This window comes from Actinophytocola sp. (assembly GCF_009379765.1).
Classification (GTDB): Bacteria; Actinomycetota; Actinomycetes; order Mycobacteriales; family Pseudonocardiaceae; genus Actinophytocola.
In genome coordinates this window covers 1-56,220 of the sequence record NZ_WHTD01000027.1, presented here as the reverse complement: position 1 = coordinate 56,220, position 56,220 = coordinate 1, and the positions used below count along the sequence as shown (strand labels likewise).

General features: G+C 70.9%; 56 protein-coding genes, 1 tRNA gene and 4 pseudogenes. 48 read left to right on the top strand and 13 right to left on the bottom strand.

Translation table 11 applies throughout. The features are described 5' to 3' along the window. Positions 1–24 precede the first annotated feature (24 nt). The 3 genes from GEV28_RS11180 (at position 25) to GEV28_RS11170 (ending at position 1,420) form a co-directional block, all read left to right on the top strand. Positions 25–1,050 (top strand): helix-turn-helix transcriptional regulator, encoded by a 1,026-nt coding sequence (locus tag GEV28_RS11180; protein ID WP_291411368.1) that lies wholly within the window; start codon positions 25–27, stop codon positions 1,048–1,050. Positions 1,051–1,052: 2 nt separating this feature from the next. Beyond that, a complete protein-coding gene (locus GEV28_RS11175) occupies positions 1,053–1,319 on the top strand; it encodes a hypothetical protein (protein WP_291411366.1) in 267 nt (88 codons plus the stop codon). 27 nt (positions 1,320–1,346) lie between these two features. Beyond that, positions 1,347–1,420, top strand: a tRNA-Ile gene (locus tag GEV28_RS11170). Between the two features lie 225 nt (positions 1,421–1,645). On the opposite strand, the gene GEV28_RS11165 is transcribed toward GEV28_RS11170, so the two are convergent. Continuing rightward, positions 1,646–2,386 carry a DUF5677 domain-containing protein gene (locus tag GEV28_RS11165; RefSeq protein ID WP_291411364.1) on the bottom strand — a complete coding sequence of 247 codons (741 nt, stop codon included), beginning with the start codon at positions 2,384–2,386 and terminating at the stop codon, positions 1,646–1,648. Between the two features lie 312 nt (positions 2,387–2,698). Here GEV28_RS11165 and GEV28_RS11160 point away from each other — a divergent pair, with 312 nt between their 5' ends. Together GEV28_RS11160 and GEV28_RS11155 are read left to right on the top strand one after the other, a co-directional pair. Further along, complete coding sequence (locus tag GEV28_RS11160; RefSeq protein WP_291411362.1) at positions 2,699–3,529, top strand: hypothetical protein; 831 nt, start codon at positions 2,699–2,701, stop codon at positions 3,527–3,529. Between the two features lie 470 nt (positions 3,530–3,999). Beyond that, complete coding sequence (locus GEV28_RS11155) at positions 4,000–5,178, top strand: lipase (RefSeq protein WP_291411360.1); 1,179 nt, start codon at positions 4,000–4,002, stop codon at positions 5,176–5,178. Positions 5,179–5,446: 268 nt separating this feature from the next. On the opposite strand, the gene GEV28_RS11150 is transcribed toward GEV28_RS11155, so the two are convergent. Continuing rightward, entirely contained in the window at positions 5,447–6,622 is a 1,176-nt protein-coding gene (locus tag GEV28_RS11150; protein WP_291411358.1) for a PQQ-dependent sugar dehydrogenase, read from the bottom strand. A gap of 51 nt (positions 6,623–6,673) precedes the next feature. Here GEV28_RS11150 and GEV28_RS11145 point away from each other — a divergent pair, with 51 nt between their 5' ends. The 3 genes from GEV28_RS11145 to hemW are packed head-to-tail and all read left to right on the top strand — an operon-like array spanning position 6,674 to position 9,655. Beyond that, complete coding sequence (locus GEV28_RS11145) at positions 6,674–7,594, top strand: 2-hydroxyacid dehydrogenase (RefSeq protein ID WP_291411356.1); 921 nt, start codon at positions 6,674–6,676, stop codon at positions 7,592–7,594. 60 nt (positions 7,595–7,654) lie between these two features. Next, positions 7,655–8,398 carry a DoxX family protein gene (locus tag GEV28_RS11140; protein ID WP_291411354.1) on the top strand — a complete coding sequence of 248 codons (744 nt, stop codon included), beginning with the start codon at positions 7,655–7,657 and terminating at the stop codon, positions 8,396–8,398. A gap of 24 nt (positions 8,399–8,422) precedes the next feature. Further along, a complete protein-coding gene (hemW, locus tag GEV28_RS11135) occupies positions 8,423–9,655 on the top strand; it encodes a radical SAM family heme chaperone HemW (protein WP_291411352.1) in 1,233 nt (410 codons plus the stop codon). Between the two features lie 171 nt (positions 9,656–9,826). Here the strand turns inward: hemW and GEV28_RS11130 are convergent, their stop codons facing one another. Continuing rightward, a complete protein-coding gene (locus GEV28_RS11130) occupies positions 9,827–10,462 on the bottom strand; it encodes a TetR/AcrR family transcriptional regulator (RefSeq protein WP_291411349.1) in 636 nt (211 codons plus the stop codon). Between the two features lie 55 nt (positions 10,463–10,517). On the opposite strand from GEV28_RS11130, the gene GEV28_RS11125 reads away from it, so the two are divergent. From GEV28_RS11125 to GEV28_RS11115, 3 genes are all read left to right on the top strand, one after another. Next, positions 10,518–10,970 (top strand): hypothetical protein, encoded by a 453-nt coding sequence (locus GEV28_RS11125; protein WP_291411348.1) that lies wholly within the window; start codon positions 10,518–10,520, stop codon positions 10,968–10,970. Between the two features lie 37 nt (positions 10,971–11,007). Beyond that, entirely contained in the window at positions 11,008–12,210 is a 1,203-nt protein-coding gene (locus tag GEV28_RS11120) for a cytochrome P450 (RefSeq protein ID WP_291411346.1), read from the top strand. A gap of 154 nt (positions 12,211–12,364) precedes the next feature. Further along, positions 12,365–12,766, top strand: a complete 402-nt coding sequence (locus tag GEV28_RS11115) for a hypothetical protein (RefSeq protein WP_291411344.1) — start codon at positions 12,365–12,367, stop codon at positions 12,764–12,766. On the opposite strand, the gene GEV28_RS11110 is transcribed toward GEV28_RS11115, so the two are convergent. Further along, a complete protein-coding gene (locus GEV28_RS11110) occupies positions 12,763–13,356 on the bottom strand; it encodes a permease-like cell division protein FtsX (protein WP_291411342.1) in 594 nt (197 codons plus the stop codon). The two genes, GEV28_RS11115 and GEV28_RS11110, sit on opposite strands and share 4 nt — an antisense overlap. A gap of 130 nt (positions 13,357–13,486) precedes the next feature. Here GEV28_RS11110 and hrcA point away from each other — a divergent pair, with 130 nt between their 5' ends. The 12 genes and pseudogenes from hrcA (at position 13,487) to GEV28_RS11050 (ending at position 24,721) form a co-directional block, all read left to right on the top strand. Next, positions 13,487–14,512: a heat-inducible transcriptional repressor HrcA gene (gene hrcA, locus GEV28_RS11105; RefSeq protein WP_291411340.1), complete on the top strand. Its 1,026-nt coding sequence runs from the start codon at positions 13,487–13,489 to the stop codon at positions 14,510–14,512. A 99-nt stretch (positions 14,513–14,611) separates the two neighbouring features. After that, positions 14,612–15,780, top strand: a pseudogene (gene dnaJ, locus GEV28_RS11100) (molecular chaperone DnaJ). Between the two features lie 53 nt (positions 15,781–15,833). Next, positions 15,834–16,520 carry a 16S rRNA (uracil(1498)-N(3))-methyltransferase gene (locus GEV28_RS11095; RefSeq protein WP_367115085.1) on the top strand — a complete coding sequence of 229 codons (687 nt, stop codon included), beginning with the start codon at positions 15,834–15,836 and terminating at the stop codon, positions 16,518–16,520. Between the two features lie 466 nt (positions 16,521–16,986). After that, positions 16,987–17,955 (top strand): DNA polymerase domain-containing protein, encoded by a 969-nt coding sequence (locus GEV28_RS11090; RefSeq protein ID WP_291411337.1) that lies wholly within the window; start codon positions 16,987–16,989, stop codon positions 17,953–17,955. 26 nt (positions 17,956–17,981) lie between these two features. After that, complete coding sequence (locus GEV28_RS11085) at positions 17,982–18,335, top strand: HIT domain-containing protein (RefSeq protein ID WP_291411335.1); 354 nt, start codon at positions 17,982–17,984, stop codon at positions 18,333–18,335. A gap of 107 nt (positions 18,336–18,442) precedes the next feature. After that, positions 18,443–19,189, top strand: a pseudogene (locus tag GEV28_RS11080) (PhoH family protein); the annotation flags it as partial. A 942-nt stretch (positions 19,190–20,131) separates the two neighbouring features. Next, positions 20,132–20,476: pseudogene (locus GEV28_RS11075) on the top strand (PhoH family protein); the annotation flags it as partial. A gap of 3 nt (positions 20,477–20,479) precedes the next feature. Next, positions 20,480–21,055, top strand: coding sequence for an rRNA maturation RNase YbeY (gene ybeY / locus GEV28_RS11070; protein WP_291411333.1), 576 nt, complete (start codon positions 20,480–20,482; stop codon positions 21,053–21,055). A gap of 16 nt (positions 21,056–21,071) precedes the next feature. Continuing rightward, positions 21,072–22,406 carry a hemolysin family protein gene (locus tag GEV28_RS11065; RefSeq protein WP_291411331.1) on the top strand — a complete coding sequence of 445 codons (1,335 nt, stop codon included), beginning with the start codon at positions 21,072–21,074 and terminating at the stop codon, positions 22,404–22,406. After that, entirely contained in the window at positions 22,399–22,746 is a 348-nt protein-coding gene (locus tag GEV28_RS11060) for a cytidine deaminase (RefSeq protein ID WP_291411329.1), read from the top strand. The genes GEV28_RS11065 and GEV28_RS11060 overlap by 8 nt, the downstream gene beginning before the upstream one ends. Continuing rightward, complete coding sequence (gene era / locus GEV28_RS11055; RefSeq protein WP_291411328.1) at positions 22,743–23,651, top strand: GTPase Era; 909 nt, start codon at positions 22,743–22,745, stop codon at positions 23,649–23,651. Before GEV28_RS11060 ends, era begins: the two co-directional genes overlap by 4 nt. A gap of 44 nt (positions 23,652–23,695) precedes the next feature. Next, a complete protein-coding gene (locus GEV28_RS11050) occupies positions 23,696–24,721 on the top strand; it encodes a hypothetical protein (protein WP_291411326.1) in 1,026 nt (341 codons plus the stop codon). Positions 24,722–24,755: 34 nt separating this feature from the next. On the opposite strand, the gene GEV28_RS11045 is transcribed toward GEV28_RS11050, so the two are convergent. Then, positions 24,756–25,448: a hypothetical protein gene (locus GEV28_RS11045; protein ID WP_291411324.1), complete on the bottom strand. Its 693-nt coding sequence runs from the start codon at positions 25,446–25,448 to the stop codon at positions 24,756–24,758. A gap of 67 nt (positions 25,449–25,515) precedes the next feature. On the opposite strand from GEV28_RS11045, the gene recO reads away from it, so the two are divergent. The 4 genes and pseudogenes from recO to GEV28_RS11025 all read left to right on the top strand — a co-directional run. Next, positions 25,516–26,265, top strand: coding sequence for a DNA repair protein RecO (gene recO / locus GEV28_RS11040; RefSeq protein WP_291411322.1), 750 nt, complete (start codon positions 25,516–25,518; stop codon positions 26,263–26,265). Positions 26,266–26,355: 90 nt separating this feature from the next. Continuing rightward, positions 26,356–27,159, top strand: coding sequence for an isoprenyl transferase (locus GEV28_RS11035; RefSeq protein WP_291411393.1), 804 nt, complete (start codon positions 26,356–26,358; stop codon positions 27,157–27,159). A gap of 157 nt (positions 27,160–27,316) precedes the next feature. Continuing rightward, the gene (locus GEV28_RS11030; protein ID WP_291411320.1) at positions 27,317–27,751 is read left to right on the top strand and encodes a YbjN domain-containing protein; all 435 of its coding nucleotides are present in this window, start codon (positions 27,317–27,319) and stop codon (positions 27,749–27,751) included. Between the two features lie 7 nt (positions 27,752–27,758). After that, a pseudogene (locus tag GEV28_RS11025) lies at positions 27,759–27,962 on the top strand (permease); the annotation flags it as partial. Positions 27,963–28,082: 120 nt separating this feature from the next. Here GEV28_RS11025 and GEV28_RS11020 read toward each other — a convergent pair. After that, positions 28,083–29,114, bottom strand: coding sequence for a LacI family DNA-binding transcriptional regulator (locus GEV28_RS11020; protein ID WP_291411318.1), 1,032 nt, complete (start codon positions 29,112–29,114; stop codon positions 28,083–28,085). A gap of 174 nt (positions 29,115–29,288) precedes the next feature. Between GEV28_RS11020 and GEV28_RS11015 the strand changes: the two genes are divergently transcribed. Genes GEV28_RS11015 through GEV28_RS11000 form a run of 4 tightly spaced genes read left to right on the top strand, consistent with a single transcriptional unit; the run spans position 29,289 to position 33,875 of the window. Next, positions 29,289–30,560, top strand: coding sequence for an ABC transporter substrate-binding protein (locus GEV28_RS11015; RefSeq protein ID WP_291411316.1), 1,272 nt, complete (start codon positions 29,289–29,291; stop codon positions 30,558–30,560). Continuing rightward, positions 30,560–31,585, top strand: coding sequence for a carbohydrate ABC transporter permease (locus GEV28_RS11010; RefSeq protein ID WP_291411314.1), 1,026 nt, complete (start codon positions 30,560–30,562; stop codon positions 31,583–31,585). The genes GEV28_RS11015 and GEV28_RS11010 overlap by 1 nt, the downstream gene beginning before the upstream one ends. Next, a complete protein-coding gene (locus tag GEV28_RS11005) occupies positions 31,582–32,448 on the top strand; it encodes a carbohydrate ABC transporter permease (protein ID WP_291411312.1) in 867 nt (288 codons plus the stop codon). Before GEV28_RS11010 ends, GEV28_RS11005 begins: the two co-directional genes overlap by 4 nt. 20 nt (positions 32,449–32,468) lie before the next feature. Then, the gene (locus GEV28_RS11000; RefSeq protein WP_291411390.1) at positions 32,469–33,875 is read left to right on the top strand and encodes a GH1 family beta-glucosidase; all 1,407 of its coding nucleotides are present in this window, start codon (positions 32,469–32,471) and stop codon (positions 33,873–33,875) included. 61 nt (positions 33,876–33,936) lie between these two features. Here GEV28_RS11000 and GEV28_RS10995 read toward each other — a convergent pair whose 3' ends face one another. Genes GEV28_RS10995 through GEV28_RS10985 form a run of 3 tightly spaced genes read right to left on the bottom strand, consistent with a single transcriptional unit; the run spans position 33,937 to position 35,064 of the window. After that, a complete protein-coding gene (locus GEV28_RS10995) occupies positions 33,937–34,353 on the bottom strand; it encodes a Fur family transcriptional regulator (protein WP_291411310.1) in 417 nt (138 codons plus the stop codon). Further along, the gene (locus GEV28_RS10990; RefSeq protein WP_291411308.1) at positions 34,350–34,727 is read right to left on the bottom strand and encodes a metalloregulator ArsR/SmtB family transcription factor; all 378 of its coding nucleotides are present in this window, start codon (positions 34,725–34,727) and stop codon (positions 34,350–34,352) included. The genes GEV28_RS10995 and GEV28_RS10990 overlap by 4 nt, the downstream gene beginning before the upstream one ends. 55 nt (positions 34,728–34,782) lie before the next feature. Beyond that, the gene (locus GEV28_RS10985; protein WP_291411306.1) at positions 34,783–35,064 is read right to left on the bottom strand and encodes a DUF6703 family protein; all 282 of its coding nucleotides are present in this window, start codon (positions 35,062–35,064) and stop codon (positions 34,783–34,785) included. Positions 35,065–35,250: 186 nt separating this feature from the next. Between GEV28_RS10985 and GEV28_RS10980 the strand changes: the two genes are divergently transcribed. From GEV28_RS10980 to GEV28_RS10960, 5 genes are all read left to right on the top strand, one after another. After that, positions 35,251–36,645 carry a glycine--tRNA ligase gene (locus tag GEV28_RS10980; protein ID WP_291411303.1) on the top strand — a complete coding sequence of 465 codons (1,395 nt, stop codon included), beginning with the start codon at positions 35,251–35,253 and terminating at the stop codon, positions 36,643–36,645. A 155-nt stretch (positions 36,646–36,800) separates the two neighbouring features. Then, positions 36,801–37,700 (top strand): ABC transporter ATP-binding protein, encoded by a 900-nt coding sequence (locus GEV28_RS10975; RefSeq protein WP_291411388.1) that lies wholly within the window; start codon positions 36,801–36,803, stop codon positions 37,698–37,700. Further along, the gene (locus GEV28_RS10970; RefSeq protein ID WP_291411301.1) at positions 37,697–38,425 is read left to right on the top strand and encodes an ABC transporter permease; all 729 of its coding nucleotides are present in this window, start codon (positions 37,697–37,699) and stop codon (positions 38,423–38,425) included. The genes GEV28_RS10975 and GEV28_RS10970 overlap by 4 nt, the downstream gene beginning before the upstream one ends. Before the next feature lie 16 nt (positions 38,426–38,441). Continuing rightward, positions 38,442–39,812 carry a sensor histidine kinase gene (locus tag GEV28_RS10965; protein WP_291411299.1) on the top strand — a complete coding sequence of 457 codons (1,371 nt, stop codon included), beginning with the start codon at positions 38,442–38,444 and terminating at the stop codon, positions 39,810–39,812. Further along, positions 39,809–40,414, top strand: coding sequence for a response regulator transcription factor (locus GEV28_RS10960; RefSeq protein ID WP_291411297.1), 606 nt, complete (start codon positions 39,809–39,811; stop codon positions 40,412–40,414). The genes GEV28_RS10965 and GEV28_RS10960 overlap by 4 nt, the downstream gene beginning before the upstream one ends. Positions 40,415–40,513: 99 nt before the next feature. Here the strand turns inward: GEV28_RS10960 and GEV28_RS10955 are convergent, their stop codons facing one another. After that, a complete protein-coding gene (locus GEV28_RS10955) occupies positions 40,514–41,464 on the bottom strand; it encodes a hypothetical protein (protein WP_291411296.1) in 951 nt (316 codons plus the stop codon). Positions 41,465–41,658: 194 nt separating this feature from the next. Here GEV28_RS10955 and GEV28_RS10950 point away from each other — a divergent pair, with 194 nt between their 5' ends. The 5 genes from GEV28_RS10950 to GEV28_RS42240 are packed head-to-tail and all read left to right on the top strand — an operon-like array spanning position 41,659 to position 45,014. After that, positions 41,659–42,324, top strand: a complete 666-nt coding sequence (locus GEV28_RS10950; protein ID WP_291411295.1) for a YdcF family protein — start codon at positions 41,659–41,661, stop codon at positions 42,322–42,324. Between the two features lie 9 nt (positions 42,325–42,333). Next, the gene (locus tag GEV28_RS10945) at positions 42,334–43,614 is read left to right on the top strand and encodes a deoxyguanosinetriphosphate triphosphohydrolase (protein WP_291411293.1); all 1,281 of its coding nucleotides are present in this window, start codon (positions 42,334–42,336) and stop codon (positions 43,612–43,614) included. A gap of 17 nt (positions 43,615–43,631) precedes the next feature. Then, positions 43,632–43,895 carry a hypothetical protein gene (locus tag GEV28_RS10940; RefSeq protein ID WP_291411291.1) on the top strand — a complete coding sequence of 88 codons (264 nt, stop codon included), beginning with the start codon at positions 43,632–43,634 and terminating at the stop codon, positions 43,893–43,895. Between the two features lie 10 nt (positions 43,896–43,905). Then, positions 43,906–44,889, top strand: a complete 984-nt coding sequence (locus tag GEV28_RS10935; RefSeq protein WP_367115083.1) for a serpin family protein — start codon at positions 43,906–43,908, stop codon at positions 44,887–44,889. Beyond that, positions 44,889–45,014 carry a serpin family protein gene (locus GEV28_RS42240; protein WP_367115082.1) on the top strand — a complete coding sequence of 42 codons (126 nt, stop codon included), beginning with the start codon at positions 44,889–44,891 and terminating at the stop codon, positions 45,012–45,014. The genes GEV28_RS10935 and GEV28_RS42240 overlap by 1 nt, the downstream gene beginning before the upstream one ends. Positions 45,015–45,035: 21 nt before the next feature. On the opposite strand, the gene GEV28_RS10930 is transcribed toward GEV28_RS42240, so the two are convergent. Beyond that, positions 45,036–45,755 carry a TetR family transcriptional regulator gene (locus tag GEV28_RS10930; RefSeq protein ID WP_291411289.1) on the bottom strand — a complete coding sequence of 240 codons (720 nt, stop codon included), beginning with the start codon at positions 45,753–45,755 and terminating at the stop codon, positions 45,036–45,038. A gap of 81 nt (positions 45,756–45,836) precedes the next feature. On the opposite strand from GEV28_RS10930, the gene GEV28_RS10925 reads away from it, so the two are divergent. The 3 genes from GEV28_RS10925 to GEV28_RS10915 all read left to right on the top strand — a co-directional run bounded on the left by GEV28_RS10925 (position 45,837) and on the right by GEV28_RS10915 (position 49,170). Further along, positions 45,837–46,784, top strand: a complete 948-nt coding sequence (locus tag GEV28_RS10925; RefSeq protein WP_291411288.1) for an ABC transporter ATP-binding protein — start codon at positions 45,837–45,839, stop codon at positions 46,782–46,784. Further along, positions 46,781–48,406: an ABC transporter permease gene (locus tag GEV28_RS10920; protein WP_291411286.1), complete on the top strand. Its 1,626-nt coding sequence runs from the start codon at positions 46,781–46,783 to the stop codon at positions 48,404–48,406. The genes GEV28_RS10925 and GEV28_RS10920 overlap by 4 nt, the downstream gene beginning before the upstream one ends. Before the next feature lie 164 nt (positions 48,407–48,570). Beyond that, positions 48,571–49,170 (top strand): carboxymuconolactone decarboxylase family protein, encoded by a 600-nt coding sequence (locus tag GEV28_RS10915; protein WP_291411284.1) that lies wholly within the window; start codon positions 48,571–48,573, stop codon positions 49,168–49,170. On the opposite strand, the gene GEV28_RS10910 is transcribed toward GEV28_RS10915, so the two are convergent. After that, positions 49,151–50,086 carry a sigma-70 family RNA polymerase sigma factor gene (locus GEV28_RS10910; RefSeq protein WP_291411282.1) on the bottom strand — a complete coding sequence of 312 codons (936 nt, stop codon included), beginning with the start codon at positions 50,084–50,086 and terminating at the stop codon, positions 49,151–49,153. The genes GEV28_RS10915 and GEV28_RS10910 overlap by 20 nt on opposite strands. A gap of 64 nt (positions 50,087–50,150) precedes the next feature. Here GEV28_RS10910 and dnaG point away from each other — a divergent pair, with 64 nt between their 5' ends. From dnaG to GEV28_RS10895, 3 genes are read left to right on the top strand one after another with little or no spacing between them, the layout of a single operon-like run. After that, positions 50,151–52,058, top strand: coding sequence for a DNA primase (dnaG, locus tag GEV28_RS10905; protein WP_291411280.1), 1,908 nt, complete (start codon positions 50,151–50,153; stop codon positions 52,056–52,058). Next, the gene (locus tag GEV28_RS10900) at positions 52,055–52,579 is read left to right on the top strand and encodes a hypothetical protein (RefSeq protein ID WP_291411278.1); all 525 of its coding nucleotides are present in this window, start codon (positions 52,055–52,057) and stop codon (positions 52,577–52,579) included. Before dnaG ends, GEV28_RS10900 begins: the two co-directional genes overlap by 4 nt. A gap of 33 nt (positions 52,580–52,612) precedes the next feature. Then, positions 52,613–53,377 (top strand): trans-aconitate 2-methyltransferase, encoded by a 765-nt coding sequence (locus GEV28_RS10895; protein WP_291411276.1) that lies wholly within the window; start codon positions 52,613–52,615, stop codon positions 53,375–53,377. Between the two features lie 94 nt (positions 53,378–53,471). Here the strand turns inward: GEV28_RS10895 and GEV28_RS10890 are convergent, their stop codons facing one another. Next, positions 53,472–55,583 (bottom strand): MMPL family transporter, encoded by a 2,112-nt coding sequence (locus GEV28_RS10890; protein ID WP_291411274.1) that lies wholly within the window; start codon positions 55,581–55,583, stop codon positions 53,472–53,474. A gap of 169 nt (positions 55,584–55,752) precedes the next feature. Between GEV28_RS10890 and GEV28_RS10885 the strand changes: the two genes are divergently transcribed. Then, positions 55,753–56,220: TetR/AcrR family transcriptional regulator (locus GEV28_RS10885; protein ID WP_291411272.1), on the top strand; the 468-nt coding region annotated here is incomplete at its 3' end.

Sequence of the window (56,220 nt, the reverse complement as noted above, 5' to 3'; positions counted from 1 at the left end):
CGCGACGTACGTATAGGAACACACATGCAGGATCAGGATCCGACGGTTCGATCCAGGGAACTAGGGCGACTGCTGTCCGACGCGCTGGCAACCATCGGCATGAACCAAATTGCGCTAGCTCGCGAACTGGACTGGTCACCCAGCACGGTGAGCAGGATGATCAGCGGAAAGCGACCGGTGAGTGCTGAACTCATGTCCGGCGTACTGGGCGTGCTGCGGGTCACCGGAGAACAACGTCGGTACATTATGAAAATTTCCCGAGCCGTGGCCGAATCTGGATGGTTGCGGGAAGTGGGGGACCGACAGCCCGCAAGAAATGTGAACCCGGGAAATCAGAACCCCGAGGATGAGATCCTCGTCAGCAGTGAGAATCCGGCGAACATGAGTTCGCCCGGCGAGGTCCCGGGACGCGAGGCCCTGAATGGGCTGGAGGATTCCGCGGCCACCATGGTCGTGTTCGAGCCGAATTGCATTCCGGACATGCTGCGAACCGCCGAGTACATGACCGCGATAATGAAAGCAAAAGCTGCGATCCCGGCGGATGAGATTGATGCTCGCGTGAACGCCCGGTTGGCGCGACACGGTGACCTCCTGGACCGAAAGGGCCCGGCCGACCTCCTGTTCTTCATTGACGAATACGCGCTGTGCCGCAGCGGCGCCGGCCGGGATGCCATGTCCATCCAAGTTCACCACCTGTTGTGTATGGCCGTTCGACCGAGGATCACGATCCGAGTGATTCCCGAAGCCGCGGGCTTCCACGCGGGCACCAAAGGCCAGTTCCAGCTCCTGGCATTCAAGGACGGCAACCCGATCGTATGCGTCGAGAACGAGACCTCGATCGTCTTCCTGGAACGCGAAGAAACTATCACCGCGTACAGGGACATCGTGGCAGAACTCTCACGTGTTGCTCACGGCGAACCGCAAACCCGCACCTGGCTCTCCAGCCTGGCGGCTCGACTAGGCGCACAACAGGACGACGCCAACACTCCGAGAACGGGCGGCATATTCGAGCTGGACGAAGACCAGGACGACCAGCGAGAGGTGGACTAACGGTGTGCAATGAAGGCATTACTTTTGACGTGTACGTGGAGATCGAAGATCCCGAGGTTCGAATTACGGTTGAGAACGTTGACGACCGGGTTGCGGTAGAAATCGGCGATCCGCATTTGGCAGACGGCCGAAGCTGCCTTCGCCTGTGGCTCAAGGAACCAGATGCAGCTGTCGACATCGGCAGCAATTTGATCAAGGCAGGTGAACAACTCATCGCGCTCCGTATGACTTCGAGTGACGATGATAACAACTTTCCACTGCAGACGTAGAACATTCGGAAAGCATCGAACTCGCAAGGGGCAGTAGCTCAGTCGGTTAGAGCGGAGGACTCATAATCCTTTGGCCGCGGGTTCAAGTCCCGCCTGCCCCACATTCAGGCCTGCATTCTCCCAGCGTCGGCACACGCTCGTCACCAATCGAGAATCACGTCAATGACAACTGTCCAGGAAATGACGCGTTGGAGCGATGGCCAAACATTGCCCGCTGGATACCATCTCCGAGCGTGGTATCCCAACGAGCACGGCGAGATGCCGTGCGCATCGACTCGGCTAATCCGTCTGAGCGACACGCCAATACAGAGTAAGACCTCAAACTACTAACGGTCAGAAGCGCGTCGCAATCTTGGTGATTCTATCGTTGTTCCGAGCTGGTCCTGTGCGTGAGTGATCGCTTCGACCAACGGGTGCCCTGCGAGTAGGGAGTTAATTGCGCGGGCGGCCATTATCAACGAGATCGCGGTCAATACGAGATGGTCGTGGATCGGTCTGGTGCCGTGGTTGATCAGTGTGCCGTCGTCACCCAGGTAGGCTTCCGCGCCCTTCGGGCTGGGGTGCACGTGGGCGGAGAGCGTGCGGTATGGCACGTAGAGGGTCTCGGCGTCGTAGGCGATGCATAGGTCCGCGAAGTTCGTAATCATCCCCGACAGCGGGTGCGTGGCCTTCTCGGGGCGGGTGATGTCTGGAGGGATCGGCCAGTTCGCCTTGTGCGCGTGGTCGAAGAGCTTGCGCCGATTCTCGGTGCCGGCTGCCTTAACTGCTGCCATGGCGTCATCTCCGACTTCAACGACCCAGTGCAGCACGAGGGCGTGTTCGAGGATCGAACGGACGCTCGGAGCGGCCTCGTGGCCGCGCCCGGCATCGTGCGCAAGTAGCACGAGTTGGCTGCTCCGGTTGATCCATACCCACCATCCGTACACCGACTGGAACACGTGTTCCCGATCATCCAGGACACTGATCTGTCCTGCCTCAGTGAGCTGGACAAACGAACTAGTCAACAGGAGGATTGCATCCCCAGCCCGCTGACCCGTCGCCGGATCCCTGTTTTCGTCTTGGATCACGAACGGTGTATCGCCACCGCAGCGACAGCCGTTGCCACAGACGCGGGCGCCGTATCTGCAAGACTCTTGAGTACGCCGATCCCGGTCACGTTGTGAAGCCGAGCGCAGGTCACAAATGAGTCACTGAGGGCCACGGCCCGACGACCTACTCGACGCACTCGCCCAGATCACCTGGCGACAGGCTTCCTGGTTCTCATCGACGATGCAACCGTCTCGGCGTGTCGCCGCGAGTCTGCGCATCTCATGGCAAATACTTGTAGGTTCCGCGGGATCCGCGCCTCATGGTCCCGCATGATCTCGGGGTACATGGCCATGGCAGTTGAGGTGACCAACCAGCAGGAACAGCGACAGCTTTGGCAGGTGGTTGACCTGCTGGATCGAGCTTCAACCTGGGAAAGCATCACCAACGATCCTTCTGGAGTGTGGATCGTCCAGCCGGGCAGCCCGCTCGCGGTAGACGACGCAGCAACCGCGCCGCGCCACCACCTGTCGTCATACTCTTGGAACGCGATCACGGTCGCCGTGGATCATCTCCACTGTCTGCGAAGGTCACTGATCGAGAACAGCGCCACTGGTCGACCGCAGGTCTTCCTGCACACCCACGCCCAGGCGTCTCTTCTGCGTGGCGCGCTGGAGAACGCGGCACGTGTCATCTGGCTGCTCGGCCCAGAGGTACGTAGGCAGCGAGTGTTTCGGCGCCTGGGCCTGCAGGCCAGGGAGATCACAGCCAGCGACAAGATACACAAGATCATCGGTGCTACGCCGCCGCGCACGACGCAGGTAAGAAGCGACGAGCTCAGGGCTCTTGGTAAGGCCGCCGGCCTCACTTCCACCGAGCTCAAGAAGGTTTTCAACCCTCACGAGTTTGGCTATGCCAGGATCGTCACGCAAGCGGCGACGCTGGCCAGCCTTGACTCCAACTTGGCGCGATTCGCCTGGAACGGGTGCAGCGCGCTTGCCCACGGCGACTTCCACGCGACGTTGTCGCTGCTTGATCGTGAAGTCGTGGGCCAGCAGGACACCATGATGCTGGGACGCATCACGATGCCCGTGCAGCTACTTCACGCAGCCGCAATTGTCTCAACACGACTGATCGACGCAGCGCTCAGCCGGTACAGGGAGTGCGCCGGGCGCCAGATCTGACGCTCAATCTCGGCGCCACCGCTTCAAGTTAGGGCCGTCGAATCGGCTGATCGAGATGAACCACCGGGTAAGGCGCATGGATCTGCCGCCCTGCAGCCCGGCTCTGCTCACGTTCGCTGTGTCCGCGCACCATCTTCGAGTCGTACCGTGTCGGGACCACACACTAAGCAGCTCACGCTGGCACCGCCATCCAGTGGGCGATGGATCAGTCCCCGCTGGTGCCCTCCGGCCAGGCCGTCGGGGATCGCGGGTCACAATTAGGTCACCAAATGTGACTTCGCCTTCGGGTCCCGCGAGTCCAACGTTCGGGGTCGTGAGTGTTGGACTCGCGGGTCGGGACGGTTGGACTCGCGACTTTGCCGGGGCCCTGTGGCTGGCCCCACCCCGTACTCGGTGGCCCGCCCCATCCCGGTTCTCCCCGCGGCCCGACATGGTTGTCCCACGAGGAAAACCGTTGTGGGGGGACAGAAATGCGTAGAACCAGGGTCGCCACCGCTGCCGTCTGTGCCGCGTTGATGGTCGTCGCCCCCGCCGTGGCGGTCGCCGCCCCGGCGCCGGTCGTGGCGGCGCAGGAGCAGGTAGCGGCGACGAAGATCGCCTCGATGAGCCGTGCCGAGGTCGCGGCGTACCTGACCGGCTACGAGCTGGACGCGGGCGCCGTCCGGCACGGCGTGGACCTGTACCGGATGACGTATCGCACCCGCGGCGTCGACGGCCGCCCGACGACCGCGACCGCGCTGGTCGCGGTCCCGCGTGGCGCCGGTCCCGGGCGGCCGACGGTGGCGTGGCTGCACGGCACCCGGGCCAACCGCGACGACACGGGCTCGATGTCGGACAACCTGGACCGTGCCGCGGCGGTCCAGTTCGCGACCGCGGGCCACGTGACGGTGGCGCCGGACTACCTCGGGCTGGGCGAGGGGCCGGGCACGCACCCGTACATGATCAGCAAGCCGACGGTGACCGCGTCACTCGACGCCCTGCGGGCCGCCAGCGGCCTCGCCCGGCTGGACCGGCGGGTGCTGGTGACCGGCTTCTCGCAGGGCGGCCAGGCCTCGATGCTGGTGGCGCGGGCGCTGCAGCGGGACCCGCACTTCCGGCTCGGTGCGGTGGCGTCGATCAGCGGGCCGCTCGACATCCGCGGGGCGGAGCTGCCGGCCGCGCTCGACGGCCGCCTGGACGGCCTGAGCGCCACGCTCTACCTGGGCTATGCGATGGTGGCGTGGAACCGCGAGTACCACCTGTGGGACGACCCGGCAGAGGCGTTCCAGGCCCCGTACGACCAGATGATGGACACGCTGTTCAACAGCGACACGCCGGAGCAGGACATCGTGACGTCGCTGCCCGGTTCGCCGGAGGAGCTGTTCACCACCGCGTTCCTGGCCGAGCTGAGGCACCCGACCGGCACCCTGGCCCGGGTGCTGCGAACCAACGACGACGCGTGCCGCGACTGGCGGCCGAGGGTCCCGGTCCGCCTGTACACCTCGACGGGGGACGGGGACGTGGCGATCGCGAACACGCTGAACTGCCGGGACCAGCTGGCGGAGAGCGGTGTGCGCGCCTCCGTGGTCAACCTGGGTGACATCGACCACGTCACGGCCGGACGCACGGCGGTGCCGCGGGTGCTCGCCTGGTTCGAGCAGGTGGACTGAGCCGTGCCGGGGGCCGGAGGCCGCGGCCTCCGGCGCCGGATTCCGGCCTCCGTACCGGTCCCGGCGCTTCCGCCCGAGGCCGATCGACCCTGTGGACAACCCCCGGAGTCGCGGGGACCCCCCGCATTCCAGCTTAACGACGCACACCGACGGTTTCGGCCTGAAGCCGATCAAGCCTGTGGACAACCCCCGGAGTCGCGGGGGCCCCCGCGTTCCAGTCTATTCGGCGGCTCTGACGGTTTCGGTCGCCGCGGAGCGGAGCTGTGGATCAGTCGGGGCCGCCGCCACCGGCGCCACCGGCCACCGAGATGACCACGGCCCGGTCGTCGCTGGAGACCGGCTTGCCGCCGTCCTTGTTGACCGTGCCGGCGACCGCGACCTGCTCGTTGACGAGGTCGAACCCGCCGAGCAGCCCGAAGCCCTCGTCGGCGGCCATGGTCACCTGCGGCTTGGCGGAGAACGACCCGTCCTCGGCCAGCGGCAGGCTCTGCAGGTTGCCGGCCTTGGAGGTGGCCACCCACACCGAGTCCGAGGCGGAGACGCAGCCGGCGACCCCGGGCCGGTCCGGCCAGCTCCACGCCGGCGTGGTCAGGTCCTTGCCGAGCTGCAGCTGGTAGAGCAGGTCCTGCTGGGGTGCCTGGTCGGTGACCCACATCCGCGACCCGTCCAGCGCGCCGCAGACGCCGCCGGGGGAGTGCAGCCCGCTCGCCACGATCGAGCCCGGGTTCGGGTTGTCGGCGGCCGCCTTGCCGGCCGTGTCGAGCCGGAGCACCTTGCCGGCCATCGAGCGGGGGTCCTTGGCCGCGTTCGGGTTGCCCGCGTCGCCGGTCGCGAGCAGCAACGCCCCGCGGTGGTCGAGGCCGAGCGCGCCCTTGTTGCCGCTCGGTCCGCGCGGGATGCCGGTCAGCACCGGTTTGGGGGTGTCGCCGGGGGCGATGCGGACCAGGCGGTTGTCCGTCGGCGTCGTGACGTACGCGAACAGCAGCTGGTCCTCGGCGTAGGTGGGGGAGAGCGCGAGACCGGTGAGGCCGCCGTCGGTGCTCGCTTCGACCGGGATCGTGGCGATGACCTGCGGGTCCGCGCCCCGCTTCACCCGCAGGATGCGGCCGGTCGACCGCTCGCCGACGATCGCGGTGGGCTCGGTGCCGTCGCCGGGCAGCGCGGCCACCGCGCCCACCTTGTCCAGGCAGGTCGCGATCACGGCGGGGTTGTAGTCGGTGCACCCGTCCGGTGGCGGGACCTCCGACGGCGGCGTCTGCTCCGGCCCGCCCGGCGTCTCGGGGCTGCCCTCACCCGGCAGCTGCGGGTCGGGCCCGGCCTGCGGGGTCAGGTCGTCCTGCGGGTGCCAGTCCTCCGGTTGGTCACTGAACGTGGCGCAGCCCGCGGCCAGCAGCACACAACCGACCGTGACGCCGGCCATCAACGTCCGCCACCGCGCTCCCATGCCCCCAAGCTAGGTCCACCGCCGTGAACAACACGTGAGAGGGTGGCGAGCGTGACGATCACGGTCCTGGTGCCCGATGAGGAAGGCGTTGCCGCGCTGGCCGGCATCGGCGGCGTCCGGGCGATCAGGTACGACGGGGCGCAACCGGACGAACCGCTCCCGCCGGAGACCGCCGAGGCCGAGGTGCTGGTGCCCGCGTTCCTCGTCCCGATCGACCCGGAGTCGTTCGTCGACCGGATGCCGAACCTGCGGCTGATCCAGCTCATGACCACCGGCGCGGAGAACTGGATAGGCCGGATCCCGTCCAGCGTCCTGCTGTCCACCGCCCGCGGCGCGCACGGCGGCAGCACCGCGGAGTGGGCGCTCGGCGCGCTGATCGCGGTCTACCGCGAGCTGGTCCCGTTCGAGCGGGCCAGGCAGGCGCGGACCTGGACCCGCCGGCCGACGGACACGCTGCAGGACAAGCGGGTTCTTGTGCTCGGCGCGGGTGACGTCGCGCTGCGTACCCGCCGCCGGCTGGAGGCGTGCGACGCCACCGTCACGCTCGTCGGCACCCGGGCACGCGATGGCGTGCACGGGATCGACGAGCTGCCGGACCTGCTCGGCGAGCACGATGCGGTCGTGCTGATGGTGCCGCTCACCGACGCCACGACCGGCCTCGTCGACGCGGACTTCCTCGCCCGCATGCCCGACGGCGGCGTGCTGGTGAACGCCGCGCGCGGCAAGGTGGTCGACACCGACGCGTTGCTGGCGGAGCTGACCGCGGGACGGCTGCGTGCGGCACTCGACGTCACCGAGCCCGAGCCGCTCCCACCCGACCATCCACTGTGGACCGCACCGGGCCTGTTGCTGACACCGCACGTGGCAGGCAGCGTGCACGACTACAGCCGGCGCGCGTATGCCGTGGCGGCCGAGATCGCGCGGTACGCGGCCGGTGCGGAGCCGGAGAACCTGGTACACGGAGAGTATTGATGCGCCGCTGATACGACGGCACCGCCGCGTCCGGTCGGCCAATGCCCTACCCTGCGCGGGGTGACTACTGACGACAACCGCCCACAGGCTGCGGGCGGTTACTCAGATAGCGGCCTGTTCGACGGTGGCGACGACCGGTACGCCACGCGGGACTACGGTTCGGGCCAGGGTCTCGGCTCCCGCGGTGACTCGTCGTTCGACGACGGGTACTCCAGCGGGGCGACGACCGTGCTGCCCGGCACCTCCACCACGTCGTCCTCCTACGACAGCGAGTTCGGCGGCGACTTCGACGACGAGGAGCCGCGATCGCCCGGTATCGCCTGGCACGGCGGGCTGGACTTCGGCCTGCTGGTGCTCAGACTCGTGCTCGGTGGGCTGTTCATCGCGCACGGCCTGGACAAGTTCTTCGGCTGGTTCGACGGCCTCGGCATGGGTGGCACCGAGGAGCTGCTGAGAGGGTTCGGCTACACCGAGCCGACGATCCTCGCCTGGGTTGTCGCGCTCAGTGAGACCGCCGGTGGCGTGCTGCTGGTCCTCGGCCTGTTCTTCCCGGCCGGTGCGGCCGCGATCCTCGGTGTGATGGCCAACGTGATCGTGGTGAAGGGCGACTGGAACACCTTCCTCGGCGGTGTCGAGATGGAGATGATGTACGCGGGCGCGGCGTTCGCGCTGCTGTTCACCGGTCCCGGCCGGGTCGCGATCGACCGGCACACCCACTGGTTCCGCAAGGCGCCGATCTACGGGGCCGTGTTCCTGGTCCTCGCCGCGGGCGCGTCCGTGGTGACCCTGGTCGTCTTCCGCTGACCCGCCGAGCGGAGGATGGTTCTCGTGCCATCCGCGCTCCCTGACGGAGACGTCGCTCCTGCCGACGGCTCGCTGCCCGAGTCCGCCCTGCGTGGGCTCGGGCGCCGGCCGTTCGGCGTCTACGTGCACGTGCCGTTCTGCGCCACGCGCTGCGGTTACTGCGACTTCAACACCTACACCGCGGCAGAGCTCGCCTCCTCGCCCGCGTCCCCGGCGTCCTGGTTGGACGGTCTGCGCCGCGAGCTGACCCTGGCCGCGTCGGTCCTCGGCGCCCCGCCACGGGCGTCCTCGGTCTTCGTCGGCGGCGGCACCCCGTCCCTGCTGGGCGCCCCCGGCCTGGCGGCGGTCCTCGACGCGGTCCGCTCGACCTTCGGGCTCGCTCCGGACGCCGAGGTGACCACCGAGTCCAACCCCGAGTCGACGTCACCGGACTTCTTCGCGAGGATCCGGGAAGCCGGCTACACCCGGGTGTCGCTGGGCATGCAGTCGGCGGCCCCGCACGTGCTGGCCGTCCTGGACCGCACCCACACCCCTGGCCGGGCCGCGGCTGCCGCAGGCGAGGCGCGCGCGGCCGGCTTCGACCACGTGAACCTGGACCTGATCTACGGCGCCCCGGGCGAGCGCGCGGGCGACCTCGCCGCCTCCCTGGACGCGGTGCTGGCCGCGGGTGTCGACCACGTGTCGGCCTACGCGCTGATCGTGGAGCAGGGCACCGCCCTGGCCCGCCGCATAGCTCGCGGCGACCTTCCCGCCCCCGACGACGACGTGCTCGCCGAACGATACGAGCAGGTCGACGCGGCGCTGTCCGCGGCCGGCCTGCACTGGTACGAGTTGTCGAACTGGGCCGCCGGCCCGGACGCGTGGTGCCGGCACAACCTCGGCTACTGGCACGGCGCCGACTGGTGGGGCGCCGGCCCTGGCGCGCACAGCCACGTCGGCGGGGTCCGCTGGTGGAACGTGAAGCACCCCGCGAAGTACGCGGAGCTGCTGTCCGGGGGCCGTTCCCCGGCCGCGGCCCGCGAGATCTTGTCCACATCGGACCGCCGGCTCGAGCGCGTGATGCTGGAGCTCCGCCTGGTCGACGGCCTGGTGATGGACGCCCTGGACCCCGCCGCCCGGAAAGAGGCCCGTGTCGCGGCAGTGGACGGCCTGCTGGACCCGGCCGCCCTGGAGGGGGTGCACGGCCGCTTCGGCCGCTGCGTGCTCACTCTGAAGGGCCGACTCCTGGCCGACGCGGTGGTCCGCCGGCTGACCTGACGCCGAGTTGTCCCCAACCAAGATCAACCGCGCGGATAATGTCGGTGCCCGTCAATAGACTGGAAAGCGGGGGGCCCCCGCGGGTTGTCGGTTGTCCACAGGCTTGATCGGTTGCGGGCGGAAGTGTCGGGGCCGGTCCGTAGGCTGGAATCCGGGGGCCGGAGGCCGTCGCTAGTCGACGACGTCGCGTGACCGATCCGTCGGCATCGCGCGTAGACCGGTCAGCATGCGCCCCATCACCTCGGCGTACTCGGCCTTGATCCGTGGCTGGTCGGCCGTCGCGGCGGCGGACAGTGCCTGGCCTGCCGCGCCCAGCATGCCGAAGGCCAGCTGTGTTGTCGTCACCAGTGGCACCGGCGCGAGCTGGCCGCTCTCGAGCAGCGCCCGCACGAACTGCTCGACCAGGCCGTAGGCGTACTTCTGCTCCTCCTCGATCCAGCACGTCCAGCCCAGCGCGAGCGGCCCCTCCTGCCACACCACCCGCCCGTAGACCGGGTCGCAGCACTGGGTGAGGAACTCGTCGAGCGCGAGGAGCGCGCTGTGCCAGGCGTTGTCGCCGTGCGAGCCGGCCTTCGCAGCGCGGTCGACGGCATTGGTCTCCAGCCTCGCGAAGACCGCCTCGAACAGGGCGCGCTTGCTGCTGAAGTGGTGGTACACCGCGCCGCGCGTCGCCTGGATGTCCCCGGCGACGTCCTCGAGCGACGTGCCCGCGTAGCCCAGCTCGGCGAACCGCCGGGTGGCCGCGTCGAGCAACGCGGCTCGGGTGGCCTCCGAGAACTGGTCGCGCCTGCTCTTCGCCGTTGACATGCGCCGAGTATAAGACATACGCTGTGTATGTCACGAACACAGAGTAGGTGAAACGATGTCTGGGGCTTGGGAGAGAACACATCGCCGCTACCGCCTCGTGCACACCGTTCTCGACGAGGTCGCCCGCACGGGCCGGCCCGAGGTGTCGGTGTCGCTGTGTGCGGACCTGGATGCCGAGTTCGGCGACTTCGGGGGGTTCCTGCGGGAGGTCCAGCGGCGCTGGTACCGCTCGTTCGACGCGCGGCTGGACGGCGTGCTCGATGAGGGGCCGGCCGACCTCGCCGCGGCGGCGCGAGAGGTGTGGCAACAGTTGGCCGACGACCTGGCCGGCACCCGGCTGCTGCTCGACGCGCACGCCGAGCATCCCGCGCTGCTCGAGTTGGCCGAGTGGCACCGAAAGGCGCTCGTTGCGGTCGTCGGGGACGACGAAGCCGAGTTGGGTGGGGTGCGGCGCGGAGCCGTGCGGAGCGGCATGTGCTGGTGGCGGCGCGCGATGGCGACCGCCTGAGCCGTCCGAGTTTCAGTCGCCTGATTAGGAGGAATCGGTGACCGACACGATCATGTTCAACCCACTGGTGCCGGGGTTCGCGGACAACCCGTACCCGCACTACCGGGAAGTCAGGGACTTCGACCCGGTGCACGAGCACCCGCTGGGGTTCTGGTTCCTGTCCCACTACGACGACGTCGCGCTGCTGCTGCGGTCCGGGCTGTCGGTCGAGGACCGCAACATCGCCGCGGGCCCGATCCGCGCGCAGTACGACGCGATGGCCGAAGGGGACGGCACGCTCGCACTGTCCATGTTGGACCGTGACCCGCCGGACCACACCCGGCTGCGGTCGCTCGTCACCAAGGTGTTCACGCCGCGTTCGATCGCCGCGCTGGAGCCGATGGTGGGCGACCTGGTTGACGCGTCGCTCGACCGGATCGCCGACGGCGGCAGTGTCGACCTCGTCGACGAGCTCGCGTTCCCGCTGCCGTTCGCGGTGATCTCGCGGATGCTGGGCACCCCGCCGACCGACAACGTGCGGCTGCGCGAGCTGACCGGCACGCTGGTCCGCTCACTGGAGGTCCAGACGGACCCCGAGGTGCTGCGCGCGATCGCCGAGGCCGAGGTGCAGCTGGCCGAGATGACTCGGGAGATCATCGCCTGGAAGCGGGCAAACCCGGCCGATGACCTGCTCACCGCGCTGATCGCGGCCGAGGAGGACGGCGACAAGCTCGGTGACGACGAGCTGGTCGCGCAGGTACTGCTGCTGTACGTGGCCGGCCACGAGACGACGGTGAACCTGATCGGGAACGGGGTCGTGGCGCTGCTGCGCAACCCCGACCAGCTTGCGTTGCTGCGCACCCAGCCGGACCTGGCGGCGAACGCGGTGGACGAGTTCCTCCGCTACGACAGTCCCGTGCAGCAGACCCGCCGCATCACGACCGCGCCGCACACCGTGCGGGACAAGGAGATTCCCGCCGGCTCGTTCGTGATCGCCTGCCTGGGCTCGGCCAACCGGGACGAGCGCTTCTGGGGCCCGAACGCGGACTCGCTGGTGCTGGACCGCCCCGACGCCCACCGCCACGTCTCGTTCGGTGCGGGCCCGCACCACTGCCTGGGCGCGGCACTCGCACGGCTGGAGGGCCGCCTGGCGATCAGCCGGCTGGTGACCCGCTTCCCGAACCTCGCCCTGACCGGCGACGTGGTCTGGAACGGCCGCCTGAACCTCCGCGGCGCGACCACGATCCCGATCCGCGTCTGACCCATGCCCTGAACGACGCGCACGGGACGTCCAGCGTCCCGTGCGCGTCGTTCAGGGCATGTCGGCCAGGGCGGTGAGGCCGCCCGCGCGCAGCAGCGCCAGGATCGACTCCCCGTGCCGCAACGAGTTCGGGCCCGTCGGGACGGTGGTCTCCATGCCGATGCGGGCGATCCCGCGATACGACGGCAGCACCGCTCCGCTGCTGGCCGCCGTGCCGGGGGCGGGGCGGCTGCTGCCCGGAGCGACCCTGCGAGGCGGACCGGAGCGGTTCACGCTGCACTACGGCGGCCGGTCGGCGGCCGGTGGCACCGTGGAGGTGGGCAGGCGGACCTTCGCGATGCAGGGTGGGTTCAAGTTCCGCGCGGAGTACGAGTTCGCGGCGCACCCGCGCGGGACCTTGCTGACCTACCGGGTGTGCAACGTGGCGCCGTCGCCGCACCGGGACCGGGCGCTGGTGCGGTTCCAGTTCTGGCTGTCGGGCAAGCTCCGGGTCGGACTGCGCGGGGCGCTGCGCCGGATCGGCTCGGTGGTCGGCTGCCGCGGGTACCCCGTCTAGCGGTCCGGCTGGTCGCACCCGAGCTGGAACTGCTCCACGCCCGGGATGTCCGCGGCCTGGAGCGCCGTGTAGAGCTCGTCGACCGAGGTCCCTTCCACCGGCAGCAGCGTCACCGACGCCGGCAGGGCCTCGGGGCGGACCACGTCGAGCAGGTCCGGCTGGTCGGCGAAGATCTCCTTGAACCGCTCGAAGGTCTCTTGCCGGGTCTCCGTCTCGACGGCCTCGACCCGCGGGTCCCCGCGAAGCTCCTCGGCAGCCAGTCGCATGGGTGCGTCCGGGTCGGTCCCGCCGAAGTCGATGATGAGCGTCTCGCGCCGGTGGTGGTCCCGGCACGCCTTCCGCATCACCTCGTCGGAGGGGCCGACGTCAGGCAGCGGTGAGGCGGAGTCCGTCGCCCACACCGCCAGCGGCGTCCCGGCGACCTCGCGGCCGGACAGCAGGACTGTCGTCACCACGCCGGCCGCGACCAGCACCGCGGCCACCACGGCGAGCGGGACCACCCGGCGACGGGCAACGGGCCGCGCCTCGGCGGTCGACGTTTCCTGCGGGGACTCCGGTGTGTCGGCTGGTGTCGCGGGCTCGTTGTCCACCCGCACATGGTCCCACGGCGGCGGCTCCGACGGGGGTGCACGCAAAAACAGGCACCGGTTCGACCGGCCGGTGTGCACCGCTCCGTAAACTCGTGGTGAAGGACCTACGAGGCCGGCAGGGAGGTGCAGGGTGGCGAGCTCCGACGAGCGCCGGTTCGCGGTGCTGCGGGCGATCGTCGCGGACTACGTCTCCAGCCAGGAGCCGGTCGCGTCCAAGGCGATCGTCGAACGGCACAACCTGGGCGTCTCCAGCGCCACCGTGCGCAACGACATGGCCTCACTGGAGGAGGACGGCTACATCGCGCAGCCGCACACCAGCGCCGGGCGCATCCCCACGGACAAGGGCTACCGCCTCTTCGTCGACCGGTTGTCCGAGGTCAAGCCGCTGTCCGGGGCCGAGCGCCGGGCCATCCAGTCGTTCCTCGACGGCGCCATCGACCTCGACGACGTGCTGCGCCGCAGCGTCCGGATGCTCGCCCAGCTCACCCGCCAGGTCGCGGTCATCCAGTACCCGACGCTCACCCACTCGCTGGTCCGGCACATCGAGCTGGTCCGGCTCACCCCGGCGCGTGTCATGCTGGTGCTCATCACCGACAACGGCAGGGTCGACCAGCGGATGATCGACCTCGGCGATGTCATCACCGACGACGCCGTCGGGCGGCTGCGCACCATGCTCAACACCACGCTCGTCGACCACCGGCTCACCGACGCCGCGGCCATGGTCAGCGAGCTGCTCGAAGAGGCGCCCTCCGAGCTGCGCGACGCCATGACCCGGATCGCGACGGTGCTGGTCGAGTCGCTCGTCGAGCATCCCGAGGAGCGGCTGGTCCTCGGCGGCACGGCCAACCTCACCCGCAACGTCGCGGACTTCCCCGGCTCGCTGCGCCAGGTACTCGAGGCGCTCGAGGAGCAGGTCGTGGTGCTCAAGCTGTTCGCGGCGGCCGGGTCGCCGGGCACGATCACGGTGCGGATCGGGGAGGAGAACGAGGCCGAGGAGATGCGCAGCACCTCCGTCGTCTCGATCGGCTACGGGGTGCACCAGACCCTGTTGGGCGGGATGGGTGTGGTCGGGCCCACGCGAATGGACTATCCGGGCACTATCGCGGCGGTCCGCGCCGTTGCGAACTATGTGGGAGACATCCTGGCCGGGCGGTAGCGCGGCCACGCGGAGCGGCCACACAGAGCCAAGACGGACGCAGGGAAGAAGGCGAACCCTAGGTGTCAGGTGGGCACCGGGGCAGGAGGACGGGACACGGTGGCGAGGGACTACTACGGCATTCTCGGGTTGCGGCAGGACGCGACATCCGAGGAGATCAAGCGTGCCTACCGCAAGCTCGCGCGCGAGCTGCATCCGGACGTCAACCCGGACGAGTCGGCGCAGGAGAAGTTCCGTGAGGTGACGGCGGCCTACGAGGTCCTGTCCGACCCCCAGAAACGCAAGATCGTGGACATGGGCGGCGACCCGCTGGGCAACGGGGGCAGTGGTGCTGGGGGTGGTCGCGACCCGTTCGCCGGGTTCGGGCTCGGCGACATCATGGACGCGTTCTTCGGCGGCGGTGGCGCGGGCGGTGGTATGGGCGGAGGGCGCGGGCCGCGCAGCCGGGTGCAGCCCGGCTCGGACGCGCTGATCCGCATCGAGCTGACGCTCGAGGAGTGCAACACCGGCATCAGCCGCGAGCTCACCGTCGACACGGCGGTGCTGTGCGACGCCTGCCGTGGCTCCGGCTGTGCGGACGGCACGTCGCCGCAGGTCTGCGACACGTGTGCGGGGCGCGGTGAGATCCAGTCGGTGCAGCGGTCGTTCCTCGGCCAGGTCGTCACCGCGCGGCCGTGCCCGGTGTGCCGCGGCATCGGCGAGGTCATTCCCGACCCGTGCCGGCAGTGCGGCGGCGACGGCCGGGTCCGCGCGCGGCGCACCATCACCGCCAAGGTCCCGCCGGGCGTGGCCGACGGCATGCGGGTGCGGCTGTCCGGCCAGGGCGAGGTCGGCCCCGGCGGCGGCCCGGCGGGCGACCTGTACGTCGAGGTCGTCGAGCGGCCGCACGCCACGTTCGAGCGCAACGGCGCCGACCTGCACTGCACCGTCCGGATCCCGATGACCACCGCGGCACTCGGCTCAGTGCTGCCGCTGGACACCCTCGACGACACGGTCGAGCTGGACCTCGAGCCGGGTACCCAGCCCAACACCGAGCTGGTGCTCACCGGGCACGGCCTGCCCCGGCTGCGCTCCTCCGGCCGGGTGGACGGGCGCGGCGACCTGCACGTGCACATCGAGGTCGACATCCCGTCGAAGCTCGACCCCAAGCAGACCGAGCTGCTCCGCGAGCTCGCGAACCTGCGCGGCGAGAAGGAGCACGTGGTCGCCTCCACAACGGCCGCGGCGGCGGCGGGCTGTTCTCGCGGCTGCGCGCGCGACACCGTTGAGCGACACCGCACCGGTCTTTCTCGTCGACTCGTTGCCCTCGGGTTCCTCGTTCGTGCTCGATGGCCCCGAGGGCCGGCACGCGGCCGCGGTGCGCCGGCTCGGACCGGGCGAGGCGTTGGTTGTTTCCGACGGTCGGGGCGGCGGCGTGGCGTGCGTCGTGGACTCGGCCGTGGGCAAGGAGTCCCTGACACTCACCGTCACCCGGCGCTGGCGGGACCCTGCGCCGCGACCGCGGATCGTGCTGGCGCAGGCGCTGGTCAAGGGTGATCGCGGTGAGCTGGCCGTCGAGCTCGCCACCGAAACCGGAGTCGACTCGGTCGTCCCGTGGCGGGCAGAGCGCAGCGTGGCCCGCTGGGACGACGGCCCGCGCGGCGCGAAAGCGTTGGCACGCTGGCGAAGCACGGTCCGCGAGGCGGCCAAGCAGTCCCGCAGGACGTGGGTCCCGCCCGTGACCGAACCGGTCGGCACCGCCGGGTTGGCCGCCCTCGTCGGCTCGTCCGCGCTCGCCGTCGTGCTCGATGCGGCTGCCCCAAGTGGACTGACGGACCTGGACCTTCCGGCGGATGGCGACCTACTTCTCGTTGTGGGCCCCGAAGGAGGTATCTCCGACCGCGAGTCGGCGACCCTGCGGGAGGCCGGAGCGCAGGTGGCGCGGTTGGGCCCGACGGTGCTGCGTGCGTCGACCACCGCTTCCGCCGCTATAGCCGCACTAGGAGTACTGACGACACGCTGGCGCTGAGCGTGCGCGACGGTCTACGCTTTGCATTGCAAGGTGTGGGGCTTGCTTCTCCCATGCCAAGCACGTGGTCTACCGCCGGACACCTCCCCCCTCGGTCCGGCGGCGCCGCGTCGCGGTGGAGCGACCCCCAGGCTTCACCGCGACGCGGCATCCTCGACCCTGTTCGGTGCTTTTGGGCACCTTCCCTCTTCGACGGCCCTGGGGGGCGACCCCCCAGACCCCCACGGTGCGGGCTCCTCCAGACCCGGCGTGGGTGGGTTGTGTGGTGACCAGCATCTGGTCTCGCTTCGCTTTGACCAACTGCTGGTCTCGCTTCGCTTTGACCAGCTTTTCGGGTCGGTCTCGCTTCGCTTTGACCGGGTTTGGGCCTGGGCTCGCTTCGCCTCGACCTGGGGGTTTCGGGTGGTTTTTTCTTTTTCTTCGTTGCATTGGGCAACTTGGGGTGTTCGGCAGTACCTTTTTTCGGGTGGCGGGTAAGTCCGCTCCTTATGAGGAGCTTGAGGTCGGTGGGCGGGTCGTGCGGATCAGCAACCCCGATCGCGTCTACTTTCCCGCGCGGGGGGAGACCAAGATCGACCTCGCGCGTTACTACCTCTCCGTCGGCGACGGGATCGTGCGTGGGCTGCGCGAGCGGCCGTGCATGATGCACCGGTTCCCGGACGGCGTCTCCGGGGAGAAGGTGCATCAGAAGCGGCTGCCCAGGGGGGCGCCGCCGTGGGTCGAGACCGTCCGGGTCGACTTCCCGCGCTACGGCCGGCACGCCTACGAGCTGTGCGTCACCGAGCTCGCCAGCGTCATCTGGGCGACCCAGATGTCCTGTGTGGAGTTTCATCCGTGGAACTCCCGGCGCGCGGACACCGAGAAGCCCGACGAGTGGCGCATCGACCTCGACCCGATGCCGAACTGTGCCTTCGACCGCGTCCGGCAGGTCGCCGGGGTCGCCAAGGAGGTGCTCGACGAGCTCGGCGCCACCGGCTGGCCCAAGACCTCCGGCGGCAAGGGCCTGCACATCTACGTCCGGATCGAGCCACGCTGGGGTTTCGCCGACGTCCGCCGCGCCGCGCACGCCTTCGCGCGCGAGGTCGAACGCCGCGCCGACGACCTCGTCGACCTCACCTGGTGGCGCAAGGAACGCGACCCCGCCACGGTGTTCGTCGACTACAACCAGAACACCCGCGACCACACGATCCGCAGCGCGTACTCCGTGATCGGCGTCCCCGAGGCCCGCGTCTCCACCCCGATCCGCTGGGCCGAGCTGGCCGACGTCGACCCGCGTGAGCTCACCATCGCGACGGTCCCGAAGCGCTACGCCGAGCTCGGTGACCTGCACGCCGGCATCGACGACGCGGTCTACTCCCTCGACGAGCTCCTCGAGTGGGCCGACCGCGACGAGCGCGAGGGCCAGGCGCCCCCCGACGAGGACGAGACCGGTTAGGTCGAGACATGGCCTAGCCTGCTCGCATGTCGGACTGCCTGTTCTGCGAGATCGTCGCCGGGGACATCCCGGCCACCAAGGTGCACGAGACCGGGACGACGTTCGCCTTCCGCGACATCAACCCGCAGGCAAAGGTGCACGTGCTGGTCGTGCCGAAGACGCACCACGAGGACGCGGCGGAGCTGGCCGCCGCCGACCCGCGGCTGCTGGCCGACGTGATCGCCGCCGGCGCCGCCGTCGCCAAGGCGGAGGGCATGGACGGGTCCGGCTTCCGGTTCGTCCTCAACACCGGCGAGGACGCCGGGCGGACCGTGTTCCACGCGCACCTGCACGTGCTGGGCGGCGAGCCGCTCGGCACGTTCGGCCGCCCCACCGGCTGAGCGGTGCGGCAACGTCGATGCGCACTGTCGGTGCGGGCGACTAGCATCAACGACGTCAGACATCGACGAGTGGGCGCATCGGGCGCAGAAGGCAGGACCGAGAGCACGTGACCGGTACCGCACGGGGCGGCGCGCCCCAGACTTCTGCGCAGGAGACCAATGGCCCGAGCAAGGCGGGCACGCTCGACTCGACAGTCCAGTCCCGGTTCGTCGTCCCCGACGACGCGGTCCTCGCGCTGCTCGGCTCGCGGGACGAGAACCTGCGGGTCGCCGAGGAGCTTCTCGACGCCGACGTCCACGTCCGGGGCAACGAGGTCACCCTCTCCGGTGAGCCCGGTGACGTCGCGTTCGCCGAGCGGGTGTTCGCCGAGCTGGTCACGCTCGCCGGCAAGGGTCAGCAGCTCGGCCCCGACGCCGTTCGCCGCACGGTGGCCATGCTCTCCGCGGGCGCGGCCGAGTCACCCGCCGAGGTGCTCAGCCTCGACATCGTGTCCCGGCGCGGGCGCACCATCCGGCCCAAGACGCTCAACCAGAAGAAGTACGTCGACGCCATCGACCACCACACGGTCGTGTTCTGCATCGGCCCGGCCGGCACCGGCAAGACCTACCTGGCCATGGCCAAGGCGGTCCAGGCCCTGCAGGCCAAGCAGGTCAACCGGATCATCCTCACCCGCCCGGCCGTCGAGGCGGGCGAGCGGCTCGGCTTCCTGCCGGGCACCCTCTACGAGAAGATCGACCCGTACCTGCGGCCGCTGTACGACGCGCTGCACGACATGGTCGACCCGGAGTCGATCCCGCGGCTGATGCAGGCCGGCACCATCGAGGTCGCCCCGCTGGCGTACATGCGTGGCCGCGCGCAACCGGTCTTCACGAAGGTCCTGACGCCCACCGGGTTCCGCCCCATCGGGGAGCTCGAGGTGGGGGATCTCGTCACCGGGTCGGACGGGCTTCCCACGCCGGTCATCGGCGTGTACCCGCAAGGCCCGAAGGAGATCTACCGGCTCACCACGCAGGACGGCGCGTCGACGCTCTGCTCCGCCGATCACCTGTGGGCGGTGGCCACGCGCGACGATCGGCGCCGGGGCAGGGCGCTGCGGGTGCTCGAGACCAAGGAGATGGTCGGCCGGCTGCGGGCGGCGCGTCACCACCGGTACGAGCTTCCGCTGCTCAGCTCGCCGGTGGAGTTCGAGCCCCGCGACACGCCGATGGACCCGTACGCGCTGGGTGCCTTGCTGGGCGACGGGTGCATCACCGGCTCCATCACACCGAGCTTCGCCACCGCGGACCCCGAGCGCGGTCGGGCGTCGTCGCCGGGAGCGGTAGTCACCGCATCGAACCCGGTAACGACGGCCCTGCCCGAACTCGGTTCGTCGGACCCGATGCGCGTACCGGACGTGTACCTGTACAACGGTCCGGACGTGCGGGTGGCGGTCCTTCAGGGCCTGCTGGACGCCGGCGGGGACCCAGTCACCCAGCGCGATCGCACGTGTCGCATCGAGTACGCCACGTCGGGTAGTCCGGGAGAGGACGTCGCGTTCCTGGTCCGGTCACTCGGTGGAACCGTGTACGGCCGCCACCGGAACGATGCCCACGTCCTGGACATCCGGCTCCCCGTCGGCATCGAGCCGTTCCGGCTGCCGCGGAAGATGGCGAAGTACGACGCCAGCGGTGGCGGCGGGCGGCCGATGCGCTACGTCGACAGCATCGAGCCGGAAGGTACCGAGGAAGCGGTGTGCATCCAGGTGGCGGCCGCCGACTCGCTGTACGTCACCGAGGACTTCCTGGTCACGCACAACACCCTCAATGACGCCTTCATCATTCTCGACGAGGCGCAGAACACCTCGCCCGAGCAGATGAAGATGTTCCTCACCCGCCTGGGCTTCGGCTCCAAGATCGTGGTCACCGGTGACATCACGCAGGTCGACCTCCCGGGTGGCCAGAAGAGCGGGCTGCGCGTCGTGCAGGGCATCCTGGAGGGCGTCGACGACATCCACTTCTCCGTGCTCAACAGCCACGACGTGGTGCGGCACCGGCTGGTCGGTGACATCGTCGACGCCTACGACAAGTGGCAGGCCGATCAGGACGCGCGGGACGAGGTACGCCACTCGGGGCCGCGAGGACAGGCCCGACGAGGACGCTGAGGCATGAGTATCGAGATCGCCAACGAGTCGGGTGTGGCGGTTGACGAGCCGTCGATCGTCGCCGCCGCCCGGTTCGCGCTCGACCGTATGCAGGTCAGCCGCCTCGCCGAGCTGTCCGTGCTGCTCGTCGGCCTCGACGTGATGGCCGACCTGCACGAGCGCTACCTCGACCTGCCGGGCCCCACCGACGTCATGGCCTTCCCCATGGACGAGCTCGACTCGGCGCGGCGGCCCGACGCGCCCGACCCGGGGCCGACGCTGCTCGGTGACCTGGTGCTGTGCCCGCGGTTCGCCCGCGACCAGGCACACAAGGCCGGTCACGGCCTCATGGACGAGCTGCACCTGCTCACCGTGCACGGGGTGCTGCACCTGCTCGGCTACGATCACTCGGAGCCCGCCGAGGAACGTGAGATGTTCACGCTGCAGAAGCGCATCCTCGCCGACTTCAAGACCGAGCGGGCCGCGGCCCAGCGCCGCGCGGCACAACGCCGCGAGGACGACAAACTGCTCGGCGCCGTGGGCCTCGCGGGCCCGGAACCGGCGCCAACCACGCCGAAGCCGGACGAACCGGCCGACTAGCTCCTCGGGGGAAGCGGTGTCGAACTCGGTCGGACTACTGGTCATCGCGGTGTTGCTGGTGGTCGCGGCGGGGCTGTTCGCGTGCGCGGACGCGGCGTTGTCCGCGGTGTCCCGGGCCCGCGTCGAGGGCCTGGTCCGCGGCCGCCGCGCGGGCGCCCGGCAGCTCCTCGCCCTGGTCGCCGACCGGCCGCGGCACATCAACCTGCTGTTGCTGCTGCGGCTGGGCTGCGAGCTCGCGGCCACGGTGCTGGTCACCGTGGCGTGCGTGCGGCTCATCGCCTCCGACTGGCTCGCCGGGCTCATCGCGGCGGTCGGCATGATCGTCGTGTCGTACGTGCTGGTCGGGGTGGGGCCGCGGACCCTGGGCCGGCAGCACCCGTACGCGGTCGGGCTCATCGCGGCCGGGCCGGTGCGCGCGCTCGGCACCGTGCTCGGCCCGCTGTCCCGGTTCCTCATCGTCGTCGGTAACGCCATCACCCCCGGTCAGGGCTTCCGCGAGGGCCCGTTCTCCTCCGAGGTCGAGCTGCGCGAGCTCGTCGACATGGCCCAGGAGAGCGGCGTCGTCGACGCCGACGAGCGCGAGATGATCCACTCGGTGTTCGAGCTGCGCGGCACGATCGCCCGCGAGGTGATGGTGCCGCGCACCGAGATGGTGTGGATCGAGCAGACCAAGTCCGTGCGCCAGGCACTCGCGCTGTCGCTGCGCACCGGCTACACCCGGCTGCCGGTCATCGGCGAGAGCGTCGACGAGATCGTGGGCGTGGTGAACCTCAAGGACCTGGTGAAGGCCTCGATGGAGGCACCCCCGAACGGCCGGGGCGACCTGGCGCGCACGGTCGGCGAGCTGATGGGGGAGGCCACGTTCGTGCCCGACACCAAGCGGCTCGACGACCTGCTCCGGGAGATGCAGGTGTCGCGCAACCACCTGGCCATCGCGGTCGACGAGTACGGCGGCACGGCGGGCCTGCTCACCATCGAGGACATCCTGGAGGAGATCGTCGGCGAGATCACCGACGAGTCCGACACCGACGACCGCCCGCCGATCGACCACCTCGAGGACGGCGCCATCCGGGTCAGCTCGCGGCTGCCGGTCGAGGACCTGGGCGAGCTGTTCGGCGTCGAGCTGGACGACCACGACGTGGAGACCGTCGGCGGCCTGCTCGCGCAGCGGCTCGGCCGGGTGCCGCTGCCCGGCACGGAGGCCGAGATCGCCGGCCTGCGGCTGCGCGCCGAGGGCGGCAAGGACGGTCGCGGCCGGATGCGCATCACGTCGGTCGTGGTCCGCTGCGTGCCGCCGGCGACCGCCGCGGCCACCGAGAACGAGGACGAGAGGAGTGCCGAGCGTGCCTGACCTGGACCCCGAGGACGCGAAGCTGATCACCCTGGCCAGGTCGGTGCGGGTACGCACCGGCGCGGCCGAGGGCGCCGCGGTCCGCGACCTCGACGGGCGGACCTACCTCGCGGGCACGGTCGCGTTGCCGTCGCTGTCGCTCACCGCGTTGCAGGCGGCGGTGGCGGCGGCGGTCTCCTCCGGCGCCGCCGGTCTGGAGGCGGCCGTCGTGGTCACCGAGTCGTCGTCGGTGGACGCCGACTCGGCCGCCGCGGTCGCCGACCTCGGCAAGGAGGCGCCGGTGCTGCTGGCCGACCCGTCGGGCACCCTGCGCGGACCGCGGACGACAATGGACCGATGACCACACCGGACGTTCGGCACCGCTCGGGCTTCGCCTGTTTCGTGGGCCGCCCCAACACGGGAAAGTCGACGCTGACGAACGCGCTGGTCGGGTCGAAGGTCGCGATCACCTCCAGCAAGCCGCAGACCACCCGGCACGCCATCCGAGGCATCGTGCAACGTGCCGACGCGCAGCTGATCATCGTGGACACGCCGGGCCTGCACCGGCCGCGAACGCTGCTGGGTCAGCGGCTCAACGACGTCGTGCGGGCGACGTGGTCCGAAGTGGACGTCGTCGGGCTCTGCGTGCCGGCCGACGAGAAGATCGGGCCTGGCGACAAGTTCATCGCGGCCGAGCTGGTGAAGCTGTCCCGGCACACCCCGGTGGTCGGCGTGGTCACGAAGACGGACCTGGTGTCCCGCCAGCAGATAGCCGACCAGCTGATGGCGCTCCAGGACGTGATGGAGTTCGCCGAGCTGATCCCGGTGTCCGCAGTGGACGACTTCCAGGTCGACGCCTTGGCCGACGTGCTGGTGGGCAAGCTCCCCGAGGGCCCGCGGCTGTATCCGGACGGCGAGCTGACCGACGAGCCGGAGCAGGTCCTGATCGCCGAGCTGATCCGCGAGGCCGCGCTGGAAGGCGTCCGCGACGAGCTGCCGCACTCGATCGCGGTGACCGTGGAGGAGATCGTCCCCCGCGAGGACCGGGATGACCTGCTCGACATCTACGCGAACCTCTTCGTGGAGCGCGACAGCCAGAAGGGCATCGTGTTGGGCCACAAGGGCGAGCGCCTGCGCACCGTCGGCTCGACGGCCCGACGCCAGATCGCCGCGTTGCTGGGGAGCAAGATCTACCTGCACCTGCACGTGAAGGTGGCCAAGGACTGGCAGCGTGACCCGAAACAGCTGCGCCGACTGGGTTTCTAGTAGCGACGCCCTCGCGGGCGGGCCGAACGCCTACACTCCGCCCCGTGAAGCTCTGGGGGCGTGGCAACAAGACCAAGCAGCAGGCGGCCGTCGACGAGGTCGTGGCGCGGCTGACCGGCGACCGCTGCTGGAACGACATCGCGTTGGATGCCGGCGTGGCCGCGGTCCGCGACGGTCACCTCGCCGCTGGGCTCGCCCTGCTCAGGGAGACCAGGGACGACCACGAGCTGCGCAGCCTGCGGGGGGAGGCGCTCGGTGAGGCCGCGGTGGGCCAGTCCGACGCGATCGCCGGGCTGTTCTCCGAACAGCTTCCCCGCGCCGACGCGGCCGACATCCTGGTCTGGATGGGGACGACGCTGATCGTGGAGGCGTGGCGGATCCGCGGCGACTCCGTGGCGAAGGAGGTCGGCGAGGACCGCTTCAGGCTCTTCCACGCCACGTTGCGGCACGCGCGGGACCCGCTCCTCGCCGCGGCCGACCTGGTGCCGGAGGACCCGACGCCGTGGGCGAGTCTCCTGACCTACGCCCGCGGCATGCAGCTCGGCCGGGACGAGGAGGACTCCTTGTGGCGGAACGTGATCCAGCGCCGCCCCACGCACTTCCACGCGCACACCTTGCGGCTTCAGGCGCTGGCGGCCAAGTGGGGCGGGTCGCACGAGGAGATGTTCGAGTTCGCCCGCGATGCCGCCACGACTGCGCCACCGGGAAACCCGCTGACCGCGATCCTGCCGATCGCGCACGCCGAGTTCCGGCTCGCCGAGATGATGAGGCACCTGGAACGCGGAGACGAGGCGGCGGCGATATCGCTGCTCATGAACTACTTCAGTCCGGAGGTCACGGCGGAGGTCGGCGTGGCCGAGCGGAAGTGGTCGACGACGGCCGGGCCGCACCCGTACTCGGTCGTGGCGCACAACGTGTTCGGCTGGACCATGCTGGCGATCGGCGACGACGCGCGGGCGCGGTGGCACCTGTCCCGCACCAACGAGCGGCCGTCGAGTCTGCCGTGGACCTACGAGGGCGACGAGAAGGAGCGGTTCGCCGAGGCGATCCTGCGCCTGGGGATCGCGTAGGCGCCCTGTGACATCGGTTCGCTCGCACGCTCGCTCACGGGATCCGCCGGCAGACCAGCATGTCGTCGCCGCCCTTGCTGTAGGCCGAGTTCGCCTGGCGCAGCTCGGTCGACACGCCGTGCGACGCCAGCTCCGTCCGGACCTCGTCCAGCCGCGGGTACGGCACGCCCGCCGGGTCGGCGACGGGGCACACCCGGACCTCGCCGGACGTCACGCGCGCCATCTCCAGCAGGAACGACACGTGCTGGTCGTGGCTGACGTACTCCGGGTACGTGAACAGCAGGTGGCTGCTCAGCGTCAACCCGAACTCGCCGTCGGCGAAGGGCAGCGCCGGCAGGCCGGCCGCGACGTAGTTCGGGCCGCCCTCCGCGTAGTCGGCGAGGAAGAAGTCCGCGGACACCTCGAACGCCCGCAGCATCGCGTCCGCCGACCCGAGATACGACCAGTCCAGCCCGACCGGCCCGGCGGCCAGCCACTGGTGCACGTGCGCGAGGTCCGCCGCGACCCGTGACTCGACCGCCGTGCGCGGCCCGTAGATCGGGTCGACGCTCACCGCCTTCCCGCCACGGGCCCGGACCTGCGCGCCGAACGGCGACGCCCCGGCCGGGCAGTCGAGGATCGGGCCGGCGACCAGCTCCTCGTCCGTCAGCAGGAACATGTTCCGGTAGTCGAACAGTGGGCGCGGCGTCACGATGAGCTTGCCGAGCAAAGGTCCCGAAACCGACATCACGCGACTGATCCCACCACACCGTGTCGGGCACGAAACTGTCGGCAGGGAATGCGACCATTACCGGGTGAGCCTCTACCGCGACACCGGAGTGGTGCTGCGCGTACAGAAGCTCGGCGAGGCCGACCGCATCATCACGCTCGTCACCCGCAAGCACGGCAAGGTCCGCGCGGTGGCCAAGGGCGTGCGGCGCACCACCTCCCGCTTCGGTGCGCGGGTGGAGCCGTTCGCGCACATCGACGTGCAGTTCTACACCGGCCGCACGCTCGACATCATCACCCAGGTGCAGACCCTCGACGCGTTCGGCGCCGGGATCATGTCCGACTACCGGCGCTACACCGCGGGCTGCGCGGTCCTCGAGACGGCCGACCGCCTCTGCCCGGAGGAGGGCGAGCCGGTGCTGCGCCTGTACCTCCTCGTCGCCGGCGCGCTGCGGGCCCTCGCCGACGGGCAGCGCGACGCCCCGCTCGTGCTCGACGCGTTCCTCATGCGGGCCATGGCCTTCGCCGGCTGGGCCCCCGCGGTCCTCGAGTGCGCCCGCTGCAACGAGCCGGGGCCGCACAAGTCGTTCTCCGTCCAGGCCGGCGGCTCGGTCTGCCCGCGCTGCCGCCCGGCAGGCTCCGCGGTCCCCGCCCAGGACACGCTGGCCCTCATGGCCGCGCTCGCCACCGGCACCTGGGACGTCGCCGAGGCGTCCACCGCCGCCGCCCGCCGCGAGGGCAGCGGCCTGATCGCCGCCCTGCTCCAGTGGCACCTCGAACGCCAGCTCCGCTCCCTGCCGCTGGTGGAGCGCAAGGGTGTCCCCAGCGGTCAGTAGGGTCGGGCCCGTAAGTCCCGACCCTGGAGGACGGCCTTGCTCCGGCGACGAGCCAGCACCACGGAGACAAAACAGGCGGCGCGAAAGACCATCGAGCCGCCCGAACCGCACCCGTCCGGCGCGCGCCCGCCGGCGATCCCCGCGGACCTCGTGCCCAAGCACGTGGCCATCGTCATGGACGGCAACGGCCGGTGGGACAACCAGCGGGGCCTCACCCGCGTCGAGGGCCACAAGCGCGGCGAGGCGGTCGTCGTCGAGGTCGCGCGCGGGTGCATCGAGCTCGGCGTCAGGTGGCTCTCGCTCTACGCGTTCTCCACCGAGAACTGGCGGCGCAGCCCCGAGGAGGTCCGGTTCCTCATGGGCTTCTCCCGCGACGTCATCCGCGACCGCACCGACGAGCTCGACGCGATGGGGGTGCGGGTCCGCTGGGCCGGCCGCCGCCCGCGGCTGTGGCGCAGCGTCATCAGCGAGCTCGAGTCCGCCGAGCGGCGCACGGTCGACAACACCGCGCTCAACCTCGCGATGTGCATCAACTACGGCGGCCGCGCGGAGATCGGCGACGCCGCCCGGGAGATCGCCCGGCTGGCCGCCGCTGGCAAGATCAACCCGGAGAAGGTCAGCGACCGCACGATCGCCCGGTACCTGTACCAGCCCGAGATGCCGGACGTGGACCTGTTCATCCGGCCATCGGGCGAGCAGCGGACCTCCAACTTCATGCTGTGGCAGTCCGCCTACGCTGAGCTGGTCTTCCAGGACATCCTGTGGCCGGACTTCGACCGGCGCGACCTCTGGCGCGCCTGCGAGCAGTTCGCCCGGCGGGACCGGCGCTTCGGCAGCGCCATCGACGCGGCGGCCGAGCCGACCACCGACCCCCACCAGCAAGGAGAAGCATGACACCCCCCGAGGCAACCGCGAGGTCACCCCAGGCCGAGAACAACGCAGCCGCACCTCAGGGGAACGTGACGCAAGCTAGCCACCAGCACGTGACCAAACAGAACCCTCCGTTCCCCAACGCGACCAACACATTCAACTCCGGGGAGGCGGAACAGTCATGACCGAGCAGGAGGCGTTGACCACCGGTGATCTGCTCACCAAGGCACGCGTGGCGCTGGAGCAGTTCCACGACGTGCACGTGGACGACGACGGCGCGCTGAGCTTCCGGCACGTTGACGTGCCGTGCGCCGTGCAGGCGATGCAGCTCGCCGAGGGGCTCACGGTGCTCAGCCTCACCTGCGTGGTCGCGTGGGACCTGCCCGACGACCCGAAGCTCGCCGCGTCCGCCGCCGAGCGTGCCGGCCAGGGGCTCTTCGGCACGCTGGGGGTCGTGCACACCGACGACGGCATGGACGTCACGCTGCGCTACGCGTTTCCCGCCGACGGGGTCGAGGCCGCCGCGCTCGGCACGCTTCTGATGCTCGTCGTGTCGACCGCCTCCCAGCTGCGGACCGAGCTGCTGGGCGAGGTCGGCGAGCAGACCTCGGAGTGAGCACGGAATGAGCTCCGAGGCGGTCCCGCGGTGGCGGGTCACGTCGCTCGAGGTCCTGTGCGTGGTGCTGGTCGTGGCGCTGTTGGCGCGGAGCTCGCTCGCGAGCGTCCTCGACGTACCGGCGCTGCGGACGGGCGCGACCGTGTTCGTGGCGGTGTGCGTGCAGGCGCTGCCGTTCCTGGTGATCGGCGTGCTGATCAGCGGCGCGATCCGCGTGGTGGCTGGCAAGGCGGCGGGAAGTCCTCGTACCGGGTCGTACTCGGGCTTTCCGCCAACGCCGCCAGGCGCCGCGCGGGCGCCGGAGGTGGTGTCGAATCTCCGACTCAGGACACTAGGCCGAGTCGCGGATCGCCAGGGTCACCGGCAGGACCGTGGTCTCCGGGCGGACCGCCTCGCCGGCGAGCAGGGCCATCATCCGGCGCACCATCTGCCGGATCTGCTCACGCGGGTCCTGGTGCACCGAGGTGAGCGGCGGGTTCATCGCCGGCGCGAGCGTCGGGTTGTCGTCGAAGCCGATCACGCCCACGTCCTCGGGCACGGTCCGGCCCGCCGCGCGCAGCGCCCGCATCGCGCCCGCCGCCATCGGGTCGCTCGCCGCGAACACGCCGTCGAGGTCCGGTGCTCGCGCGAGCAGCGCCGCGGTGGCCGCCTCGCCGCTCGGCATCATGAAGTCGCCGGGCTCGGACAGGCCGGACGGGTCGAGCCCGGCCTCCTCCAGCGCGTCCTGCCAGCCCGCCAGCCGCGCGGCCGCCGCAGGGTGGTCGAGCATCCCGGTGATCGTGCCGATCCGCCGCCGGCCGGTGTCGAGCAGGTGCCGCACCGCGAGCCGCGCGCCGGCCCGGTTGTCGAAGTCGACCGCGTGCACGCCGCGCCGCGCGGTGCCCGGCCGGCCGCCGTACACGACCGGCAGCCGCAGCAGGCGCAGCGCCGTCGGCAGCGGATCTCCTTGGTGCGGCGCGAAAACCAGCGCCCCGTCGACGTGCCCGCCCTCGAGGAACCGGATCGTGCGCGGCACGTCGTCGCGGCTGTCGACGAACATCAGCAGCATCTGCACGCCGGTCGCGGCCAGCTCCCGGTACGTGCCGTGCATGATCGTCGCGAAGTACGGGTCGTCCAGCACCTTGGACTCCGGTTCGGACAGCACCAGCGCGACCGCGCCGGTCCGCTTGGTCACCAGCGACCGCGCCGCCTGGTTGGGGGAGTAGCCGAGGTCGCGGGCTGCGTCGAGCACCTTCGCGCGCGACCTCGAGCTGACGTAGGCGTCGTCGTTGAGCGCGCGCGAGGCGGTGGAGCGGGACACGCCGGCGTAGGCGGCGACATCCTCGAGCGTCGGGCGCTCGTCCGGTTGAGGTCTTCCTTGCACGGCGTGAGTGTAGCGAGCCGTTCTGGGAGCGCTCCCTAACGATTGAGTCAACGGGACCGGACTTCTCCTTGACAGCCCATGGAGACCGGGAACACACTCAAGGCTCCCATTCTGGGAGCGCTCCCAGAAACGAGTCAGCAAGGGACAACTGACGTGCGACGACAGCAAACAAGGGTGTTAGCCGGTGCGATCGCCCTTGCCGCGGTGGCCGGCCTAGCCGCCTGTGGCGAAGAAGGATCCAGTGGTGACCCCGGCGACGGGGGCCAGATCGAGCTCACCATCGGCACGTTCACCGAGTTCGGCTACGAGGACCTGCTCACCCAGTACCAGGACCTGCACCCGAACATCACCATCACCCATCACAAGACGGGCGAGGGCGGCGCGTACCACCAGCAGCTGCTCACCAAGCTCGCGGCCAACTCCGGTCTGGAGGACGTGGTCGCCATCGAGGAGGCCCACCTGCCCGACGTCATCGACAAGCCGCAGCTGTTCAACGACCTGGCCGACATCGGCCCGGCGGACGCGAAGCCGGACCGCTGGCTGGACTGGAAGTACCAGTCGGGGGTGGCCAAGGACGGCACGTGGATCGGCTACGGCACCGACATCGGACCGCTCGCCATGTGCTACCGCAAGGACCTGCTCGAAGCGGCCGGCCTGCCGGCGGACCCCGAGTCGGTCAAGCCGCTGTTCGAGAGCTGGGACTCCTACTTCGCGGCCGGTGACACCTACGTCGAGAAGACCGGCAAGGCGTGGTTCGACTCGACCTCGCAGATCTTCAACGCCATGCAGAACCAGCTCGAGACCGGCTACATCGACAAGGACGACAAGCTCGCCATCGAGTCCAACCCGGACATCAAGGAGAACTGGGACCAGGTGACCGAGGCCGGGAACAACGGCCAGACCGCGAAGCTGGTCGCGTTCAGTCCTGAGTGGAACACCGGGTTCAAGCAGGGCGCGTTCGCCACCAAGACCTGCCCGTCGTGGATGCTCGGCGTGGTCAAGGAGCAGGCGGGCGCGGCCAACGCGGGCAAGTGGGCGGTCACCGACGCGTTCCCCGGTGGCGGTGGCAACTGGGGCGGCTCGTTCCTCGCCGTGCCCAAGCAGAGCCAGCACCCGAAGGAGGCCGCCGAGCTCGCCGCCTGGCTGACCGCGCCGGAGCAGCAGATCAAGGCCTTTCAGAAGACCGGCAACTTCCCCAGCCAGGTCGAGGCGCTGTCCTCGCCGGAGCTGCTGAACACCACCAACGACTACTTCGGTGACGTCAAGGTCGGCGAGCTGTTCGCCGCCCAGGCACAGAAGGTCGGTCAGGCGCAGTACAAGGGCCCCGGCGACGGCAAGATCCAGGAGAACGCCACGAAGACGGCGCTGCAAGCCGTCGAGCAGGGCAAGTCGCCCGAGGACGGCTGGGATCAGGCGGTGGAGGCCGCCAAGAGGATCGTTGGCTGATGGCTGGTCCGATCGTCGGCCCGGCCGACACGGACCCGGGGCGGGTGCCGAGCAGGGCGGCACCCGCCCCGCCCCCGCCGCGCGGGCCGCGGCTGACCTGGCGGCAGCGGCTGAGCGTGGCCGACGTGACGTGGTCGCCCTACCTCTACATCGCGCCGTTCTTCATCCTGTTCGGTGTGGTGGGACTGTTCCCGCTGCTGTACACGTCCTACCTGTCGCTGTTCGACCGCGACCTGCTCGACGTCGAGAGCACGTTCGTGGGGCTCGCCAACTACGCGACGCTGCTCGGCGACGCCCAGTTCTGGAACGCGCTCGTCAACACGATCAGCATCTTCGCGCTGTCGACCGGTCCGCAGGTCGTCATCGCGGTGCTGCTGGCGGCGCTGCTGAACTCCCGGCTGCGCATGCCCACCGCGTGGCGGGTGGGTGTGCTGCTGCCCTACGTCGCGAGCCTGGTCGCGCTCGGCATCATCTTCGCCAACCTGTTCGGGCCCAACTACGGGCTCGTCAACGGGATGCTGGAGCTCCTCGGGCTCGACCGGATCGACTGGCAGGCCAACAGGTTCGCCTCGCACATCGCGATCGCGATCATGGTGAACTGGCGGTGGACCGGCTACAACGCGCTGATCGTGCTGGCCGCGATGAAGGCGATCCCGCGCGACATCCACGAGGCCGCGATGATCGACGGCGCGGGCGCGGTGCGGCGGTTCGTCAGCGTCACGCTGCCGTTGCTGCGGCCGACGCTGATCTTCGTGGTGGTCACCTCGACCATCGGCGGGATGCAGATCTTCACCGAGCCCAAGCTGTTCGACGCGCTGCCCGGGTCGAACAACGGCGGATCGTCCAACCAGTTCCAGACGATCACGCTGTACATGTACCAGATGGCGTTCGAGACGCAGCATCTCGGCTACGCCTCGGCGATCGCCTGGGTGCTGTTCCTGCTGATCATCGTGGTCGCGTTGGCCAACTTCCTGCTGACCCGCCGGCTGGCGTCGACGGGGTCCATCGAGGGCGGTTCGCGATGAGTGCCCTCTCGGTCGCCGTTCGGCGGCGGACGGTGGACGCCACGGGTGCGCGGCGGGCCAGGTTCTGGGTGTACGGCCTGCTGATCGCGTTCCTGGTGGGCTCGATCTTCCCGTTCTACTGGTCGTTCCTGGTGTCGAGCCGGGACAGCTCGATGCTCGCCGAGCAGGTGCCGCCGCTGCTGCCGGGCGGGAACTTCCTGTCCAACGCGGCGCGGGTGTTCGACTCGGTGCCGTTCTGGAAGGCGCTGGGCAACAGCATCGTCGTGTCCGGCACGGTCACGCTCACCACGGTGCTGTTCTCGACCCTGGCCGGGTTCGCCTTCGCCAAGCTGCGCTTCCGCGGCCGCAACGCGTTGTTCCTGGTGGTGGTCGCGACGCTCGCGGTGCCCACGCAGCTCGGGATCATCCCGCTGTACATGGCGATGGCCGAGTTCGGCTGGGCAGGTGAGCTGCAGGCGGTGATCGTGCCGAACCTCGTCACCGCGATCGGCGTGTTCTGGATGCGCCAGTACACGATGCAGGTGGTGCCCTACGAGCTGATCGAAGCGGCCAGAGTGGACGGTTGCTCGATGATCCGGGTCTACTGGCACGTGTGCCTGCCGGCGGTGCGGCCGGCCGCCGCGTTCCTCGGGATGTTCACGTTCATGACGTCCTGGAACGACTTCCTGTGGCCGCTGGTGGTGCTCAACGCGGACAACCCGACCGTGCAGCTCGCGCTGGAGCGGCTGCAGAGCGGCTTCTACGTCGACTACTCGCTCGTGCTCGCCGGGACCACGCTGGCGACCATTCCGATCCTGATCGTTTTCATCGTGCTCGGCCGCCAGATCGTGGCCGGGATCATGCAAGGCGCCGTGAAGGGGTGACCATGTCAGTGCCATCGTCCATGCCGTCGACCGTGCCGTCGTCGGTGGGCCGGTCAGCGGAGTCCGTCTCGCTGCGCTTTCCAACCGGGTTCGTGTGGGGTGCGGCGACGGCGTCGTTCCAGATCGAGGGTGCGACCACTGTGGACGGTCGGACCGACTCGATCTGGGACGAGTTCTGCCGCCGTCCCGGCGCGGTCGCGAACGGTGACACGGGTGAGCCGGCGGCCGACCACTACCGCCGGTTCCGCGACGACGTCGCGCTGATGTCCACGTTGGGCCTCGGCGCGTACCGGTTCTCGGTGGCCTGGCCCCGGGTGCGGCCGTCCGGCGGGCCGGAGAACGAGCGCGGGCTGGACTTCTACGACCGGCTGGTGGACCGGTTGCTGGCGGCGGGCATCTCGCCGTGGGCGACGCTCTACCACTGGGACCTGCCGCAGGCGCTGGAGGACTCGGGCGGCTGGGCGTCGCGGGACACCGCGTTCCGGTTCGCCGAGTACGCCGAGTCGGTGGTGCGCAGGCTCGGTGACCGGGTGGCGGGCTGGCAGACGCTCAACGAGCCGTGGTGCTCGGCGTTCGCCGGCTACGCCTCGGGCCGGCACGCGCCGGGGGTGACGTCGCCGTCGGCGGCGGTCGCGGCGGTGCACCACCTGCTGCTCGGGCACGGGCTCGCCATGGAGCGGATCCGCTCGTTCGCGCCGGACGTGCCGGCGGGGATCACGCTGAACCTGTTCCCCGTGCGGGCGGCCTCGCCGGCCGACGAGGACGCCGCGCGCCGGGTCGACGGGCTGCAGAACCGGGTGTTCCTGGACCCGGTGCTGCGTGGCGCGTACCCGGCGGACGTGCTGGACGACCTGACCCCGTACGGGTTGCCGGCGCTCGTGCGGGACGGCGACCTGTCGGTGATCGGGGCGCCGATCGACCTGCTGGGCGTGAACTACTACCGGGCCCTGCTCGTGGCCGCGCCGGTCGATCCCGACCCGGCGCCGACCGAGTGGGTGGGCGTCGAGGGCGTGCGGTTCCTGCTCAGCGGCCGGCCGCGCACGGACGTGGGCTGGGAGGTGCAGCCGGACGGGCTGACCGATCTCCTCGTTCGGCTGCACGACGAGTATCCCCGGCTGCCGCTGTACATCACGGAGAACGGCGCGGCCTATCCCGACGTCCTGGGCGAGGACGGCGTCGTGCGGGACAACGACCGGATCGCCTATGTCGACGGGCACCTGCGGGCCGCGCACGCCGCGATCCGCCACGGGGTCGACCTGCGCGGCTACTTCTGCTGGTCGCTGCTGGACAACCTCGAGTGGGCGGAGGGTTACGCGAAGCGGTTCGGCCTGGTGCACGTGGACTTCGAGACCCAGCGCCGAACGGTGAAGGAGAGCGCGCGCTGGTACGCGGGCGTGATCGCCCAGGGCGGTTTGGCCGCCGAATGACCAGGGGGTAACAAGGCGCCCGGCCGCGTCCGCACCCGCGGCCGGGCGCCGTCCTGGCCGCTCAGCGCGGGCAGCAGGCCGCGCAGGTGCCGAAGACCTCGACGGTGTGGCTGACCTCGGAGAAGCCGTTCTCCGCGGCGATCTTCTCCGCCCACTTCTCCACGGCGGGGCCCTCGACCTCGACCGTGCGGCCGCAGGCGCGACACACCAGGTGGTGATGGTGGTGGCTCGAGCAGCGCCGGTAGGCGGCCTCGCCGCTGTCGATGCGGAGCATGTCGACCTCGCCGGCGTCGGCCAGCGACTGCAGCGTGCGGTAGACGGTGGTGAGGCCGATGCCCTCGCCACGGGTGCGCAGCTCCTCGTGCAGCTCCTGGGCGGAGCGGAACTCGTCGAGCTGCTCGAGCAGGCTCGCGACGGCGGCGCGTTGTTTGGTCGACCGGCGGCCGGGCACGGTCGGCGAGGAACGGTCGGTGTTCACCGGGCGACCCCCTCCTCGACGTGGGTGACGGCGTCCACCACGATGTGCGCCAGGTGCTCGTCGACCAGCCGGTAGACCACCTCGCGGCCGTGCCGCTCGCCGTGCACGACGCCCGCCGCCTTGAGCACCCGCAGGTGCTGGCTGATCAGCGGCTGGGCCACGCCGAGGGACTCGACCAGCTCGTGCACGCAGCGGTCGGCCTCCCGCAGCTCCAGCACGATGGCGATGCGGACCGGGGCGGCCAGCGCGCGCAGCAGGTCACCGGCCGCGATCAGCGACGGCCCCGGTCTCGTGGCACCGGCGGTGACCGAGGGACGGTCGGGCTCGTGCTCGCCGACCGGTGACACGGCGTCCGACACGGCGTCCGAGGTCACGGCGGTCACCCTCCCGGTGATAGTGGTTACCGTGTTCAACATCCCACGGCGCCCGTTATTTCGCCATGAGTACCGAGATCGCGACCGCCACCAGCACGGCGAGCACGACCACCCGGCCGGCGCGCTGGCCCGGGGTGAGTACCTGCCAGGTCGCCGCCAGCAGCACCGCGACGCCGGCCGCGAGCAGGCCCAGCAGCAGCGCACCGGTGGCGCCGCCGACGATGATGCCGATCGCGAACACCGCCACCACGACCAGGAACACGGCAACCGGTGGCACCCGCGCGAGTGGGCCGTTCCCGGACAGCAGCGGTGCTCTCATCGAGCGTTTCTCGCGCACACATCCTCCTTATGGACGCACCTTCGACTACAGCCTGCAACGCCAGCCTGGTACTGCTGGGCGGTTTTATCACCCGTTCGTGGAGCGAGGCTCCCGGCTACGCTTTGGCGGCTGTCACCGCGCTGAGGGCTGCTCCGAGTGCCTATTCAATGCCCTGGCCCCGAGCGTGCAGCAGTTGGAGTGCCGATGCCCGCCGATCGCGTCGAGACCGTCGAGACCGTCGTCAGCCTGTGCAAGCGCCGCGGGTTCGTCTACCCGTGCGGGGAGATCTACGGCGGTACCCGCTCTGCCTGGGACTACGGCCCGCTCGGGGTCGAGCTCAAGGACAACATCAAGCGTGAGTGGTGGCGCACGATGGTGCACCGCCGCGAGGACGTCGTCGGCATCGACTCGTCGGTGATCCTGCCCAAACAGGTGTGGGCGGCCTCCGGGCACGTGACGGCGTTCCACGACCCGCTGGTCGAGTGCACCGCCTGCCACCGGCGGTATCGCGCCGACCAGCTCGCGGAGGAGTTCGTGGCGCGCGGGGGCGGGGCGGCGGGCGAGGACGACCTGTCGGCCGTGCCGTGCCCCAACTGCGGGGTGGTGGGGGAGTACACGCCGCCGCGCGAGTTCAACATGATGCTCAAGACCCACCTCGGCCCGGTGGAGTCCGACGAGGGGCTGCACTACCTGCGGCCGGAGACGGCGCAGGGCATCTTCGTGAACTTCCTGAACGTGCTGACCACCGCGCGGCGCAAGCCGCCGTTCGGCATCGGGCAGATCGGCAAGTCGTTCCGCAACGAGATCACGCCGGGCAACTTCATCTTCCGCACCCGCGAGTTCGAGCAGATGGAGATGGAGTTCTTCGTCGAGCCGGGCAGCGACGAGGAATGGCACCAGTACTGGATCGACGAGCGGCTGCGCTGGTACACCGACCTGGGCATCCGCCCGGAGAACCTGCGGCTCTACGAACACCCGGCCGAGAAGCTCGCGCACTACGCCAAGCGCACGGTCGACATCGAGTACCGGTTCGGGTTCGGCGGTCTGGAGTGGGGTGAGCTCGAGGGCATCGCCAACCGGACGGACTTCGACCTCACCACGCACACCAACCACTCCGGGGTCGACCTGTCGTACTTCGACCAGGCGACCAGCTCCCGCTACCGGCCGTTCGTCATCGAGCCGGCGGCCGGGGTCGGGCGCCCGCTGATGGCGTTCCTGCTCGACGCCTACCGGGAGGACGAGGCGCCCAACGCCAAAGGCGGCGTGGACAAGCGCGCGGTGCTGAGCCTGGACCGCCGGCTCGCGCCCGTGAAGGTGGCCGTGCTTCCGTTGTCGCGCAACGCCGACCTCACGCCGAAGGCCCGCGACATCGCCACCGCGCTGCGCCGGCACTGGAACGTCGACTTCGACGACGCCGGCGCCATCGGCCGCCGCTACCGCCGCCAGGACGAGATCGGCACCCCGTTCTGCGTCACCGTCGACTTCGACTCGCTCGCCGACCATGCCGTCACCGTGCGGGAGCGGGACAGCATGACCCAGGAGCGGGTGGCCGTCGACAAGCTCGAGCGCTATCTCGGCGGCCAGCTGATCGGCTGCTGAGATACGTCGCCGACCCCTGACGTTTGTCACGGTCAGGTGGTGACGCTCGGCCTGCGTTCCCCACCGCCGCGGCGAGCATCGTGGTTGTCGTGAACACGACACGGATCTCCCAGACCGGCAGTGGGGATGCCGCGGGCGCCACGGGCGCCGCGGTGATGCTGGCCGGTCTGCGCAAGCACTACGGACAGGTACGCGCGGTCGACGGGGTGGACCTGGCGATCGCGCCGGGCGAGGTCGTCGCGCTGCTCGGCCCGAACGGGGCTGGCAAGTCGACGACCGTGGACATGCTGCTGGGCCTCACGAAGCCCGACGCCGGCACGGTCACCGTTTTCGGCTCCAGCCCGCGCGACGCGGTCGCGGCCGGCTCGATCGGTGCGATGCTCCAGGGCGGCGCGTTGCTCGACGACGCCACGGTCGGCGAGACCGTCGCCATGGTGGCGTCGCTGCACCGCGCGCCGCTGCCCGTGACGGAGGCGTTGCGCCGCGCCGGGATCGAGGACCTGGCGGCCCGGCGGTGCAACAAGCTCTCCGGTGGCCAGAAGCAGCGCGTCCGGTTCGCCGTCGCGCTCGTGAGCGACCCCGACCTGCTCGTGCTGGACGAGCCCACCGCGGCGATGGACGTGGCGAGCCGCCGCGACTTCTGGCGGTCGATGCACAGCTACACCGAGTCCGGCCGCACGGTGCTCTTCGCTACGCACTACCTCGAGGAGGCGGAGAACTACGCCGACCGCGTGGTGCTGATGCGGGCCGGCCACATCGTCGCCGACGGCTCGGTGGCCGAGGTGACCTCGCTGGTGGCCGGCCGGATGATCCGCGCCGCCGTCCCGGGTGCCACCGACCGGGCGATCCGCATGCTGCCCGCGGTGTCCGAGGTGGAGGTCCGCGGCGACCTGGTGTCGATCTCCGCCACGGACTCCGACGCCACGTTGCGTGCCCTGCTGGCCACGTTCCCGCAGGCTCGCGACATCGAGGTGACCGCGGTCGGTCTCGAGGGCGCGTTCCTGTCCCTGACCGCCGACGGCCCGGCCGCCATCTCGGAAGGAGCCGTGCGATGAGCGTCGGCTACCTCGTCCTCGAACTGCGGCGGGCCATGCGGTCCACCCGGTTCCTGATCTTCACGATCGCGTTCCCCGTTCTCCTCTTCCTCCTCTACGTTGGCATCTTCGCCCAGGGCGACGCCACGGGCATCGGCGTCCTCATGGTCAACATGACAGCGTTCGGCGCGCTGACCGGCGCCCTGTTCGCCGGCGGCCGGGTGGCGCTGGAGCGGTCCATCGGCTGGCAGCGCCAGCTGCGGCTCACCCCGCTGTCCGGCCAGGGCTACCTGGCCGCGAAGGGCGTGACCGCGATGATGCTGGCGGTGCCCGCGGTGATCCTGGTGCCGCTGGTGGGCGTCGTCGCCGAGGGCGTCTCGCTGGACGCCGCAGGCTGGTTGCGGGTGGTCGTCGGCACCTGGCTCGCGGTGATCCCGTTCGCGCTCATCGGTCTGCTCGTCGGCCAGGTCGGCACCCCGGAGACCATGCAGCCGATCATGAGCATCGTGATGATGGTGATGAGCCTGATCGGCGGCATCTTCATCCCGATCGACACCATGCCGGACTGGCTGCTCGACATCGCCCACGTACTGCCGTCGTACTGGCTGGGCCAGATCGGCCGCGGCGCGGTGACCACGGATCTCGCGACCAGCCTCGGGCAGGCGGTGCTGGTGCTCGCCGGGTGGACCGTGGTGCTCGGGCTCGCGGTGGTGCGCCGGTACCGGCGGGACAGCGCGCGGGTGTGACCGTACGGTGGACACCGTGACCCGTCAGAAGCCCCTGACCAGCCGAAATGACCGGAATGTCGCCCCCGTGGCGTTCGGCGGCGCCGGCCTGATCGGCTGGTACGGCGCTTCCGACCATGCGGACCGGCCCAGCCGGGACGGCTGGTCGTGGCCGCAGCTCAACCAGGTCCCGTCCACTCGCTACGGGCGCATCGCCGGCACCGTGCTGCCGGCGATCTTCCTGGTCTACCTGACCGAGCCGGTCCGCCAGGTCTTCCGCGAGCCGCACGCCCAGCTGGTCCGGATCGTGGTGCTCTCCGTCGTCGTGGTCTACGCGGCGACGTACATGTTCGGGATGATGTCCGAGCACCGCAGCTCCCACACCGTGCGCGTGGTGTGCATGGCGGTGATGGTGTCCTGCGGGATCACACTCGCCGGCATCCTCGGGCCGGACGACCTGGTCTACATGACCTACGCGATCTCCATGGCTCTGGTGCAGCTGCCTCCTCTCCTGGGGCTGATCCTCGGGATCTCGGTGACCGCCGCCCTGCTGATCGGGACGACGATCTCCGACGGGACGCCCAACCTCGGGTCCGCGGCGGTGCTGATCGTGCTGACGGTGGCGCTGTTCGGGATCCGCCAGGTGATCCAGTCCAACGCCGAGCTGCGCGCCGCCCGCGACGAGATCGCGGTGCTCGCCGTGGCCGAGGAACGCGCCCGCCTGGCGCGCGACCTCCACGACGTACTCGGCCACAGCCTCACGACGATCACCGTCAAGGCCGGCCTCGCGCGCCGGCTGCTGGAGAGCGCGGGCGAGATCGCCCCGGCGGTGGCCGAGCTGCGCGACGTCGAGCACCTGTCCCGGACGGCACTGGCCGAGGTCCGCTCGACGGTGTCGGGCTATCGGAAGCCGTCGCTGGCCGGCGAGCTGGTCGGTGCCCGAGCGGCCCTGGCCGCGGCGGAGATCGAGGCGGACCTGCCGCACGCGGTGGACAACGTGCCGGCGGAGCTTCAGGAGCCATTCGCGTACGTCCTTCGGGAGGGGGTGACCAACGTGATCAGGCACTCGGGCGCCCGTCGGTGCGAGGTGCGCCTGGGCGAGTCGTGGATGGAGGTCCGCGACGACGGCCGAGGGTGTCCCGGCGCCGGCGCCGGCGGGCACGGGTTGTCCGGTCTCACCGAGCGGCTGGCACAGGTGGGCGGGTCGCTCGACGCGCGGCCGGCACCGGAGGGCGGGTTCCGTTTGCGCGCGACGGTTCCCCCCGCCGATCTGACGGCCCGCGCCGAGTCCGCCGCCGGTCCCGAGCCGTCCGCGCGCACCGAGGCGGTTCGCGCCTCGGCCGGTCGCGCCGGGTCGGCCGCCGGAACGGAGGCGGGGTCGCACGGTGGGCCGGTGGGTGCCCGGTGATCCGGGTGCTGCTCGCCGACGACCAGGCGCTCGTGCGGGGCGCGCTGGCCGCGATGCTCGGCCTGGAGGCCGACATCGAGGTGGTGGCCCAGGTCAGCTCCGGCGACGAGGTGGTGCCCGCCGCGCGGGAGAGCAAGCCGGATGTGGCGCTGCTCGACGTGCAGATGCCGGGGCGGGACGGGATCACCGCCGCCGCGGAGCTGCATCGGGAGCTGCCCGACTGTCGGATCGTCGTGTGCACCACCTTCGGACGGCCCGGCTACCTGTCCCGGGCGATGGCTGCCGGGGTGGTCGGCTTCGTGGTAAAGGACGCGCCGCCGGAGCAGCTCGTCGACGCCGTGCGCCGGGTGCACGCCGGCCTGCGGGTGGTCGATCCCTCGCTCGCCGCCGAGTCGCTGGCCACCGGGCAGAGCCCGCTGACCGATCGGGAGCGGGACGTGCTCCGGGTCGCCAGCTCGGGCGGGACCATCGCGGATGTCGCCCGGATTCTGTTTCTGTCACAGGGAACTGTGCGCAACCACCTTTCGTCGGCGATCGGGAAGACGGGGGCGCGGACCCGCGCGGAGGCCGCTCGGGTCGCCGATGAGCGCGGCTGGCTCTGACGCCTCCCGCCGTTGTTGTCGCGGTGGGACGGTGTGGCCGACGCTGTTGGAACCGTTGGCGTGCACGGTCTTCCGCGGTGGGGTGGAGCTGTGCGGGTGTCACGCGGCCTCCACCGGTGGGCGGGGGCGGGCCGACGCCTGGGTGTGGGCGCCTCTGAGGAGCTCGGCCACCACCGAGGGCTCGTCGCGTAGCTGGGTGGGTGGGGTGTGGACCACGACGATGCCCGCCGCCGTGAGGTGGGCGGCTCTGCGGAGCGCGGCGGCGTAGTCGGCCGAGGAGAGCTCGAAGCCGTAGGAGTCGACCTCCCAGGCCATGCCGACGTCGTCCCACCACGCGTCCGGGGTGGCGAGGTGGGCTCCGGTCGGGCCGGTGATCGGGACTCGCCAGCGCGGCGGCTGCAGGCCCGCCCGGTGGACCAGGCGCCGCGCCCAGCCCTGGGCCACCGAGCGGACGCCGTCGTCGATCTCGGCCAGGATTCGGCGGGGGAGGGCGGCGCCCCTGGTCGTGGCGCGGGAGAGCTCGTCGCGCAGGATGGCCGGGCTGATCCGGCCGTGGCGCACCGACTCGGTGAGCAACGCTCGGACGTGTTCGGCCGTCGTGGCTCGGCGGCAGGTGTCGATGGTGGCTCTGGCCAGCGGCGCCACCGGGAACCGGGAGCGAAGCTGGGCCACCGGGAGCGTGTTGGTCCTGTCGAAGAAGACGCCGTCGACCAGCCTCGACTGGCGGCGCGATGGAACGAGGACATGGACCGGGCCCTCGAGGCGGGCAGCGGACATGCCGTGCAGGGCGAGCGCGTCGACGCCGGTGAGGACGGCCTCGGGACCGGCGACCGTCAGCGCGGCCTGGATGCGCTGCGCCCGGCTGGGCGGCGCGTTGCCCAGCAGCACCAGGCCGGGTTGGAGGCGCTGCCACGGCCCGCCGTCACGACATCGTTCTTCGATGACCGAGCCGGAGAGGCCCAGGGAGATGAGGTCGGCTGCGGTGGCGACGTGGTGGTCGAACATGCCGGGGATGGCGTCGAGGTCGAGGAGTGCGCGGTTCGCTGTCATGACGCCAGCAAAGCCGACCGGGGCAACGGGCGGGGGCCGTGAGACGTCATCTGTGGATAACCGACCCGGTTGTGGACAACTCGGTCCGAGACCGGCGGTGAGCGGATGGGAGTGTCGGTGGCGGTAGGTACGTTCGGTGTTTGCAGTCGTGGGCCGGACGTTGGTGCGCACACCGCTCTGGAAGGATCGATCGAATGACATCCGTAGAGGCGAGGCCACGGCCGGTGCTCCGGTTCGTGCGCCGCCTGCTGGTCGGCGTGCTGCTCATGGGCGCGCTGGTCGTCGGCGGCACCGGCTTCCGGGTGTGGCAGGTCGCGCGGGTCGACGACCGAGCGACCGCCGACGTAGTGCTGGTCCTGGGCGCGGCCCAGTACGCCGGCACCCCGTCCGACGTACTCGAGGCCCGCCTCCGGCACGCCAAGAACCTCTACGACGAAGGCGTCGCCGAGCACATCCTCACCACCGGCGGCAACCAGCCCGGCGACACCTACACCGAGGCCGAGGCGGGAGCCAACTGGCTCACCGCGAACGGGGTCCCGAAGAAGGCCGTCCTCGGCGTGGGCGAGGGCAACGACACCCTCGGCAGCCTGCGCGCCGCGTCGAAGGCCGCCGCCGAGCGGGGCTGGCACACCGCGGTCATCGTCAGCGACCCGTGGCATTCCTTACGCGCCCGCACCATGGCGGAGGACGTCGGCTTCGAGGCGTGGACCTCGCCCACGCACAGCGGCCCGATCGTGCAGACCCGGCAGACCCAGATCCGCTACATCCTCTACGAGACCGCCGCGCTGCTGTACTACCGCATGACGAACGCGTCCGCGGACCAGATCGGCATCACCGAGGATGTCGGCGCCGACAAGTAACCTCCGCGTATGACCCCCGGTTACGTCGAGCACGACGCGGCCCGCCTCCACCCCGAGCCGGTCAAGAGCGCGGTACTGCCCGACTCGCTGCCGACCCGCCGCAGCCCCTTCGACCGCGACCGGGCCCGGGTGCTGCACTCCGCGGCGCTGCGCAGGCTCGCCGGCAAGACGCAGGTCGTGGGCCCGGGGGAGGGCTCGGAGGTCAGCGGCGTGCCGCGCACCCGGCTCACCCACTCGCTGGAGGTCGCCCAGATCGGCCGCGGCATCGCCGAGGAGCTCGGCTGCGATCCCGACATCGTCGACACCGCGGGCCTCGCGCACGACATCGGCCACCCGCCGTTCGGGCACAACGGCGAGCGCGCGCTCGACGAGGTCTCCCGATCCTGCGGCGGCTTCGAGGGCAACGCGCAGACCTTGCGCATCCTCACCCGGCTCGAACCGAAGGTGCTGGGGGAGCGCGAGCACGGCCTCAACCTCACCCGCGCCTCGCTCGACGCGGCCACCAAGTACCCGTGGCCACGCACCGCGGGCACCGCCAAGTTCGGCGTCTACGAGGACGACCGCCCGGTCTTCGACTGGATCCGCCGGGATGCCCCGCCGCGCCGGCGGTGCATCGAGGCGCAGGTCATGGACTGGGCCGACGACGTCGCCTACTCGGTGCACGACGTGGAGGACGGGGTCCGCTCCGGCCGGATCTCCTTACCCTCGCTCACCGACCCGGTCGAGCGGACCGTCGTCGCCGAGCTCGCCGCCAAGCACTTCAGCCCCGAGCCGGTCTCCGCCCTGGAGGACGTGGCCGCCGACCTGCTGCGGCTGGAGGTGGTCGCGGCCCTCACCCCGAGCGAGTACGACGGCACACTCGGCGCCCAGGTCGCGCTCAAGACCCTCACCAGCGAGCTGGTCGGCCGGTTCGTCGCGGCCGCGGTCACCGCCACCCGCCGCGAGCACGGCGACGGCATGCTCACCCGCTACGCCGCCGACCTCGTGATCCCCGCCCGGGTGGCCGCCGAGGTCGCGCTGCTCAAGGCCGTCGCGCTGCGGTACGTGATGAGCGATCCCGGCCGGCTCGCGCTGCAGGCAACCCAGCGCGGGCAGCTCGCCGAGCTGGTCGCGGTGCTCACCGAGCGCGGGTCGGACGCGCTGGAGCCCGCGTTCGTGCCGGCCTGGCACGCGGCCGGGGACGACGCCGCCCGGTTGCGGGTGGTGGTCGACCAGGTCGCCGCGCTCACCGACGCCCAGGCCATCCGCTGGCATCAGGTGTTCGTCGAGGTCACCGGCTTGTCGGTGTGACGTGGCACACTCGAGGTATGACTGAGATGTTCGACCGGCCACCCGGCGGCCGCGGCCGCCGCGGGGTCTTCCGCCGCGAGCCGCGCGAGTCGGTGCCGGCGGACGGCGACTGGGGCCCGGACGAGTTCGGCGACGGCGACGGCGGCGACGACTACGACGACGGCTCCGCCGGTGTCCGCGAGCCACGGCGCCCGAAACCGCTCGGCCCGATGTCGGAGGCCGGTGCCTTACCGGAGCCCGAGCCGCCGATGATGATCGCCCTGCCCGACCCGCGCCAGTAGAGGAGAGTTCGTGACGGATCGCGCGCACCTCGCGTTCACGCTTGCCCTGCACCGAGTCACCGCGCCCGATCCGGCGACGAACGCGTGCTGGTCACCGTTCTCGGTGGCGAGCGCCCTCGGCCTGGTCGCCCACGGTGCTCGCGGGATGACCGGTGACGAGCTGACGGTGCTGCTGCTCGGCGACAAGTCCGGCGACCTCACCCGGCTCGGCGCTCTGCTCACCCGGGCGGGCGTGCTCGAACCGCCGCGGGACAACGAGGACGAGCCGGTCATCGCGGTGGCCAACACGCTCTGGACCGACCGGTCGATCGAGATCCTCGTGCCGTTCGTCGAGGAGCTGGGCCGGTGGTCGAGCGGCACGGTCCGGGAGGCGCCCTTCCGCGACGCGCCCCAGCGGGCGCGCGACATGATCAACGTCGACGTCGCCAAGACCACCCGCGACCTCATTCCCGAGCTCATCCCGGCCGACGCGATCACCGAGGACACCCGGTCCGCGCTGGTCAACGCGCTGTACCTCAAATGCGGCTGGCGGTTCCCGTTCACCGAGGGCGCCACCAGCCCGCAGCCGTTCCACACGCCGGGCGGCACCGTGGACGTGCCGACCATGGCGCTGTCCGAGCGGATCGGCTACGCGGCCCGCGGTGGCTGGCAGGTGGCGAGCCTGCGTGCCATCGGCGGCGTCGAGGCCGTCGTCCTGCTGCCCGACGGCGACCTCGCCGACGCCGAGCCCGACCTGGACGCCGACACGCTCGCCGACCTGCTCGACGCGCCCAAGCCGACCCAGGTCGACCTGTGGCTGCCCAAGCTGAAGGTGTCCACGCAGACCGAGCTCACGCCGCCGCTCAACCGGCTCGGCGTCCGCACGGTGTTCGGCGACGACGCCGACCTCAGTGGGATCAGCCCCACCGCCCTGGCGGTGCAGGCCGTCCTGCACGAGGCCGTGCTCGAGATCGACGAGAAGGGCCTGGAGGGCGCGGCGGCCACGCGGTGCTGATGCGGCTCGCGTCGATGCCGGCGCCGGGCGTCAAGCTTCGGGTCGACCGCCCGTTCCTGCTGGTGGTCCGGCACGCGGAGACCGGGGTCGTGTATTTCGTCTGCCGGGTGACCGATCCTGCCTAGTCTCATAATCAGTCTCAAATCTCACGACTTGGTTTTGAGATAGCGGTAGACGGTTGCCCGTGAGACGCCGAGCTCGGCGGCGATCGACTCCGCGGTGTGCTCCCCGGAGGCGTGCAGTTCGCGGGCGCGGGCCACGTCGTCCGCGGCCACCGCCCTCGGGCGCCCGCCCCGCGGGCGACGAGCCGGGCCGGCCGGCTGGTCGAGCAGCCGCCAGGCGCCGGCCAGCAGGTGTTCGCGCAGCAGGTCGTCCGGCAGGTACGGCAGGAGCGCGATCGGGTCGGTGATGGCGGAGACGGCCTGCGCGACCGCGACCCGCTCCCCGACCGTGGCGTCGGGGCCGGCCGCGGTCTCGATGGCCCGGTCCATCACCGACAGCAGCCGGTCGAACGTGTCCGCCGGCATCGCGGTCAGCTCCCGGAACAGGGCCAGCAACGTGCCACGGGACCGCAGGAAGACGTCGGTCCACCCGGAGATCAGCACGGTCCGCACGGCCGTGGCCCCGCCGGGCCCGCCCGCCGCGTCGGCGTCCGCCAGCACCCGCTCCAGCTCGGCGATCATCGGGTCCAGCAGGTTGCCGAGGACGTCGGCCTTGGACGCGAAGTGGTAGTACAGCGCGGGTTTGGTGATGCCGACCCGGTCGGCGACCTGCTGCAGCGTCGTGGCGTGGTAGCCGCGTTCGACGAAAAGTTGTTCCGCCGCCGCGAGAATCCGCTCCCGGGTACCGGTCGGCCGTTCGTTCACTGCGTCACCCTTGCTTACCTTTGGTTAAAGAGAAGTGTAACGTCACCTACCATGGGTAAGTGACGACGAAGGGGGATTGTCATGTCGACCGCGATCCGCATCGCTGGTCTCGTGAAGACCTTCGGTGACACGAGAGCACTGGACGGACTCGACCTCACCGTCAGGACCGGTGAGGTGCACGGCTTTCTCGGCCCCAACGGCGCCGGCAAGTCCACCACCATCCGCGTCCTGCTGGGACTGCTGCGGATGGACGCGGGCACGGTGAGCCTGCTCGACGGCGATCCGTGGCGCGACGCCGTGCCGCTGCACCGCCGGCTGGCCTACGTGCCCGGCGAGGTCAGCATGTGGCCGAACCTGTCGGGCGGCGAGGCCATCGACCTGCTCGGCACGCTGCGCGGTGGCCTGGACGAGACGCGCCGGCGCGAGCTGGTGGACCGGTTCGACCTCGATCCGGGTAAGCGAATGCGCACCTACTCCAAGGGAAACCGGCAGAAGGTGGCGCTGATCTCCGCGTTCGCGTCCGACGTCGAGCTGTACGTACTGGACGAGCCCACCTCCGGGCTGGACCCCCTGATGGAGTCCGTGTTCCAGGACTGCGTGCGGGAGCTGCGGTCGGCGGGGCGGACGATCCTGCTTTCCAGCCACATCCTCGCCGAGGTGGAGAAGCTCTGCGACCGGGTGAGCATCATCCGCACCGGCCGAACGGTCGAGACGGGCACGCTCGCCGAGCTCCGGCACCTCACCCGTACGTCGATCTCGGTGGAGACCATCCGGTCTCCGGCCGGGCTCGACCGGCTGCCCGGGGTGCACGACCTGCGGGTCGAGGGCAACCGCGCCCGGTTCGAGGTGAGCACCGGGGACCTCACCGAGGTGCACCGCCACCTCGCCGGGCTCGGCGTGCGCGCGCTGACCAGCGCGCCGCCCACCCTGGAAGACCTGTTCCTGCGGCACTACGGCGATCAGACCGGCGACCAGGCCGGAGCCCGGCCCGCGGCAGCACCCGAGCCGAACTCGGCAGGTGTGCGATGACCCGGGCGTTCACCGGGACCGGTGTGCTCACCCGGCTCGCGGTGCGGCGGGACCGGGTCCGGCTGCCGATCTGGCTGGTCGGGCTCGCGGCACTGGTCGGCGCGACCGCGTCCGGCATCGCCGGGCTGTACACCACCGAGGCGGACCGGGTGGCGAACGCGGCGGTGCGGGCGGGCAGCGTGGTGGCCAGGGCGTTCAACGGGGCCGCGCCGGGGAGCGGCGTCGGCGCGCTGACCGTGTCGGAGGTGCTGGTCTACGTCGCGGTGCTCGCGGCGCTGCTGAACATCCTGACCGTCGTGCGGCACACCAGGCAGAACGAGGAGCTGGGCCGGGCCGAGCTCACCGGCTCGGCGGCGGTCGGAAGGCACGCCGGTCTTACCTCGGCCCTGCTGGTCGCTTGCGCCGCCGACGTGGTGCTCGCCGTGCTCGGCGCGCTGTCGCTGGTCGTCAACGGCCTGCCGGCCGCCGGCTCGTTCGCCGCCGGCGCCGCGGTCGGCGCGGTCGGCATGGCGTTCGCCGCGATCACGGCGGTCACCGCACAGGTGGCCGCGACCGCTCGCGGCGCCACCGGCCTGGCCGGTGCCGTGCTGGGGCTCGCCTACCTGCTGCGGGCGACCGGCGACGCGCTCGGCGAGACGAGCACGGACGGGCTGACCGTGACACCCGCCTGGCCGTCGTGGCTGTCGCCGATCGGCTGGGGCCAGCAGCTGCTGCCGTTCGGTGCGAACCGCTGGTGGCCGATGGCACTCTTCGCTGCGTTCGCCGCGCTCGCTCTGGTGGCGGCCGCCCGGCTGAGCATCCACCGCGACGTCGGGACCGGCATGCTTCCGGTTCGCCGGGGCCGGACCCGAGCCAGGTCCGGCATGCTGAGCCCGCTCGGGCTCGCGTGGCGGCTGCAGCGTGGCGTGCTGTTCGGCTGGCTGGTCGGCATCGCGGTGACCGGGGTGGCGTTCGGCGGGCTCGGCGACCAGGCCGACGAGCTGTTCGGCAGCGAGCAGAGTGCCGAGCTGATGCGCCGCCTCGGTGGCGGCGGCAGCCTGGTGGACTACTACTTCGCGGGGATGATGAGCCTGCTCGGCGTCATCGTGGCCGGGTACACGATGCAGGCAATGCTGCGGATGCGGGCCGACGAGGTCGGCGGGCCGGCCGAGCTGATGCTGGCGACCGCGGTGAGCCGCCCGCGCTGCCTTGCCGCGCCCGTGCTGTGCGCGGTCGCCGGCACCGCGCTCGTGCTGGCCGTGCTCGGCGTCAGCACGGGGCTCGCCTACGGAGTCGTCGTCGGCGACGTGCCGGGCGCCGTGGGTGACCTGCTGGAGACGACGCTGGCGCAGCTCGCGCCGACGCTGGTGCTGGCCGGTTTCGTGGTCGCGGTGTTCGGGCTGGTGCCCAGGCTCGCGGCCGCGCTGTCCTGGGCGGCGTTCGCGGTGTGCCTGGTCGTGGGCCAGCTCGGGTCGCTGTTCGGTCTGCCGCGGGCGGTGATCTCCGTCTCGCCGTTCACCCACCTGCCCAACCTGCCGGCGGACCCGCTGACCGCGGCACCGCTGCTGATCATGTTCGCCGTCGCGGCCGCCCTGCTCACCGCCGGTTTCCTGGCCTTCCGCCGGCGCAGCCTGGCGCTTTGACCCGGCGTCGGGAGGCGGCGTGCTCGTGCTGACCGTGCCCGCCGGACTCGGACCGCTGGTGGCGCACCTGGTGCCGGAGCTCACCCCGCCGGGTGTCACGTCCGGTCCCGGCCGCTCGTCCTCGTGATGACCGGCCGACCACGGCCGGGTAGGAGGAGGAAGTCATGCCGAGGATCCCCGGGATTCCCACCAAAGAGGCCAGCCCACTCCTTCGGGTCATCTACTGGTACGCCAAGCGCCGGGTGGGGGCGGTGCCCGAGCCGTTCAGCGTGCTCGCCCGGCACCGCAAGCTGATGATGGCCAGCGCGCGCCACGAGATGGCCGCGGCGAAGGCCAGCAAGGTCCTGCCCACCAACGTCCGGGAGATCGCCGTCTACCGGGTCGCCCAGCGGCTCGGGTGCTCCTGGTGCGTGGATATCGGCACCATGCTCCAGAAGCACGAGGGGCTGGACATCGAGCGGCTCGAGCGGATCGACGACTACGCGACCTCACCGGCCTACAACCACCAGGAGCGGCTCGCGGTCGCCTACGCGGACGCGATGACGACCTCCCCGGTGACCGTCACCGACGAGCAGGTCGCCGAGCTGGTCGCCGAGTTCGGCCGGGACGGCGCGCTGGAGCTGACCTACCAGGTGGGCCTCGAGAACATGCGGGCCCGGATGTTCAGCGCGCTCGACATCCGCGACCAGGGCTTCACCTCGGGCGACGCCTGCCTGATCCCGGTGCCGGCCGACGCGCCCGCGCTCAACGACCCAGGTGAGTGAGCTTGTCGGGGTTGACGAAGTCGTAGATGGCGGTGACCTGGCCGTCGCGCGCCGCGAACGCGACGGCCCGGCGCGACATCGCCCAGCGCGCGCCGTCCGCCGGCATGTCCGGTACCGCCATGCCGAGGTCGCCGTTGACCAGCACGAGCTCGCCGCCGGTGATCCGGTCCGGCCCGTAGGCCTCGAGCAGGCCGAACAGGAACCGGGCGATCTTCTCCGCGCCGACCATGCGCCGCCGCGAGGTGCGGGCCTTGCCGTCGCTGTCGCCGATGAGCACGGCGTCCGGGTGCAGCAGCTTGACCACGGCGTCCAGGTCGCCGCCGATGATGGCCGCGAGCAGCTGCTCCACCAGGACCCGCTGCTCGTCCATGGCGACCCGCGGCGGCGGGTCGGCCTCGGCGGCCGCCCGGCGGCCGCGGGACGCGTGCTGGCGCGCGGTCGACTCCGGGCAGCCCAGGATCTGGCCGATCTCGGCGAACGGCACGGAGAACGCGTCGTGCAGCACGAAGGCGACCCGCTGCTCGGGCGTCAGCCGGTCGAGCACGACCATGGCCGCCATGCGCACCTCGTCATCGCGCACGACCGTGTCAAGTGGATCGTCACTCGTCGGGGTGCCGTAGGGGGTGACGATCGGCTCGGGCAGCCACGGCCCGACGTACTTCTCGCGCCGCGCGGTGGCCGAGCGCAGCCGGTCCAGGCAGATCCGCCCGACCACGGTGGTGAGCCAGGCCCGCAGCTCGCGGATGTTCGAGCGCCTCTGTTCGTCCAAACCGGACAGTCGAAGCCACGCCTCCTGCACCGCGTCCTCGGCGTCGGACAGCGTGCTCGTGAGCCGGTACGCCACCCCGATCAGGTGGGACCGGTGCTCCGCGAACTGCTCGGCGAGGACATCTTCGCTGACTGTCACGGTTCCCATCGTATGCCGTGTCGAACCCGACCTGCCGGCCACTTGTCGGACCGCGCGCCTACACTCGGACACCGTGGCGGGACGGATCCGGGAGAGCGACATCGCGCAGGTGCGCGAGCGAAATCGGATCGACGACGTCGTCGGTGAGTACGTGTCGCTGCGCCGCGCGGGCGGCGGGGCACTCAAGGGCCTGTGCCCGTTCCACGACGAGAAGACGCCGTCGTTCAACGTGCGGTCCACGCACGGCACCTTCCACTGCTTCGGCTGCGGCGAGGGCGGCGACGTCATCGCCTTCCTGATGAAGATCGACCATCTGAGCTTCGTCGAGGCGGTCGAGCGGCTCGCCGAGCGCACCGGGGTCCAGCTCACCTACGAGGGCGGCGCGCCGACCCGGCAGCGGGACAAGGGCACCCGCACCCGGCTCGTCGACGCACACCGCGCGGCGGCGGAGTTCTACGCCGAGCGGCTGCACACGCCCGACGCGGTGAAGGCGCGGGAGTTCCTCGCCGAGCGCGGCTTCGACCAGGCGGCGGCCGCCCAGTTCGGCTGCGGCTTCGCGCCCGCGGGCTGGGACAAGCTCACCAAACACCTGCTGGGTCGTGGGTTCGAGATGGGCGAGCTCATCAAGGGCGGCCTGTCCAGGGAGGGCCGGCAGGGGCCGATAGACCGGTTCCACCGCAGGCTGCTGTGGCCCATCAGGGATCTCGGCGGCGACGTCGTCGGCTTCGGCGCGCGGCGGCTGTTCGACGACGACCAGATCCAGGCCAAGTACCTCAACACCAGCGAGAGCCCGATCTACAAGAAGTCGCAGGTGCTGTTCGGCCTCGACCTCGCCAAGCGGGAGATCGCGCGACGCCACCAGGTCGTGGTGGTCGAGGGCTACACCGACGTCATGGCCATGCACGCCTCGGGCGTGCTCACCGCGGTGGCCTCGTGCGGCACCGCGTTCGGCGCCGAGCACATCACCGTGCTGCGCCGGCTGCTCATCGACGACGACGCGTTCCGCGGCGAGGTCATCTTCACCTTCGACGGCGACGAGGCCGGTCGCAAGGCTGCGCTCAAGGCGTTCGACGACGACCAGAAGTTCGCCGCGCAGACGTTCGTCGCCATCGCCCCGGACGGGCAGGACCCGTGCGAGCTGCGCCAGTCCAAGGGCGAGGTCGCCGTCCGCGACCTGGTGGCCCGCCGCCAGCCGCTGTTCGCGTTCGCCATCCGCACCGAGCTCGCCGAGCACAACCTCGACACCGCCGAGGGCCGGGTGGAGGCGCTGCGCCGGACCGTGCCGATGGTGGCCAGGATCAAGGAGCTGGCGCTGCGCGACGAGTACGCGCGCCAGCTCGCCGGCTGGGTCGGCTGGGAGGACACGGCCACTGTGGTGCGCCGGGTGCGGGAGAGCGCGGGCGGGGCGGTGCCGATGCCCGCGCGACGCGGGCGTCAGCAGCCGGACAACCCCGACCAGGGCGCGCTCGCGGTCGACGTCGACGGGCCGGCGCGACCCAACCCGCGAGACCCCCAGCTGCACGTCCAGCGCGAGGCCATCAAGCTCGCGCTCCAGGAGCCGGTGCACGCGGGGCCGGTGTACGACTCGCTGCCCCTCGACGTGTTCACGCACCCGGCCTACGCGGCGTTGCACCGGGCGTTGCTCGACGTGGGTGGCACGGCCGGCGGGCTGGCCGGCGCCGAGCTGCTCGACATGGTCACGAAGGCCTGCGGCCACCAGACGGTGCGCAGCCTGGTCACCGAGCTGGCCGTGGAGCCCATCCCCACCCGGCAGAACGAGATCACCCGGTACGCGGCGGGCATTCTCGCCGCGCTCCAGCGGCAGCTCCTGTCCGGGCAGATCGCCGACATCAAGGCCCGGCTCCACCGGCTGTCTCCTGTGGACAACGAGGACGAGTGGCGGGTGCTGTGGGGCGACCTGGTCGCGCTGGAGCAGTTCTACAAGGCGCTCGGTGAGCAGGCGGCGGGGAGCCTGTCGTGACCGGGTTCCTGCGCAAGCTGTTCGGCGGCGGGGTACCCGAGGGCTTCACCGGCGTGCTGGAGCGCGACGAGCACGTCGTCTCGTCGTCGGCGCTGCGTGGCGGCGGGTTCCTGTTCGCCACCTCGCTCGGCCTGTGGGTGCCGGGGGAGGACGGGCCCCGGCGGGTCGGCTGGCACCTGGTCAGCAAGGTCACCTGGGACCACGGGGTGCTCGAGCTGGTCGAGGCCAGCGAGACCGACACCGCGGGCGAGGCGGTGCTGCTCACCGACCTGCGCCCGGTCCGCTACGTGCTGGAGCGGCCGAACAAGCTGCCCGATGTCGTGCGCGTCCGGGTCAACGACTCGATCCGGTCCCGGCACCGGCGTGAGCTCCTCGGCGGTGGCGCGTGGTTCGTGCAGCGCAAGGTCCCCGGCCGGGACGGGATCGTGCTGCAGGTCCGCGCGGACCAGGGCGCGGACGCCGACGCCGTGCGCCGCGTGGCCACGGAGGTGGCCGAGAAGATCCGGCAGGCGCTAGAGTAAACAGTACGGACGTACGGTTTGCTGGGAGGCGCCATGTGGGACCCAAGCCGGTACCTCGCCTTCGCCGACCACCGGGCGCGGCCGTTCTTCGACCTTCTCGCCCGGGTGAACGCCGCCGCGCCGCGCCGGGTGGCCGACCTCGGGTGCGGGCCCGGCAACCTCACCGAGACGCTCACGGCCCGCTGGCCGGACGCCGTCGTCGAGGCGATGGACTCCTCGCCGGAGATGGTCGACGCCGCGCGGGAGCGCGGGATCGACGCCGAGGCCGGCGACGTGCGCGAATGGAGCCCGCGGCCGGACACCGACGTGGTCGTGTCGAACGCGGTGCTGCAGTGGGTGCCCGACCACGACGAGCTGCTCCTGCGCTGGGTCGAGCGGCTGCCTTCCGGCGCGTGGCTGGCCTTCCAGGTGCCGGGCAACTTCGGCGCGCCCTCGCACGTCCGGGTGCGGGAGCTGACGGCGTCCCCGCGCTGGCACGGCCGGCTCGACGCGGTCGCGCTCCGCGAGGAGGACGCGGTGCTCGACCCGGACGGCTACGCGGCGCTGCTCGCCGACGCCGGCTGCGAGGTCGACGCGTGGGAGACCACCTACGTGCAGCGGCTCACCGGCGAGGACCCGGTGCTCGACTGGGTCACGGGCACCGCGCTGCGCCCCATCAGGTCCACTGTGGACGAGCCGGGATGGGTGGAGTTCCTGGCCGACCTGGCGCCGCTGCTGCGGGCGGACTACCCGACGCGCGCCGACGGCAGCACCTGGTTCCCGTTCCGCCGCGTGTTCGTCGTCGCCAGAGTCCCGTGAGCACCGTCCCGTGAACGCCATCCCGTGAACGCCGCCCCGTGAGAAGCAGCGGCGCCGCCACCCCGACGAGGTGACGGCGCCGCGGCGCGGTGCGCTACGAGCCGACCCGCGCCGGGTCGCGCCGCTCGGCCGGCGCGGCATCCGCCCGGTCGGAGTGGCCCGGCCACCAGGCCGCGTGGCCCAGCAGCGCGGTCACGCTCGGCACCAGGAACATCGACATCGCGAACGCCGCGATCATGATCCCGATGGACACCGCGAAGCCCATCTCCACCAGGAACGAGATGCCGGCGAGCATCATCGACGCGAACGTGCCGGCGAGGATGACCCCGGCCGCGCCCACCGACGGACCGCCGTGCTCCACCGCGAGGTCGGCCGCGGTGCGCGGGTCGTGGCCGAGCTTGGCCTCCTCGCGTAGTCGGGCGATCATCAGGATGTTGTAGTCCGTGCCTATCGCCACGACGAACAGGTAGACGAGCATCGGCAGCATGAACGACACCCCCGGCCGGTCGCCGATGCCCTGGAACGCGATCACCGTGGCGCCCATCGTGCTGAAGAAGCCCAGCACCACGGCCAGCATCAGGTAGATCGGTGCGACGACGCTGCGCAGCATCAGGCCGAGCACGATCGCGATCAACACGCCGGCCACCGGGAAGATCACCCACAGGTCCCGGGTGTTCGCGTCCCGGATGTCGGCGAACGCCGAGGTCAGCCCGCCGACATAGGCGGTGGAGCCGTCCGGTGCCTCGCTGTGCGCGACGTTCCGGAGCTCACCGTCGACCAGGTCGAGCGAGGCGTTGGCGTACGGGCTGGTGTCGAGCAGCAGGTCGATCTTGGCGATCGTGCCGTCCTCGCTGACCGTCGCCGGCCCGGTCGGCCCGGGCATCACCCCGCCGACGCCCGGCACGTCGTCCAGCCGTTTCGTGTAGCCGGCGAGCGCGGCCTGGTCGAGCGTGCCGTTGTCGGCCTTCAGGTACACCGAGGTCGGGTTGAGCGCGCCGGGCGGGAACCCGCTCCGCATGTACTCGAGGCCGCGGGAGGACTCGGTGCCCTCCGGCAGCTGGGCGTTCTGGTCGTAGTCGGTGTTGAAGCCGAACATGCCCAGCGCCAGTGCGACCATCACGCCGCCGGACGCGATGGCCACCACCGCCGGGCGGCGACCGGTCAACCTGCCGAGCCGCTGGAACGTGGTGCCCTTCGGCGTGCGCTGCCAGGACTTCGACGGCCAGAACACCTTGGTGCCCACCAGCGAGACGACCGCCGGGATGAGGGTGACCGCGGCGACCGCCATGAGCGCGACCGCGATCGACAGCCCGGGACCGAAGCTGGTGAAGGCGCCGAACACGGCCAGCAGCAACGCCATGAACGCGATGATGATGGCGGCCGCCGCGGACGCGATGACCTCGCCGACCCGGGCCACGGCCGCGACCAGCGCGGTCTTGGGGTCGTCGCTGGCACGCAGCCGTTCCCGGTAGCGGAACAGCAGGAACACGATGTAGTCCGTGCCGACGCCGAACAGCACGATCGTCATGACGATCTGCACGGACTGGTCGACCTGGAAGTCGAACGCCTGCGCCAGCCACGCGACCAGGCCCGGTGCGATCGCGCTGACCAGGCCGACGGTGATGATCGGCAGGAGCGCGGCGACCGGGCTGCGGTAGATCAGCAGCAGCAGGCTGATGATCAGCACGATCGTGGCCGCGCCGACGATCAGCAGCGCGGTGTCGAACGCGTCCGCGTTGTCCGCGTACATCGCGACGTCACCGGTGACCGCGTACTCGAGACCCGAGTCGTTCAGCGCCGGTCGGGTCGTGTCGCGGATCCCTTCGACGGCGTTCACCAGCTCCGGGTCCTCGCCGAAGCCCTCGAGCCCGATGCTGACCAGCTGCACCTTCTTGTTGGGCGACACCGCCTGCGCACCGGTGACCGCCTCGGTGACCCTGGTGATGTCGGCACCGTTGATGTCCTGGGCGAGGTCCCCGATCCTCGCCTGGTCACCGGTGGTGAGCGGCTGCCCGTCCGCGCGTCTGACCACGATCGTGGCGCTGGCCTGTTGCTGCTGGCCGAACGCCTGCTCGGCCAGCTCCCCGGCCTGCATCGACTCGTAGTCCGACGGCAGGAAGTTGGCCTGGTCGCTGGTGGTGACGTCGCCGAGCGTGGGCGCGAAGGTCACGATCGCCACGGTGACCAGTACCCACCCCGCGATCACCTTCCACGGATTGTGGACGACGAATCGACCCAACCGTTGAAACATCATGCCTCCCCACGTGATGTGCCACGAGTTTACCTGCCGCCCGGTAGGTAAGATCGACCGGCGGTGCTGGCTTGGCGAAACGCTAACGTGAGCGGGCTGAGAAAGCGCTGAGGAGGCACGTGACATGGTCGGGGACACTCGCGAGACGATTCGTGAGGTCGCAATGGAACTGTTCGCCACGCGTGGGTTCGACCAGACGAGCCTGCGCGAGATCGCCGAACGGGTCGGGCTGACGAAGGCGTCGCTGTACTACCACTTTCCGTCGAAACAGGCGCTGCTCACGGCCATCGTGGCGCCGGTGATCGACGGGTGGCGCACGATCGCGGACGACATCGAGGACATGCCGCACTCGCCGGCCAACGCGCGGGCGGTGCTGAGCCGCAGCCTCGAGGTGCTGCTGCGCAACCGCACGGTCGCGGGCATCTTCCTGCACGACCCGGCCGGCGTGGTCGCCGCGGCCGGCCCGATGTGGCACGACCTGATCGGCAACAGCACGCGGCTCACCACCTGGCTCGCCGGTCCGGCGCCGACGATGGCCGACCGGCTGCGCGCGATCGCGGCGATGGAGGTGCTCGGCGCCGCGCTCAGCTCG

Excerpts from the sequence above, each read along its gene's own strand:
- GEV28_RS10970 (WP_291411301.1), top strand. The coding sequence starts at position 37,697 with ATGAGCGTCGGCTACCTCGTCCTCGAACTGCGGCGGGCCATGCGGTCC.
- GEV28_RS11010 (WP_291411314.1), top strand. The coding sequence starts at position 30,560 with ATGGCTGGTCCGATCGTCGGCCCGGCCGACACGGACCCGGGGCGGGTG.
- GEV28_RS10955 (WP_291411296.1), bottom strand. The coding sequence starts at position 41,464 with ATGACAGCGAACCGCGCACTCCTCGACCTCGACGCCATCCCCGGCATG.
- GEV28_RS11005 (WP_291411312.1), top strand. The coding sequence starts at position 31,582 with ATGAGTGCCCTCTCGGTCGCCGTTCGGCGGCGGACGGTGGACGCCACG.
- GEV28_RS11160 (WP_291411362.1), top strand. The coding sequence starts at position 2,699 with ATGGCAGTTGAGGTGACCAACCAGCAGGAACAGCGACAGCTTTGGCAG.
- GEV28_RS10910 (WP_291411282.1), bottom strand. The coding sequence starts at position 50,086 with ATGGGAACCGTGACAGTCAGCGAAGATGTCCTCGCCGAGCAGTTCGCG.
- GEV28_RS10895 (WP_291411276.1), top strand. The coding sequence starts at position 52,613 with ATGTGGGACCCAAGCCGGTACCTCGCCTTCGCCGACCACCGGGCGCGG.
- GEV28_RS10920 (WP_291411286.1), top strand. The coding sequence starts at position 46,781 with ATGACCCGGGCGTTCACCGGGACCGGTGTGCTCACCCGGCTCGCGGTG.
- GEV28_RS11155 (WP_291411360.1), top strand. The coding sequence starts at position 4,000 with ATGCGTAGAACCAGGGTCGCCACCGCTGCCGTCTGTGCCGCGTTGATG.
- ybeY (WP_291411333.1), top strand. The coding sequence starts at position 20,480 with ATGAGTATCGAGATCGCCAACGAGTCGGGTGTGGCGGTTGACGAGCCG.
- era (WP_291411328.1), top strand. The coding sequence starts at position 22,743 with ATGACCACACCGGACGTTCGGCACCGCTCGGGCTTCGCCTGTTTCGTG.
- GEV28_RS11130 (WP_291411349.1), bottom strand. The coding sequence starts at position 10,462 with ATGTCAACGGCGAAGAGCAGGCGCGACCAGTTCTCGGAGGCCACCCGA.
- GEV28_RS10950 (WP_291411295.1), top strand. The coding sequence starts at position 41,659 with ATGACATCCGTAGAGGCGAGGCCACGGCCGGTGCTCCGGTTCGTGCGC.
- GEV28_RS11000 (WP_291411390.1), top strand. The coding sequence starts at position 32,469 with ATGCCGTCGACCGTGCCGTCGTCGGTGGGCCGGTCAGCGGAGTCCGTC.
- GEV28_RS10980 (WP_291411303.1), top strand. The coding sequence starts at position 35,251 with ATGCCCGCCGATCGCGTCGAGACCGTCGAGACCGTCGTCAGCCTGTGC.
- GEV28_RS11150 (WP_291411358.1), bottom strand. The coding sequence starts at position 6,622 with ATGGGAGCGCGGTGGCGGACGTTGATGGCCGGCGTCACGGTCGGTTGT.
- GEV28_RS10940 (WP_291411291.1), top strand. The coding sequence starts at position 43,632 with ATGACTGAGATGTTCGACCGGCCACCCGGCGGCCGCGGCCGCCGCGGG.
- GEV28_RS11180 (WP_291411368.1), top strand. The coding sequence starts at position 25 with ATGCAGGATCAGGATCCGACGGTTCGATCCAGGGAACTAGGGCGACTG.
- GEV28_RS10915 (WP_291411284.1), top strand. The coding sequence starts at position 48,571 with ATGCCGAGGATCCCCGGGATTCCCACCAAAGAGGCCAGCCCACTCCTT.
- GEV28_RS11085 (WP_291411335.1), top strand. The coding sequence starts at position 17,982 with ATGTCGGACTGCCTGTTCTGCGAGATCGTCGCCGGGGACATCCCGGCC.
- GEV28_RS10925 (WP_291411288.1), top strand. The coding sequence starts at position 45,837 with ATGTCGACCGCGATCCGCATCGCTGGTCTCGTGAAGACCTTCGGTGAC.
- GEV28_RS10945 (WP_291411293.1), top strand. The coding sequence starts at position 42,334 with ATGACCCCCGGTTACGTCGAGCACGACGCGGCCCGCCTCCACCCCGAG.
- GEV28_RS11115 (WP_291411344.1), top strand. The coding sequence starts at position 12,365 with ATGCCGATGCGGGCGATCCCGCGATACGACGGCAGCACCGCTCCGCTG.
- GEV28_RS11125 (WP_291411348.1), top strand. The coding sequence starts at position 10,518 with ATGTCTGGGGCTTGGGAGAGAACACATCGCCGCTACCGCCTCGTGCAC.
- GEV28_RS11030 (WP_291411320.1), top strand. The coding sequence starts at position 27,317 with ATGACCGAGCAGGAGGCGTTGACCACCGGTGATCTGCTCACCAAGGCA.
- GEV28_RS42240 (WP_367115082.1), top strand. The coding sequence starts at position 44,889 with ATGCGGCTCGCGTCGATGCCGGCGCCGGGCGTCAAGCTTCGGGTCGAC.
- GEV28_RS11045 (WP_291411324.1), bottom strand. The coding sequence starts at position 25,448 with ATGTCGGTTTCGGGACCTTTGCTCGGCAAGCTCATCGTGACGCCGCGC.
- GEV28_RS10975 (WP_291411388.1), top strand. The coding sequence starts at position 36,801 with ATGCTGGCCGGTCTGCGCAAGCACTACGGACAGGTACGCGCGGTCGAC.